At 68.0% G+C, this 57,671-nt stretch carries 44 protein-coding genes and 4 pseudogenes (1 of these 48 running past the window's edge); 25 read left to right on the forward strand and 23 right to left on the reverse strand.

The window, feature by feature from the left end; genetic code table 11:
• The first annotated feature begins 444 nt into the window (after positions 1–444).
• Positions 445–1,650: an MFS transporter gene (locus ACLQ22_RS09635; protein WP_425691958.1), complete on the forward strand. Its 1,206-nt coding sequence runs from the start codon at positions 445–447 to the stop codon at positions 1,648–1,650.
• A gap of 254 nt (positions 1,651–1,904) precedes the next feature.
• Here ACLQ22_RS09635 and ACLQ22_RS09640 read toward each other — a convergent pair whose 3' ends face one another.
• The 4 genes from ACLQ22_RS09640 to dpgA all read right to left on the reverse strand — a co-directional run bounded on the left by ACLQ22_RS09640 (position 1,905) and on the right by dpgA (position 6,752).
• Positions 1,905–2,651 (reverse strand): hypothetical protein, encoded by a 747-nt coding sequence (locus ACLQ22_RS09640; RefSeq protein ID WP_425691959.1) that lies wholly within the window; start codon positions 2,649–2,651, stop codon positions 1,905–1,907.
• Entirely contained in the window at positions 2,617–4,266 is a 1,650-nt protein-coding gene (locus tag ACLQ22_RS09645) for a condensation domain-containing protein (RefSeq protein WP_425691960.1), read from the reverse strand. Before ACLQ22_RS09645 ends, ACLQ22_RS09640 begins: the two co-directional genes overlap by 35 nt.
• A gap of 591 nt (positions 4,267–4,857) precedes the next feature.
• Entirely contained in the window at positions 4,858–5,601 is a 744-nt protein-coding gene (dpgB, locus tag ACLQ22_RS09650) for an enoyl-CoA-hydratase DpgB (protein ID WP_425691961.1), read from the reverse strand.
• A complete protein-coding gene (gene dpgA, locus ACLQ22_RS09655; RefSeq protein WP_425691962.1) occupies positions 5,598–6,752 on the reverse strand; it encodes a 3,5-dihydroxyphenylacetyl-CoA synthase DpgA in 1,155 nt (384 codons plus the stop codon). The genes dpgB and dpgA overlap by 4 nt, the downstream gene beginning before the upstream one ends.
• 468 nt (positions 6,753–7,220) lie before the next feature.
• Between dpgA and ACLQ22_RS09660 the strand changes: the two genes are divergently transcribed.
• Both ACLQ22_RS09660 and ACLQ22_RS09665 read left to right on the forward strand, forming a co-directional pair.
• Positions 7,221–7,769: a dihydrofolate reductase family protein gene (locus tag ACLQ22_RS09660; RefSeq protein ID WP_425691963.1), complete on the forward strand. Its 549-nt coding sequence runs from the start codon at positions 7,221–7,223 to the stop codon at positions 7,767–7,769.
• A 394-nt stretch (positions 7,770–8,163) separates the two neighbouring features.
• Complete coding sequence (locus ACLQ22_RS09665; RefSeq protein WP_425691964.1) at positions 8,164–8,517, forward strand: nuclear transport factor 2 family protein; 354 nt, start codon at positions 8,164–8,166, stop codon at positions 8,515–8,517.
• A 30-nt stretch (positions 8,518–8,547) separates the two neighbouring features.
• Here ACLQ22_RS09665 and ACLQ22_RS09670 read toward each other — a convergent pair.
• From ACLQ22_RS09670 to ACLQ22_RS09690, 5 genes and pseudogenes are all read right to left on the reverse strand, one after another.
• Positions 8,548–8,739 (reverse strand): annotated as a pseudogene (locus tag ACLQ22_RS09670) (transposase family protein); the annotation flags it as partial.
• A 234-nt stretch (positions 8,740–8,973) separates the two neighbouring features.
• On the reverse strand, positions 8,974–14,007 hold the full coding sequence (locus ACLQ22_RS09675; protein WP_425692144.1) for an amino acid adenylation domain-containing protein: 5,034 nt from the start codon (positions 14,005–14,007) through the stop codon (positions 8,974–8,976).
• A 17-nt stretch (positions 14,008–14,024) separates the two neighbouring features.
• Entirely contained in the window at positions 14,025–14,234 is a 210-nt protein-coding gene (locus tag ACLQ22_RS09680; RefSeq protein WP_425691965.1) for an MbtH family protein, read from the reverse strand.
• A gap of 209 nt (positions 14,235–14,443) precedes the next feature.
• Positions 14,444–15,649 carry a pyridoxal phosphate-dependent aminotransferase gene (locus tag ACLQ22_RS09685; protein ID WP_425691966.1) on the reverse strand — a complete coding sequence of 402 codons (1,206 nt, stop codon included), beginning with the start codon at positions 15,647–15,649 and terminating at the stop codon, positions 14,444–14,446.
• A 336-nt stretch (positions 15,650–15,985) separates the two neighbouring features.
• Positions 15,986–17,806: a B12-binding domain-containing radical SAM protein gene (locus ACLQ22_RS09690; RefSeq protein WP_425691967.1), complete on the reverse strand. Its 1,821-nt coding sequence runs from the start codon at positions 17,804–17,806 to the stop codon at positions 15,986–15,988.
• 310 nt (positions 17,807–18,116) lie between these two features.
• On the opposite strand from ACLQ22_RS09690, the gene ACLQ22_RS09695 reads away from it, so the two are divergent.
• Both ACLQ22_RS09695 and ACLQ22_RS09700 read left to right on the forward strand, forming a co-directional pair.
• Positions 18,117–19,367, forward strand: coding sequence for an FAD-dependent oxidoreductase (locus tag ACLQ22_RS09695; RefSeq protein WP_425691968.1), 1,251 nt, complete (start codon positions 18,117–18,119; stop codon positions 19,365–19,367).
• Positions 19,368–19,431: 64 nt separating this feature from the next.
• Entirely contained in the window at positions 19,432–20,229 is a 798-nt protein-coding gene (locus tag ACLQ22_RS09700; protein WP_425691969.1) for an alpha/beta fold hydrolase, read from the forward strand.
• Between the two features lie 602 nt (positions 20,230–20,831).
• Here ACLQ22_RS09700 and ACLQ22_RS09705 read toward each other — a convergent pair.
• On the reverse strand, positions 20,832–21,695 hold the full coding sequence (locus ACLQ22_RS09705; protein WP_425691970.1) for a helix-turn-helix domain-containing protein: 864 nt from the start codon (positions 21,693–21,695) through the stop codon (positions 20,832–20,834).
• 451 nt (positions 21,696–22,146) lie between these two features.
• Here ACLQ22_RS09705 and ACLQ22_RS09710 point away from each other — a divergent pair, with 451 nt between their 5' ends.
• Both ACLQ22_RS09710 and ACLQ22_RS09715 read left to right on the forward strand, forming a co-directional pair.
• Positions 22,147–23,529, forward strand: coding sequence for an FAD-dependent oxidoreductase (locus tag ACLQ22_RS09710; RefSeq protein WP_425691971.1), 1,383 nt, complete (start codon positions 22,147–22,149; stop codon positions 23,527–23,529).
• Between the two features lie 17 nt (positions 23,530–23,546).
• Entirely contained in the window at positions 23,547–24,707 is a 1,161-nt protein-coding gene (locus ACLQ22_RS09715; protein ID WP_425691972.1) for an epoxide hydrolase family protein, read from the forward strand.
• A gap of 79 nt (positions 24,708–24,786) precedes the next feature.
• Here the strand turns inward: ACLQ22_RS09715 and ACLQ22_RS09720 are convergent, their stop codons facing one another.
• Complete coding sequence (locus tag ACLQ22_RS09720) at positions 24,787–25,050, reverse strand: hypothetical protein (RefSeq protein ID WP_425691973.1); 264 nt, start codon at positions 25,048–25,050, stop codon at positions 24,787–24,789.
• 225 nt (positions 25,051–25,275) lie between these two features.
• Positions 25,276–25,776 carry a DUF1702 family protein gene (locus ACLQ22_RS09725; protein ID WP_425691974.1) on the reverse strand — a complete coding sequence of 167 codons (501 nt, stop codon included), beginning with the start codon at positions 25,774–25,776 and terminating at the stop codon, positions 25,276–25,278.
• Between the two features lie 530 nt (positions 25,777–26,306).
• Here ACLQ22_RS09725 and ACLQ22_RS09730 point away from each other — a divergent pair.
• The 4 genes from ACLQ22_RS09730 to ACLQ22_RS09745 all read left to right on the forward strand — a co-directional run bounded on the left by ACLQ22_RS09730 (position 26,307) and on the right by ACLQ22_RS09745 (position 29,321).
• Entirely contained in the window at positions 26,307–27,134 is an 828-nt protein-coding gene (locus tag ACLQ22_RS09730) for a helix-turn-helix domain-containing protein (protein WP_425691975.1), read from the forward strand.
• A gap of 189 nt (positions 27,135–27,323) precedes the next feature.
• Positions 27,324–27,914, forward strand: coding sequence for an MFS transporter (locus ACLQ22_RS09735; protein ID WP_425691976.1), 591 nt, complete (start codon positions 27,324–27,326; stop codon positions 27,912–27,914).
• A 271-nt stretch (positions 27,915–28,185) separates the two neighbouring features.
• A complete protein-coding gene (locus tag ACLQ22_RS09740) occupies positions 28,186–28,449 on the forward strand; it encodes a MerR family transcriptional regulator (protein ID WP_425691977.1) in 264 nt (87 codons plus the stop codon).
• On the forward strand, positions 28,446–29,321 hold the full coding sequence (locus ACLQ22_RS09745; protein WP_425691978.1) for a S41 family peptidase: 876 nt from the start codon (positions 28,446–28,448) through the stop codon (positions 29,319–29,321). Before ACLQ22_RS09740 ends, ACLQ22_RS09745 begins: the two co-directional genes overlap by 4 nt.
• A gap of 30 nt (positions 29,322–29,351) precedes the next feature.
• On the opposite strand, the gene ACLQ22_RS09750 is transcribed toward ACLQ22_RS09745, so the two are convergent.
• Entirely contained in the window at positions 29,352–29,510 is a 159-nt protein-coding gene (locus tag ACLQ22_RS09750) for a hypothetical protein (RefSeq protein WP_425691979.1), read from the reverse strand.
• Between the two features lie 545 nt (positions 29,511–30,055).
• Here ACLQ22_RS09750 and ACLQ22_RS09755 point away from each other — a divergent pair.
• Positions 30,056–30,508 carry an SgcJ/EcaC family oxidoreductase gene (locus ACLQ22_RS09755; protein ID WP_425691980.1) on the forward strand — a complete coding sequence of 151 codons (453 nt, stop codon included), beginning with the start codon at positions 30,056–30,058 and terminating at the stop codon, positions 30,506–30,508.
• Between the two features lie 600 nt (positions 30,509–31,108).
• Here ACLQ22_RS09755 and ACLQ22_RS09760 read toward each other — a convergent pair.
• Positions 31,109–31,522: a transposase gene (locus ACLQ22_RS09760; RefSeq protein ID WP_425691981.1), complete on the reverse strand. Its 414-nt coding sequence runs from the start codon at positions 31,520–31,522 to the stop codon at positions 31,109–31,111.
• A 19-nt stretch (positions 31,523–31,541) separates the two neighbouring features.
• Positions 31,542–31,871, reverse strand: a complete 330-nt coding sequence (locus ACLQ22_RS09765) for a transposase family protein (RefSeq protein WP_425692145.1) — start codon at positions 31,869–31,871, stop codon at positions 31,542–31,544.
• Between the two features lie 220 nt (positions 31,872–32,091).
• Between ACLQ22_RS09765 and ACLQ22_RS09770 the strand changes: the two genes are divergently transcribed.
• A complete protein-coding gene (locus ACLQ22_RS09770) occupies positions 32,092–32,346 on the forward strand; it encodes a nuclear transport factor 2 family protein (protein ID WP_425691982.1) in 255 nt (84 codons plus the stop codon).
• Between the two features lie 48 nt (positions 32,347–32,394).
• On the opposite strand, the gene acs is transcribed toward ACLQ22_RS09770, so the two are convergent.
• From acs to ACLQ22_RS09785, 3 genes are all read right to left on the reverse strand, one after another.
• On the reverse strand, positions 32,395–34,374 hold the full coding sequence (acs, locus tag ACLQ22_RS09775) for an acetate--CoA ligase (RefSeq protein WP_425691983.1): 1,980 nt from the start codon (positions 34,372–34,374) through the stop codon (positions 32,395–32,397).
• A 140-nt stretch (positions 34,375–34,514) separates the two neighbouring features.
• Entirely contained in the window at positions 34,515–35,333 is an 819-nt protein-coding gene (locus ACLQ22_RS09780; RefSeq protein ID WP_425691984.1) for a methyltransferase domain-containing protein, read from the reverse strand.
• A 255-nt stretch (positions 35,334–35,588) separates the two neighbouring features.
• A complete protein-coding gene (locus ACLQ22_RS09785; protein ID WP_425691985.1) occupies positions 35,589–36,929 on the reverse strand; it encodes an extracellular solute-binding protein in 1,341 nt (446 codons plus the stop codon).
• Between the two features lie 321 nt (positions 36,930–37,250).
• On the opposite strand from ACLQ22_RS09785, the pseudogene ACLQ22_RS09790 reads away from it, so the two are divergent.
• Positions 37,251–37,778 (forward strand): annotated as a pseudogene (locus ACLQ22_RS09790) (IS5/IS1182 family transposase); the annotation flags it as partial.
• Between the two features lie 516 nt (positions 37,779–38,294).
• On the opposite strand, the gene ACLQ22_RS09795 reads toward ACLQ22_RS09790, so the two are convergent.
• On the reverse strand, positions 38,295–39,767 hold the full coding sequence (locus ACLQ22_RS09795) for an FAD-binding oxidoreductase (RefSeq protein ID WP_425692146.1): 1,473 nt from the start codon (positions 39,765–39,767) through the stop codon (positions 38,295–38,297).
• A gap of 360 nt (positions 39,768–40,127) precedes the next feature.
• On the opposite strand from ACLQ22_RS09795, the gene ACLQ22_RS09800 reads away from it, so the two are divergent.
• From ACLQ22_RS09800 to ACLQ22_RS09820, 5 genes and pseudogenes are all read left to right on the forward strand, one after another.
• Positions 40,128–40,538: an AMP-binding protein gene (locus ACLQ22_RS09800; RefSeq protein WP_425691986.1), complete on the forward strand. Its 411-nt coding sequence runs from the start codon at positions 40,128–40,130 to the stop codon at positions 40,536–40,538.
• Positions 40,539–40,639: 101 nt separating this feature from the next.
• Positions 40,640–41,188, forward strand: a pseudogene (locus ACLQ22_RS09805) (AMP-binding protein).
• A 115-nt stretch (positions 41,189–41,303) separates the two neighbouring features.
• A complete protein-coding gene (locus ACLQ22_RS09810) occupies positions 41,304–41,429 on the forward strand; it encodes a hypothetical protein (RefSeq protein ID WP_425691987.1) in 126 nt (41 codons plus the stop codon).
• Between the two features lie 365 nt (positions 41,430–41,794).
• Positions 41,795–43,345: a 4-hydroxyphenylacetate 3-hydroxylase family protein gene (locus ACLQ22_RS09815; protein WP_425692147.1), complete on the forward strand. Its 1,551-nt coding sequence runs from the start codon at positions 41,795–41,797 to the stop codon at positions 43,343–43,345.
• A 338-nt stretch (positions 43,346–43,683) separates the two neighbouring features.
• Positions 43,684–44,673: an LLM class F420-dependent oxidoreductase gene (locus ACLQ22_RS09820; protein WP_425691988.1), complete on the forward strand. Its 990-nt coding sequence runs from the start codon at positions 43,684–43,686 to the stop codon at positions 44,671–44,673.
• Between the two features lie 488 nt (positions 44,674–45,161).
• Here ACLQ22_RS09820 and ACLQ22_RS09825 read toward each other — a convergent pair whose 3' ends face one another.
• Positions 45,162–45,647, reverse strand: a complete 486-nt coding sequence (locus ACLQ22_RS09825) for a hypothetical protein (RefSeq protein WP_425691989.1) — start codon at positions 45,645–45,647, stop codon at positions 45,162–45,164.
• A 144-nt stretch (positions 45,648–45,791) separates the two neighbouring features.
• Entirely contained in the window at positions 45,792–46,988 is a 1,197-nt protein-coding gene (locus ACLQ22_RS09830; protein WP_425691990.1) for an MFS transporter, read from the reverse strand.
• Between the two features lie 443 nt (positions 46,989–47,431).
• Here ACLQ22_RS09830 and ACLQ22_RS09835 point away from each other — a divergent pair.
• The 4 genes and pseudogenes from ACLQ22_RS09835 to ACLQ22_RS09850 form a co-directional block, all read left to right on the forward strand.
• Positions 47,432–48,070: pseudogene (locus ACLQ22_RS09835) on the forward strand (transposase family protein); the annotation flags it as partial.
• Positions 48,071–48,301: 231 nt separating this feature from the next.
• Entirely contained in the window at positions 48,302–49,024 is a 723-nt protein-coding gene (locus tag ACLQ22_RS09840) for a hypothetical protein (RefSeq protein ID WP_425692157.1), read from the forward strand.
• A 427-nt stretch (positions 49,025–49,451) separates the two neighbouring features.
• Positions 49,452–50,015: a dihydrofolate reductase family protein gene (locus ACLQ22_RS09845; RefSeq protein ID WP_425691991.1), complete on the forward strand. Its 564-nt coding sequence runs from the start codon at positions 49,452–49,454 to the stop codon at positions 50,013–50,015.
• Between the two features lie 516 nt (positions 50,016–50,531).
• Positions 50,532–51,026, forward strand: coding sequence for a class I SAM-dependent methyltransferase (locus tag ACLQ22_RS09850; protein WP_425691992.1), 495 nt, complete (start codon positions 50,532–50,534; stop codon positions 51,024–51,026).
• A gap of 49 nt (positions 51,027–51,075) precedes the next feature.
• On the opposite strand, the gene ACLQ22_RS09855 is transcribed toward ACLQ22_RS09850, so the two are convergent.
• Positions 51,076–52,263, reverse strand: coding sequence for an acyltransferase family protein (locus tag ACLQ22_RS09855; protein ID WP_425691993.1), 1,188 nt, complete (start codon positions 52,261–52,263; stop codon positions 51,076–51,078).
• A gap of 952 nt (positions 52,264–53,215) precedes the next feature.
• On the reverse strand, positions 53,216–54,451 hold the full coding sequence (locus ACLQ22_RS09860; RefSeq protein ID WP_425691994.1) for an acyl-CoA dehydrogenase family protein: 1,236 nt from the start codon (positions 54,449–54,451) through the stop codon (positions 53,216–53,218).
• Between the two features lie 283 nt (positions 54,452–54,734).
• Between ACLQ22_RS09860 and ACLQ22_RS09865 the strand changes: the two genes are divergently transcribed.
• Positions 54,735–56,513, forward strand: a complete 1,779-nt coding sequence (locus tag ACLQ22_RS09865; protein WP_425691995.1) for an amino acid adenylation domain-containing protein — start codon at positions 54,735–54,737, stop codon at positions 56,511–56,513.
• On the forward strand, positions 56,500–57,671 hold the 5' portion of the coding sequence (locus tag ACLQ22_RS09870; protein ID WP_425691996.1) for a condensation domain-containing protein. The gene runs 199 nt beyond the window's last position; 1,172 of the gene's 1,371 nt are visible here — the first part of the coding sequence; its start codon is at positions 56,500–56,502; its stop codon lies off the right edge, out of view. The genes ACLQ22_RS09865 and ACLQ22_RS09870 overlap by 14 nt, the downstream gene beginning before the upstream one ends.

Here is a 57,671-nt window from a genome sequence, read left to right on the forward strand (position 1 = left end):
TGTTGTTCCCCGGGGGGGGGGGGGGGGCGCCCTGCCCCTCCGGCCAGGGGGGTGGGCGGGCCGCCCCCGGTGGCCGGCCCCGACCTCCCACGCCGCCGGCGGCGATCCCGACCCCACCGCCACCGGGGCCCGCCGCGGACCGGTCGGGGGACTTCGACACACGCCCTGGCGGACAGCGAAGCGTGGCCAGCCGGCCGCACCGCCGTCGCCGCGTGACCGTGCCCGGCAGGTCCGTCTGCCGGGCACGGTCACGGTCAGCCGGCGATCACCGCGGTCACCCTTCGCTGTGCCCCGCGACCAGGAGATCCGGGAGTGGCAACCGGACGGGGTACGCCGAGATCGCCCCACGAGTGACCGACACAGGGATCCGGAAGCGCAGCCATGCCGCGGTTGAACCCCGCCCGAGCAGTCACCTCCCTGCTCCCCGAGCCTGGTCCCAGGCGCGTGTACGCGTTGGCACTGCTGGTCAACACGTTCGGCACCGGGCTGCTGATGGTCAGCCTGCCGCTGTACCTCATCCGGATCGTGGAGCTGTCCGCCGCCGAGGTCGGTGTCGGCCTGACCATCGCATCGGCGATCACCCTGCTGGTGGGCCTCCCGCTCGGCGACCTGGCCGACCGGCGCGGTCCGCTCGGGATGACCAAGGCGATGCTCCTGGTGCAGTGCGCCGCGACGGTCGGCCTGCTCTTCATCGACAGTTTCGCCACCTTCGTGGTCGTCGTCACCGTGGAGATGGTGGCCGGGAGGGCTATCGTCACGGCCGAGGGCGCGCTGTTGCGGCGGGTGGCCGACGACAGTGCGGCCGGTTTCCGCTCGCTGACCCACGCGATCACGAACGTGGGCTTCTCGCTCGGCTTCGCCGGTAGCGGCATCGCGCTCCAGATCGGCACACCGACCGCCTTTCATGTCGCGATCGTCATCAACGTGCTGACCTTCGTGGGCGCCTGGGTGATCCTGCACCGCGGCATGCCGCGTTACGAGCCGCTGCCGATTCCGCACACCGCCCTGCGCTGGAGCGTGATGCGCGACAAGCCGTTCGTGGCGTACGCGGTGGTCGGCATCGCCTTCAGCCTGCAGTTCAGTGTCCTCCTGCTGCTGCTTCCGATCTGGGTGGTCGACCACACGAACGCGCCGGACTGGACCGTCTCGGCCTCCCTCGTGATCAACACCATCCTGGTCGTCGCGTTCCAGATCCGCCTGGGCGCCAAGGTGCAGACGCTCCGGCAGGGCGGACTCGCGTGGCGGCGAGCCGGGTTGGCCTTCCTGTGCAGCTGCGCCGTGATGGGCTTCGCGGCCGGACTGCCCGCCTGGGCCGCGCTGCTGATGATCGTGGTGGCCGTGTGCGTGCACACCGTCGGCGAGATCTGGCATCTGGCCGCCGGATTCGCCCTGGGCATGGGACTGCCGCCGGCTCACGCCCAGGGCCAGTACGACGGCTTCGCCAGCATCCTCGGCGGCATCGGCGTGGCGATCGCTCCGGCGCTGCTCCTCGGGCCCGTCCTCAGCAACGGCCGGGTCGGCCTGATCGCGCTGGGTGCCGTCTTCGCCCTGACGAGCATGGTGATGCCGGTCGTGGCGCGGTGGGGCGAGCGGACCAGGCCGACGTCGCCGGACGTGGGCGAGACGGAGGCCGCCGGCGCGACGGCGTGAGCGGCACCCGGCGCCCACCGAGGCAGCCGTACGCATTCCCGCCGCCGCACGTAGGCCCGACCGCCGCCCCGGCGAATCACGGATACCAATCCAGCACCCGATACCGGCATCCATGCGCCATGACTCCACGGCGCTTCGCGGCAACCTCTTCGCGATTACTCCGGCCACGCGCCACGCGATCCGGCATCGGCATCCCAACGGGTTCCGGTCAGCCCATAGCGCGACCTGCACCGATCTGGTGCAGGTGGCAGGGCTCATTCACCGTCAGTCGCTCCCCCGCGGTCCGTGCTGTCCGGGACGGTGGCGTGGTCGAGCACCTCCGCGGCCTCGCGGCCGACCGCCTCGCGTGGGGCGCGCCGGTGGGATCGTCGTGGCGCGGGGTCGCCGCCGCGCCTCGACGGTGGTCGTCTCGCGCCCGGGGATTCACGCCGGTCGGGCGGCTGCCACGGTGCGGAGGCGCCACGATCGCCCCCGAACTCACCCTCGCCCCGGACGAACATGCCGAACCGGGCGGTGACGAGGGGCTGACCGTCGGCGGCGTCGACGGCGACGCTCTCGAACTCCACCAGCGCGCCCGAGCCCTTGTCGTACATCCCGGTGACGGTCGAGGTGACGAGAACCGTGCCAGCGACCGGCAGGGGCCGGTGCAGCTCGATGTGTGCTCGGCCTTCACCAGCACGGCCCGGTCGAAGACGCCGATGCTGCGCGCCACCGGAGCGCTTGTCAGCAGCACGCCGTAGGTGGGCAGCACCTTCTGCTCGACGCCTTCGCTGTTGTCCGTGGTGAAGGCGAGCCCGCGCAGCGGGTCGCCGAGACCCGCTCCGACACCCACGGCGTACAGCAGCGCGTCCGTCGAGGTCCAGGATCGCTCGTACGGTTCGCCGGGCACTCCGACGAGGCTGCGATCGAGCGGCGTCAGGAGTCAGCCGGCGACCAGGGCGGGGACGGCCACGATCCTCGCCCCACTCACGCGGTCGCCAGTTCGAGCCGCTCGGGCCCACCCCTGAGGATGTCGAGGAAACACTCCTTGATCCGGTCGGCGAGGCTGGCGTCGTGCATGTCGGTCCGCACCTGCAGGGCGATGTCGAGGCCCTCCGGGATCGGCGACACGATGAGCATGGCGGGGAAGTGGGACTGCGCGGAGAGCGCGCCGCCTTCGGTCACGAGCGTCCCGGCAGCGTCGCCGAAGGTGAGCTCGGGTGTCGGGACGTAGTTGAGAGCCACCAACCGGTCGAGCTGGATCGTCTTCTCGGAGCCGCCGAGTGCGCTGCCCAACTCCTCGGGGACGACGAGGACATCGCGCGCGGCCATCGCCCCCAGATACGCCTCGCGCGTCCGCGCGAGAATGTTCGCACCCGAGTGGGACGGGCCGTTCGGGCGCAGCACGATGTTGGCTGCCCGGTTGGTGACGGTCCCGTCGATCACCTTGCCGGACCTGTTCGCGACGGCGACCATCACGCCGAAGTCAGGCGTCCCGCCTGCCCGGACGAGGGACTCCACGTACACCGCCGCCACACAGACGGATGGCGGCATGCCCTTGTCCCGGGCGTACTCCTCCCAGCTCTCCATCTGCGCCTGCGGCACGACGAACTCGCGCAGGGCGGACGGCCCCGGGAGCGAGTAGCGCGAGCCCTCAGGCATCGGGGGAAGCTCCGACACCCCGTCGCTGCGCCCGGGAAGCCGGCAGGGCGGGAGCTCATGGAGCTCGTCGCGCCAGTACCGGCGCTGCGCCTCGGTGTCCGCCGCCGCGAGCTGGTGCCGGAAGTCGCACGCCATCTCCGCGAGCGACGCGGTCCGGCTCGGCCACTGCGGCGCCTTCCCGGCTGCGCGCGCCGCGTACGCCGCGGACAGCTCTGCCGTCACGATGACCAACGAACGGCCGTCGAACCCCGCGTGGTCCGCCGCCAGCCCGAACAGGGTGCGCCCGCTCTGCCTGCTGCGCACGACCGCGCACCGCCAGATCTTTCCCTCGTCGAGCCGGAGCGGCCTGCGCAGCGTCCGCCGCAGCGTCTCGAGCGCAGCGTCGTCACTGCCTTCCTCGCCCAGCCGGTGGAACTCCGCCTGTCCCGGATCAGCCGGCACCTCGGCCAGCCCGAGTTCCGGCCCGCTGAGATATCGGGCGTGCAGCGCCTGGTGCCGACGGTGGACATCGGTCGCGGCGCTCTCCAGGACCGCGTCGTCGACCTCGCCGTCGACCCACCAGGCCATCTCGACCACGATCTCTTGCGGAACCGTCTCCGCCTGCACCGGAGTGATGGCCACGAGCTCGTCGCCCTCGGCGGCGAGCGGCTTGGCGGGAGCGTCCTGTTCACCGCTCGCGTCGCGGGCCGCGTCGATCCACGCCGCGAGCTGCGCGATGGTGGGGGTTCGGAAGATCTGGGTGAACCTGACCCGCACCCCGGTGATCTGCTCCAGGCGGGCGCAGGCGATCGTCACCCACATCGAGTCGAGCCCGAGATCGAACAGGGAAGCCGCGCGCGGCAAGCCAGGGAGGTCGAGCATCTCGGCGAAGACGCGCTCGACCATGACCTCAGTCTCGCCGTGGGGGCGCTCCCCACCGGCGACATCGGACGACGGAGCGGCGTGGGAGGTCTCCATGGCCTTCTGCTGGGTCATTTCCACTCCTCGTAACGGATGAAAAGGGCTGGCAACGACGATTGGCCAGAAGCTGAGGATTGCCTGTCCTTCGCCGGCGTCGCACCTCTCGGGTTGCTCCCCCGCGTCCCGGCGCCGATCGGCCGGTGGTCGAGGCGGGCGCACGTGCGGAAATGCTGTCGAACGGCCAGCCCCGCCACGGTGGGATTCTGCGAGGAATGTTCCGTTCCGGGCTTGCGGATGGGGAAGAAGATGGGTACCGCTCGGGCGCAGGCCGGTTGTCGAAGTAGCCCGGCCCGAACCCGGAGACCGCCTGCTGCGCCGGGGTCAGGTGGTCGGTCGTCATCAGAGTCACCGACGGTCGCGAGAGCACCCGCTCGCCGCCGTGGGCACCGCCGGCGAGCAGCGCCGAGGCGAAGGTGAGGAAGTCGTCGGCGGTCGAGACGAGGCCACCACCGCCGCTCTCGAACGTCACCGGCCGGCTGAACCGCCCGTCCGGCGGGTCGCCGACGACCGCCTCGCCGGTGGGGGCGCTGTCCCTGGCGTACGACAGCGGATCGCTGATAGCCGCTGCCCCACCGTCCGCCCCCGGTCATCACCGGCCGGACACACTCAGGTGACGCCGGGGCCGGAGGTGACCGCCTTGCCCGACGACCGCCGCAACGCTCGGTCACAGGCGGCGAGATGCCGGCCGAGGGCCTCCTCGAAACTGGTGGTCGCGGCGTCGAACATGAGCTGCCGACGGATAGCCAGTTCGGTGCCCGAGAACGTTCTCGTCATCGCCGCCACGGCGACCAGCGCGTGGGCCGGATCCTCGGCCAACTCGTCGATCAGGCCCAGTTCGACGCCTTCGGACGCCTCGATGGCGGCGCCGAAGAGAATCGCCCGGCGCATCCGCGTCCCGCCGACCTGCTGGGCGAGGCGGAAGACCGCCATTCCCGGCCAGGTGGCCTCCCCGTACACCGACAGCGACAGGCGGACGTCCGGCGTCGCGATGCGATAGTCCGTGGCGAGCAGGGCGTCCAGGGCCACGCCCCCGCAGTCGCCGGAGGCGATCGCGACGGTCGTGACGCCAAGGCGCTCGAGTCGGCGCAGGGAACGTTCCCACTTGGTCACCAACGCCACGTCGAGGCGGCTCGTCCAGCCCGCGTCCGGCGCGCCGGACACATGGACGGGGAGGATGGTCGCGGCCTCGACCGACTCGACCGCTGCGCAGATCGCCTCCACCGCGGCGACGCATGCCGGCGTCAGCGGTTTCGAGCCGTTGATGTGGAGTTCGAGGTCACCTCGTGCGCTGTCCACGGCGCCGGCGGCATGGTGGTCGTTGCGGCCGGTGCGGACCGTCTCCGCTGTCACCACTGGATCAGCGCCGTCTCGATCGTGGAACCTGGACCCATGGTCATGAGCACTCCGTAATCGCCTGGGGCGGTGACGTTCTCCTGCTGGAGACGTTCATAGGAAAAGAGGAACGAGCCGCTCGACAGGTTGCCGTAGTCACGCAGGACCCCGGTGGTGTGCCGGACGTCGTATCGGGTCAGCCCCAGGTTCACCATCACGGCATCGACGACCTTCTTGCCGCCCGAGTGCACCAGCCAGTGCCTGATGTCACTACGCAGCAGGCCGGTCTTCGCCAGCAGGCGGTCGATGACGAGTTCCGCGTGGGCGCCGACGACATAGGGCACCTGTGGATCGAGGTAGAAGCTGAACCGGCTCTGTTCGCGGTCCCAGTCGTAACGCATGGCCTCCATCGCGTCAGGGATGAGGCAACTGGCGAACTTGAGGATGCGAGGCCGACCAGGTTCGCCCAGGGCGCCGGAGCCCGGGCCGGCGACGACCGCGAGCGCGGCGGCGCCGTCGCCGAACAGGCTGTTCACCACCGCGGTCCGCATCGTCGAGTCCAGCGCGTACGCGGCCGAGCAGGCCTCCGTGCACACCATCACGGCCAGCTCGCCGGGATTGGCCATCGCCCAGTTCGACACCGCGTTCAGTGCGTTGAGTCCCGCGTTGCAGCCCATTCCGACGACATCCGTGCGCGCGCAGTGCCGGTCGATTCCCAGCTCGCGAATGAGCAGGGCGCTGATTCCTGGCGTGAGGAATCCTGTCGAGGTGACGCAGCACAGGTAGCGGATGTCGGACACCGCGGCGCCCGCGTCGTCCAGGCACGCGCGCAGCGCGCGCACGCCCATGTCCACGGCCAGCGCCTTGTGTTTGTCGAGCAGGTCGCCCTGCGCCTCCGGCAGCCGGGTGCCGTCCTCCCCCAGCGGCGGCAGCGCCAGAAAGCGCCGCTGGATCGCGCTGTTGAGGAATATCGAGCGTATTCGCGGATCGGAGATGTCGAACGCGTCCAGCACGTCCTGCTGCGAGAAGGACGTGGACGACACGGCCGAGCCCACGCCGGCCATCGACGAGGCGTACGGGCTGGACGGGAACCACGGAGAATCTGCTGCCTGCGTCCGGCCACCCACGATCCGGGTACTGGCGACGTCGACCGTCATTGGCAAGCCCATGATTGCTCTCCATCTCTGCCGACGGCCGGTAGCTGGACAGCCGTGCGCCCTGACCGCATCCGAGCCACCCATGGCCTTCCGGCCAAAGTTGCGTTCGCGCCCATAAGTCGACAATGGGGCCCGAGACGCGGCGGCCGCATCTCGGAGGTTGCCCGGGCTCGCGTCGAGGCCGTGACCGGGCTGTCCAACGGTTGGAAACTGATCCTTTTCCGGTATCCGGCAGGGCAGCGTCGCAGTCATCGTCGGCGCCTGCGCCGTGGCGGGCATCTTCCGCTGTGCGGTGCTCTCGCCTCGTCACCGTCGACACATGAGTGGCGTGCGATTCAGGCAAGCGGGGCCAGTCAATTCGTCCGGGCCGATACAGTACTTCCGCACCGTCCGAGGCCTGGCTTCCGTTCCGTGATCAGCAGCCGGCGAACGGCGCAATGACCTCCTTGGCTGCCCGATTCCTGCTGGTACCCTGACGCGATGAAACCGCTTCGGTATTCCATCAACGTCACACTGGACGGGTGCTGCGACCATCGTGCATCACCCGGAGGCGAGGAAATTCATCGGCACTATGCCGAGAACCTCGCCCGGGCCGATGCCCTCATCTTCGGCCGGGTGACCTACGAGATGATGGAGGAGGCGTGGCGGCCGGCGGCGGGGCCGGGAACGCGACCTGAATCGACGGACCACTTCGCCCGGACGATCGACGCGGCGAAGAAGTACGTCGTGTCGAACACCCTGGACCAGGTCGACTGGAACGCCGAGGTGCTGCGTGGCGACCTGGGGAAGTCCGTTGAGCAACTCAAACAGGAGCCGGGCAATGGCTTGTTCCTGGGCGGCGTGAAACTTGCGCTCGCGTTGGCAGAGCTGGATCTGATCGACGAATACGAGTTTGTGATCCACCCGAGAGTGGCGGGGCACGGACCGACTCTGTTTGCGGGGCTCCCGAAGTCGCTCGACCTGAAGCTCGTCGACAAGAGGCAGTTCGAGTCGGGCGCGGTCGCGATGCGGTACGAGCCGAGGAGATGACAGAAGCGCCCTGGGATCTCATTCGAGAGATCTTCATGCGGACGGTATTGAGCCCTTTCCATCCTGGTGGTGCTGGTCAGGAGAGACATACGAGCGAGGCAGGACAGGGGTCGACATGAGGGGATGCTCCGGTAGGACCTTGGCGGTTTCAACTGCCGCGGACAACGCGCGCAGGCTCGCGCTGGAGCCGCCGCCCGTGGCACCGACATATGTCGAGGTTCGACGGGACCGATGATTCCGCGCCGCGGAGCAAGGCAGAAGACCCTCTCAGTTGGGCCGACCAGGGTCGTGCCGAGGTTCGGTTGTGCCGTGAACGCCCTACCGGGCTGACGTCGCCGTTCTGCCGCGAGCGAACCCGCTTGTCTTGTTGCGGCGCGCTGCGGAGGATCGGCGGATGGATCTCCTCACCGCGGAACGGCAACTCCAAGCCGCCCAGCGCGCCGCCGACGTCGAGTCCCTCGACGCGCTACTGCACCCGCAGGTCGTGGGTGCCGGACCGGACGGCACGGTCTTTACGAAGGAAGACGACTTGGAGAGCTACCGCTCCGGTGCACTGCGAATCACCAGCCTGGTGGAGGAGTCGCTCGACGTCCAGGAAGACGGTCAGACTGGGGTGACTCGCATGGTCGCTGCGGTGGATGCCGTTCAGGGCGGTGCCGCCATGTCCGCGCGGTTGCGCTACACCCGACTTTGGGTGCGTGAGGGCGGCGACTGGCGGGTGTTGGCCGCCACCTTCGTCCCGGTCTAGTGAGCCTTTCCAACTGCCGTGTACCGGGTTCTCGAGGTGATGAAGGACGAGGATGGAGTTCACGATCGTGGTGGCGCGGCGTGGGCAGCAGCGCAGCTTCGTCAGGACTTTCCAGGTTCTGAGGGTGGTGTTGGCGCGTTCACCGCTGGCGCGGATGCGGGCGTGAGCGCGGTTGACCTTCTTCTGCCAGTGGGACAGTTTCGGCCGGTAGGGGTGACGTTTGGCCGCCGCCGTCCGCGGGCAGACGGCCAGGTCGACGGCCGCGGTGGGGCAGCCGGCAGCTGATCGACCTCGTCACCACCACGGGCGCGAAAAGGCCTCCGGTGTGGGATCCGATCAGACGGAACCTCACACCGGAGACCTCTTCAGTTCTCGATCACCGTCGCGCCTCGACCTCGAAACGCCCGGCCCGGCTCACGACACACACCCTGACCCGGCCGGTGCTGTCGCCAGCCTTCACACGGCACTGGGGATCGTGCCGCGCTGGTCCACGCCGGGCAGCGGCGCCTGGCTGATGACGCCGTTGACCGAAGGGTTGGCGAGGAAGGTCTTGAGGGTGATCTTGATGCCGTACTGGTCTTCCAGCCGAGCCAGCAGGACGGCGGCCAGCAGGGAGTGGCCGCCCAGGTCGAAGAAATTGTCGTCGACTCCCACCCGGTCGACGCCCAGCGCCTGGGCGAACAGCTCACACAGCTTCGCCTCGAGTGGCGTGGCCGGGTCCTGGCCGCTGGACGCGGCACTGTAGTCCGGCGCCGGCAGCGCCCGCCGGTCCAGCTTCCCGTTCACCGTCAGCGGCAGCGCGTCCAGCACCATCACCGCCGTCGGCACCATGAACTCCGGCAGCGTCCTGGCGACTTCCTGCCGTGCCGCCGCCGGATCCACCCGGCCACCGGGTTCCGGCACGACGTACGCCACCAGCCGCCGGTCACCGGGCCGGTCCTCCCGCGGCACCACCGCGGCCTGGCCCACCCCCGGCTGCGCGACCAGCGCCGCCTCGATCTCGCCCGGCTCGACCCGGAACCCCCGGATCTTCACCTGATGGTCGGCCCGCCCCACGAACACCAGCAGGCCGTCGTCGGCCCACCGGACCAGATCGCCCGTACGGTACATCCGTTCGCCCGTACCGAACGGGCACGCCACGAACCGCTCCGCCGTCAACTCCGGCCGGTTCATGTAGCCCCGCGCCATTCCGGCGCCCGCGATGTAGAGCTCGCCCGTGACCCCCACCGGCACCGGCTGCAGCGCGCTGTCGAGCACGAACAGCCGCATGTTGGCCATCGGCCCGCCGATCGGCACCGGCCGCGCCGCCTCCTCGTCCGAGAAGTCGGCCATCATGTGCAACGTCGTGAACGTCGTCAACTCGCTCGGCCCGTACCCGTTCACCATCAGCACGCCCGGGCACCGCTCGACCACCCGCCGCAGTGCGACGCCGGACACGGCGTCCCCGCCGACCACGACCATCCGCAGCCCGGCCAGCGCCGACGGCTGTTCCACCGACACCGCGTCGAACAACGCCGAGGTGAGCCACATGGCCGTCGGGGCCGTCGAGGCGATCACCTCCGCCAGGTCGGCGATGCTCATCTCCTCCGCCGGCGCCGCCACGCAGGTGCCTCCGCGCAGCAGCGCTATCCACAGCTCGTACGTCGCGATGTCGTACGAGTGCGGCGAGTGCACCAGCATCCGCTCGTGCACGCCGTCCGGCCACGCCGGGTCCAGCACCATGTCGACCACGTCCCGGTGCGCCACCGCGACTCCCTTGGGCACCCCGGTCGACCCGGACGTGTAGATCACGTACGCGAGCTGGTCCGGGTGCCGCACCCCGTGCGGGAGGTCCACCCGCGTCCCGGTGTCGGCGTCCCCGGCCGTGGCCAGTACGACCGGCGATTCGGGGCTCGCCTCCTTGGCGATTCCCGTCAGATCCTCGTCGCACAGCACCGCCACCGCATCCACCTCGTCGGCCACCAGGGCGATCCGGGACACCGGCCAGGCCACGTTGGCGGGCACGTACACCCCGCCGGCCTTGAGCACGGCGAGCAGCGCCACCCACAGCTGCGCCGACCGTTTCATCACGACGAGCACCGGCGACTCCGTCGTGACACCCGCGGTCGTCAGCACCGCCGCCAGTCGGCTGGACCGCTCGTCCAACTCCCGGTACGTCAGCCTCGTCCGGGCGTCGACGACCGCGACCGCGTCCGGGGTGCGGGCCACCTGCGCCGCGAAGGCCTCGGTTATCGTCGTTCCGGGAGCGTGCTGGGCGGTGTCGTTCCACTGGCGCAGGATGAGGTCCCGCTCAGCCGGCGTCAGCAGTTCCAACTCGCTGATCCGCCGGCCCGGGTCGTCGGCAGCCTGGCTCAGCAGCCGGGTCAGCCGGCCGGCGAGGGCCTGCACGGTGGACGCGTCGAACAGGTCCAGGGCGTACTCGAACGCGCAGCGGATCCCGGTCGGCGAACCGTCGGCGGCGTACTCCCCGCGGAAGAACATGGTCAGGTCGAACTTGGCCGTCTCGCCCACCACCGGCTCGGTCTGCGCCAGCAGACCCGGCACCTGCCAGTGCTTGCTGGTGTCGTCATCGGAGGTGAGCATCACCTGGAACAGCGGGTGCCGCGAGGCGGACCGGACCGGGTTGAGTTCCTCCACGAGGCGCTCGAACGGCACGTCCTGGTTGGCGAACGCGGTCAGGTCCAGCTCCCGCACCTGGCCCAGCAGCTCGCCGACGCTCGGGTTGCCCGACAGGTCCACCCGCAGTACCAGCGTGTTGCCGAAGAATCCCACCAGATCGTGGACGGCCTCGTCGGTGCGGCCCGCCACCATGGTGCCGATCGGGATGTCGGTGCCCGCCCCGCTGCGCGACAGCAGCACCGCGAGCCCGGCCTGCAGCACCATGAACAGCGTCACCTGGTGCTCGCGCGCCAGTTCCTCCAGCCTGCGGTGCAGTTCGGCGTCCAGCTCCAGCTGGACCATGCCGCCGCGATGCGTGGGTTGCGCGGGCCGCAGCCGGTCGGTCGGCAGGTCCAGCTGATCGGGCAGGCCCGCCAGCGCGGAGCGCCAGAACTCCAGCTGCCGCGCCAGCACGCCGTCGCCGTCCCGGTCCTCGCCGAGCAGCCGACGCTGCCACAGCGTGTAGTCGGCGTACTGCACCGGCAGGTCCGACCACTCCGGCGCCCGCCCGGCCACCCGTGCGCGGTACGCCTCGCTGAGATCCCGTACGAGCACCCCGGCCGACCAGCCATCGCTGGCGGTGTGGTGCATCACGACGAGCAGCACGTGCTCCGCGGGCCCCAGTCGGTACAGCCACGCCCGCACCGGCAGCTCGTTGGCCAGGTCGAAGACGTGCCGTACGGCCCCCTCCAGCAAGCCCGGCAGGCTCGTCTGATCGGCCTCGGCCACCGTCACCCGCGGCGCCGCCACCGCCGCGTCCACCACTTCCTGGTACGGCTGCCCGTCAGCGACCTGGAAGACCGTGCGCAGCGCCTCGTGGCGGCCCGTCACGTCCCGCAGCGCCGCGGTCAGCGCCTCCGCATTCAGCCCGCCGCGCAGCCGCCACGCGAACGGCACGTTGAACATCGCGTTCGGGCCGTCGTACTCGTTCATGAACCACAGACGCTGCTGCGCGAACGACAACGGCAGTCGCTCCGGCCGGTCCTCCACCCGCACCAACGGCGGCCGCGCACCGTCCGCCCCCGCCAGCGACCGCGCCAGCGACCGCACCGTCGGGTTCTCGAACACCACGCGGATGTCCAGCTCCGCGCCCAGCACCGACCGCACCCGGCTGATCAGGCGGGTCGCCAGCAGCGAGTGCCCGCCCAGGTCGAAGAAGTTGTCTCCGACGCCGACCCGGTCGAGGCCCAGGACCTCCGCGAAGAGCTCACCGAGCACCGCCTCGTGCGGGGTGGCCGGATCCTGGTCGCCGACCGCGGCGCCGAAGTCCGGCGCCGGCAGCGCTCGCCGGTCCAGCTTGCCGCTCACCGTCTGCGGTAGCGCGTCCAGCACCATCACCGCGGCCGGCACCATGTACCTCGGCAGCGTCCTGGCGACCTCCCGCCGTACCGCCGCCGGGTCCACCCGGCTGCCGGGCGCGGGCACCACGTAACCGACCAGCCGCGCCTCACCGGGACGGTCCTCCCGCATCACCACCACGGCCCGGCCCACTCCCGGCTGCGCGGCCAGCACCGACTCGATCTCCCCCGGCTCGATCCGCAGGCCCCGGATCTTCACCTGGTCGTCAGCGCGTCCCACGAAGACGATCTGGCCGTCGTCGGCCCATCGGACCAGGTCTCCGGTGCGGTACATGCGCTCCCCCGCATCGAACGGGCACGCCACGAACCGCTCCGCCGTCAGCCCCGGTCGGTTCAGATACCCCCGCGCCAGCCCCGCGCCCGCGAGGTAGAGCTCGCCGGTCACCCCCGCCGGAACCGGCCGCAGCTCCTCGTCCAGCACGTACACCCGCGCGCCCGGTAGCGGGCGGCCGATCGGCAGCGGTCCGTCGCCCAGTTCGAGCTCCGCCGCCATGTCCCCGGCCGTGGCGTACACCGTGGCCTCGGTCGGCCCGTACGCGTTGACCACCCGGGCGCCGGGCACCGCCGCCCGCACGGCCCGCAGCACCGGCGCGGTCAACGCCTCGCCCGCAAGCACCACCGTCTGCGCGTCCGCGGACGCGGAGGAATCCGCCGCGGCCAGCACCCCCGTCATCGCCGAGGGCGCCGTGCTGATCAGGCTGCCGGACCAGCGGCCACGCGCCAGCACCAGCACGTCCCGCACCACTTCCACGCAGCCGCCGCAGGCCAGCGGTCCGAACACCTCGAACACCGACACGTCGAAGCTCAACGACGTCGACGCCAGCACCCGGCTGAACTGGTCCGGGCCGAACGTCGACGCCGCCCAGGACGCCAACCACGCCGCGGAGTGGTGCTCGACCACGACGCCCTTGGGCCGCCCCGTCGACCCCGACGTGTAGATCACGTAGGCGGGGTGGCTGGGCAGCAGCGGCGCGACACGGTCCGCATCAGACAGGTCGGTGGCGGGCAGGGCTGCCACGGCAGCGTGGATCGCCGGGTCGTCGACCGCGATCACCCGCGCGCCGCTCACGCTGTTCGATGCCAGGCCGAGGGTGGTCGCGGCCACGGTGCGCGAGGCGAGGATAGCCGTCGGAGCGGCGTCGGCGAGCATGAAGGCGATCCGGTCGGCGGGGTAGGCGGGGTCGACCGGCAGGTAGGCGGCACCGGACTTGAGGACCGCCAGGACCGCGACGATCAGCTCCGCGGAGCGTTCCATCGCCACGGCGACCAACCGCTGCGGTCCGACACCCTGCTTCACCAGGTACCGGGCCAGCCGGTTCGCCCGCGCGTCCAGCTCCGCGTACGACAGCACCGTGTCCTCGAACACCACCGCGACCGCATCCGGGGTCCGGGCCACCTGCGCCGTGAACAGCTCACCCAGGACCTCCCTCGCAGGAGCAGAAGAATCCGCCGTCACCTGGTCACTGATGTTCATCGTCACGATTGCTCCGCTCACCCACGGTTGGCTTCGATCAAGCTCTTGGGCCGCATGTCGGTCCAATGCTCTTCCACGTACTTGAGGCAGTTCGAGCGCGAATTCCTGTCGTACGCGGTGACCCAGCCGTCGGGAACGGCGATGGCGGCGGGCCACAGGCTGTACTGACCCTCGTTGTTCACGAGAACCAGGTACAGGGCGTCAGGGTCTTCGAATGGATTAATCATGGCATCTCATTCCGCTAGTCGGTGACGCCGACGGATCGTTTGCCAGAGTCACAGGCAGACCCGCCTGTCGCACCTTCACGATTGCCGACGGGGTGACAGCCGTTTCCTGGCGAGTCCGTGCGTATCTCGGAAAGCGCGCGGGGCGCCACTCGCCCGCCCGTTCCGGTCGAGCTGTCAGGACAATCGGGCGGGCCCGATCTGAAAAGGCGCTACTGGCTCACGCTGAGATAGCTGTGGAGGCGGCGGACGCCTTCGGCGACCGTATCCTCGCCCTTCGCGAACGCGATCCGGATCTGCGGTGGGCGCGCCCGGTCCGTCGAACCGTAGAAGCACTGGCCGGGCACGACGCCGACGCCGGCCTCCCGCAGCAGGCGCTGGACCAGTTGCGATTCCCCCTCCCCCGGCAGCGCGAAGGAGGTGGCGTCACACATCACGTAGTAGGCGCCGGCGGGCCGCTGGAACTCGATGCCGCATTTCTCGAGTCCGTTGACCAGGATGTCCCGTCGCCGCCGGTAGACGTCCCGCAGCTCGTCGAAGTAGCTCTCCGGCAACGAGAGCGCCGCGACGCCGGCCGCCTGGAAGGGAGTCGGGGCGGCGATCGTGAGGAAGTCGTGCACCCGGGCGACGCGCTCCATGAGATTCTGCGAACCGGTCACCCAGCCGACCCGCCAGCCGGTCACGGAGAACATCTTCGAGAGGGCGTTGATCGTGATCGACTGCTGCTCCATGCCGGGGACGTCGGAGACCCGGGCGGGTCGCTCACTCGTGAAGTAGAGCTCGTCGTAGATCGCGTCATGGATGACGACGAGGCCGAGCCGCTGGCAGACATCGGCCAGACCCTGGATCTCGTCCCTGGTGAAGACACGCCCCGTAGGATTGTGCGGTGAATTGACGATGACCGCGCGGGTGTTCCGGTCGGCCACGGCGGCGACAGCTGCGGAGTCGAGCTCCCAGTCGGGGCCCTTCAGCTGGACGTACCTGGCTTCCACACCGATGAGTCGCAGGTTGACCGCGTAGGACTCGTAGGCCGGCTCGACGATGATGACATTGGACCCCCGCTCCGCCACGGCGAGGAGCGCGGCCAGCATTCCCTCGGTGGCCCCGCAGGTCACGCAGATCTGCTTTTCCGGGTCGTAGGGCTCCGGCATGTTCCAGCGGCGCTGCTCGAATTCACTGATGGCCTGGAGGAACTGCTCGCTGCCGCGGGGTGAGGTGTACTGGTTGTCGTTCGACCGGATGGCGGCGACGGCGGCCTCTTCGAGGCTCGACGGAAGCGGGTAGCTCGGTATTCCCTGCGCCAGGTTGACGGCGTTCGCGGTCTGGCAGGCGCGGGTCATCCCGCGGATAACCGACTCGCCGACAGGAATGTTCGCTGGCGACCTGAACATGGCGTCCAGGTCCGGCGTTATCGACATGAGCTGATTCCTCTCCTGACATGGACGCAGCCTTTCGGCGCGACTGATCACGGTGCGGTTCGGCGAACTGATCGAGATGCCCGCCGGACGTCACGGGCGCACCCGGCGGTCCGCATACCGCCGATCGCCGTCCACCGGGGACCGCCGGTCGCGGACGGCCGCGGGACGCGCTGTGCCACGCGAGCGGACGGCCGTGCCGCGGTCGCAGGTCGCGGACCTCACCGGCACGGCGCCGACGTCGGGCGGCAGAGTCGACGCCGGTCGCCACCCGGGACGTCCAGCCGCGGGTCGAGCCGCTCGGCGGTCCCGTCGGGACCGGGAGTGCGGGCCCACGGTTCAGTCGAGCTGAGAGCAGATCTCGTCGAGGAGGCGGTACTCCAGGGCCTCGTCCTCGTCTCGGCCGCCGAGCATGTAGTAGCCGAACTTCATGTGCTCCGTGACGCCGTTCAACTCGGCGATCCCGTTCCTCAGATCGGTGATCGCGGCCTCGACGTCCTCGAGTTCCACCTCGGTGTTCTCGCGGATGTACAGGGCCGTCAGCCGCCTCGCCGGAAGGATCTCACCGTGCGAGGCCCGGACCTGGGGATGCGTCTTGTAGCTCTCCCAGTACATGCGCGAGCCGGGAATGATCCCGGGTGGTGCCACGGAGATACTGGTGATCAGGTCGCGATAGGTCTCGGCCATCGAGAGCCAGCTGTTCACCTCGCTGCGCAGGTTCTCCATCGTGGTCCCCGGCAGGCCCATGATCCCCGACGCGAAGAGCTTGTAGTCGAGGGAACGCGCCAGCTCCAGCGCCTCCGAGATCCGCTCCGGCCCCTTGTTGATGCCCTTGGAATCCGCCTTGAGCAGCTTGGGGTCGAATGCCTCCAGCCCCACGTTCCACGTACGCACGAACCCCTTGCACAGCTCGGCGGACTCCAGGAACTCGTACACCAGCCCGTAGGCCAGCATGAACCGCTGCTTCTGCAGGATCGGAGACTTGGCACAGGCCTCGGCCATGTCGTTGAGGTAGGAGATGTTGCCGTCCCACTGCTCGCTGGAGAAGCCGAGCGTCGAGTCACCGCAGGCGTAGACGTTCGCGCCGAGATCCCCGACGATCGTCTCCAGCACCGGGATCGCCGACGCGACGTCCACCGTCTTGGGGGTCAGTCCCTGGATCGAGCAGTGCATGCACCGGCGCCCCGGCCGCTTGCCCCAGGTGCACCCGCCGTCGAGCGGAACCGTGACCATCCGCTTGAGGTCGTAGTGCTTGGCGTACCAGACGTTGAACGCGCGGTCGTAGTGGTTCTCGAGCTGGTCCAGGATCAACCGGTAGTCGGGAAGGATCCGCCGGTTCAGCGGGAACGTCCCGGCGTCCTGGTTCACGACCTCGCCACCGGGCACCCGGTACGCCAGGGACGGAACCTTCCGCAGATCCAGCCCGCCCTGCAGGTGTGTCAGCAGACCCATCATCGTGAAGGGGCCGTTGTTGCCGGTGCTGACAAAGTCCACCACGCGGCTGCCGTACTTGCCGGTCAGCGTCTCCTGGTAGAGGATCCCGGCATGGTCGTTGCCGAACACCACGACGGCCTTGGGGTTCACTCTCTTGATCTCTGCCGCCACGATCATCGCCCACAGGGTCGTCGCGGTGTAGACCGAGAACGCCGCCACGTCGGGCGGGTCCTCGTTGATCGCGGCCCGCACCTCCGGCCAGCCCAGATGCCCCATGTCCATGTAGCGCCAGGCGATGTCCGGGAAGCACCTGGCCTGATAGGTGATCATCTCGACGAGGCTGGCATGCGGATACACCGAGCCCTCGTTGCGGTAGCGGTCCTCCTCGGTCAGCCCCTCGCCCAGGGCGTCACCGGCGTTGTGGGCGTCGCGGTGCGCGGAGGTGAGCGGCAGACCGAAATACCACACCGAGCCGAGCTTCCTCAACGGATTCACCGCTCCCGGGCTGGGATAGTCCCAGTGGTAGCGAGGATCAGCGCCGACGAATTCCTGAACGGGCTGAAGACTCATCTTCATCGCCAGAACCTCCAGCTGTTGATTCGTGAGCCGCAGGGTTCTCGGCGGACAGTCGGTTCTCGCCAGGGCCAGGGCTCCCCGTTCGGACGTACCGGGGAATCGGCCGCCGAACCCGGCGGCCGGGGAGTCCCGGACGTCCGCGGCGACCACCCGCGCGGACGCCCTGCGATCTTCTGTTCCTGACCTGCCAGTGGAAGAACTCCCGGCCTCGTCATCGTCCTGCTCTCCTTCACCGACGGTCGTCGCGGAAGCGTGGATGGAACACCACGGGGCTGGCCGCTCCCGGCGACCGCGCGTCCATCTTCGACGCCCCGGCGGGCGCGTCGCCTCTCTGAGCGTGCGGAGGTTCCGGCCCCGACGCGGAGGGCGCTCCCCCGGCGGGACGGGACGCGACCAGCGCTTGTGGCCGGCCAGCACGGAGAGAGTTGGTCGGTCTCAGCACCGGCCCGACCATGAAGCGGTGACCTACGACGCTGTTGTGGTTGGGGCGCGCTGTGCGGGTGCGACCACGGCGCTCCTGCTGGCCCGGGCGGGACACCGGGTGCTCCTGCTGGATCGCGCGAGGTTCCCGAGCGACACCCTGTCCGGGCTCTACATCCATCAATCCGGCGTCGAGCGGCTAGCTCGCTGGGGCCTGCTGGACCAGGTGCACAAGTCGGGCGCCCCGCCGTTGCAGACCGTCACCTACCGCGTCGCCGACGTCTGCCTGAGCGGGCCGGCACCGACGCTGCCGGGCGTGGTCGGCGCCTACGCGCCGCGTCGCTACGTGCTCGACACGATCCTTGCCGAGGCTGCCGCGGCGGCCGGCGCCGAGGTGCGCGACCGCACGACGGTCACCGGCCTGACCACCGACGACGACGGCCGGGTGACCGGCGTACGCCTGCGGACGGCGGACGGCGCCGAGGTGACCGAGCGGACCCGCCTCGTCGTCGGTGCCGACGGCATGCGCTCCACGGTGGCCAGGCTGGTCGACGCACCCCTGTACGCCGAGCACCCCAACCTCACCTGCGTCTACTACACCTACTGGGCGGGCGTGACGGGGGCCGACTTCCAGATCTACGAGCGCCCCGGCGGCTGGGTGGCCGCGCTGCGTACGCACGACGACCTCACGCTGATCGCCGCGTACCTGCCGCAGGCGCAGTTCGACCGCGTCCGGCGCGACGCCATGGCCGCCTACCGCGCCACCATCGCGACCACCGCACCCGACCTGTGGCAGCGGCTGGCCGACGCGACGATCGCCGACCGGCTGTACGGGACCGGCAACCAACGCAACTTCTTCCGCCGCGCCGACGGCCCGGGCTGGGTCCTGGTCGGCGATGCCGGCCACCACAAGGATTCCATCAACGCCCATGGCATCACCGACGCGTTCGTACAGTCGGAACTGCTGGCGGGCGAACTCGGCGGCGGCGACCCGGCAGCGACCATCGGCGATCCGGCCCGGCTCGACGCCGCCCTCTCACGCTTCGCCGTCGCGCGGGACGAGCACATGGCCCCGAACTATCAGACCAACCTGGTGACGGCGCGCCTCGACCCCACCCCCGACCGGATCTCCATGCTGCGCGTCGTCCAGGACTCGCCACAGCTCACCGAGCGGTACCTCGCCGTGGTGGGCGGAATCCTGCCCCCGGAGGAGCTCTACACCAGAGACCTGCTCGCCCAGTGGTCTGCGCAGGCCGGGGACCCGTTCGCGCGAGACCACATTGCCCGATGAAAACCTGCGCGCCGGCGCAGGGAGAAATTACAGCACCGTACGCCAGCACGAGCGAAGAGGCGACATGACGCATTCAGAGATCGACGAACTGTTACTCCGGCGGCTCAGCGCCGGTGACGCCAACCCCATCCTGGTAGCGGACTTCCAGGCGTTGTCCCTGGCGCCCCGGATGAGCGAGATGCTCAGCGAGAGCGTTCAGGGCAGGCCGGTGTTCCAGATCGACCCGATCGGCGTGCTGACCGGAGCGCGCCGCTATGTCCCGCTGCCGGAGCTGGCAGCGACCTGCGTGGACGAGTTCCTCAGGTTCGGTGCGGACCGTGGCCCGGCCTTCGTGGTGTCGCACTGCAGTGCCGCCGCGCTCACCCTGCGCGTCGCGGACCTGCTGGCGTCCAGCCGTCCGGTCACCGCCGTCCTGGTGCAGCCGGCGTGGCCCGACGACGAGCTCGTGGCCGACAAGTTCGCCGAGTACCTCAGCAAGTTCGGCAAGGCCACCCGCGCGTGCCCGGAGCTGAACGGCGATCCTGAGCAGGTCGTCGCCGAGATGGAGCAGATCTTCCGTGACGAGATGAACGCCCTGGCGGCCAGCAGGGACCTCGCCGGCTCGATGGCAGCCTTCTCGGACCTGCTCGTCTGGTACCGCGGCTGGCTCGCCTTCCTGCTGGCCTGCCGCAACGACACGTCGACCGATCGGGCTGCCGGCCGGGCGGCGGTGACGGTGATGTCCGACTCGCCGTCGACCGTCACGGTCAGGGGCCTCAGCAAGGACGCGTACCAGGTGTGCGAGCTGTCGACGCCGCAGCCGGCGGGTAAGGTCACCCGGGAGCTGGCCGACATCGTCGCCGAGTACATCGAGTCACACTGACAGCGCGTCTGCCCCCCGGCCCCGCAGGTGCTCAAGGCGACCGGCGGGTCCGCCTCCGGGCGGCGACGCGCTGCCCGGAGGCGGTAGGTCGGTTCCGCTGTGGACGCGTGTTGGTTCGCCAGTGGTGACCGGTGAGGCTGGTCGCCCCGGTGCGGCTGGACAGATGGCGACCCGGGCGGGGCGCTTCCAGTGAGTCCGCCGTCCCGTTCCGGGGGTCGGGGCGCCGGCCCCCGCCCCGCTCGGTGGCGTGACCAGAAGCTTGCCCCGCCCGTGGCTGCGGGTCGTGGCAGGCCGCCGCGAAGGCCACGGCCGCGAACCAGGACGACCGGACCAGCGGCGAGACGACCTGACCAGCGGCGGTCGGACAGCTCCGCCACAACCGGCTCGACCGTCGCCCGCGAACAGACCGGCGGCGGACGCACCCGCGCCGATGACGCGCTGGCCGTGTTACCACGCACCTCGGCGTCGCGCCCGCCGCGCCCACGTTCGGCGCCCTCGCTGGAGCAGCACCGCTACGAGGCGCCCGGCCATCGACCGCGACAGCGCCTCAACCGACCTCGGGCCCGCGTCGCCCGTGGATGTCCGGCGCCGCGCGGCGTAGGTCAGGCGGCGGGGACTGCCGCGCCGCGGTAACCGCCGTTGCCGCCGCGCTCCGGCCTGCCGGCGAGCGGACCGGCCGGTGTCCGCGCGAAGCCGGTCTGGTCCGCCCCGGGTACGCGCCCGGCCATCGACCGCACGTCCGGCAGAGCCAGCAGCACCGGGGGGTCGAGGAAGTGGACCGGACGCAGCCGCAGGTCGGGCAGGGTCAGGTCGTCATCGTCGCGAAGCTGCACGGGCCCGTGCCGCAGCAGGTACGGCTGCTCGTCGCCGGCGGCCGGATCGCCCGCCTCGCCGGATCGCAGGGAATGCGCCAGCAGGAACCACGATCCGCCCGGCACCTTGTCCAGCAGGAAGGGACCGGGACGCTCCAGCACGGTGTAGCTCACCGGCCGGCCCTGCGGGATCGGCTGCGGGAACAGGCCGACGAACGTGTGACCGATCGGGGCGCCCGGGGCGGAGAGGACCGTGCCGCTGACGGTCGACGACGGAATCCGCGCCGTGTCCGACCGATCGTCGACGGCTACTGCCGGAACGCTACCGCCGAAGCGGCGGTATGCGGTCGGCGATATGCCGACGCTGCTGGTGAACCGGGTGCTGAAGGTGCCGACACTGTTGTATCCGACCAGGTGACTGATGTCGATGACATTCAACGAGGTCGAGACGAGAAGCTGCTTTGCCTTTTGCAGCCGCAGCGCCGACAGGAATCTCCTCGGCGACAGGCCGGTTACCCGTTGGAAGACCCGGGAGAAATAGAACTTGCTGAACATAGCGGTACGGGCCATGTCATCGATGGTCAGCGGTTCACCGAGGTTTTCCTGCATGGATCTGACGACTCGGTGGACAGCTTTCTCGACTGACTGGTCCATATCCCCTCCTGGCTCCCGAAGTGCCTGCTCCCGGGTGGCGTACGGCACTCTCGGGATGGACGTGCGGCACCGGCACATCGACTAGGAAACGCAAACAGGAACCGGGTCACGAACCCCGGACAGGAAGCCCGCAAACACCCGTGTGTCATCCCGGAGTCGCTGACTGATCACACTGAAGTTTCCTGTCCTGCCGGCTGGAACTGCACCTTTAAAAGTGCCGTCGGCGCGCTGCGGTTTCCTGCCACTTCCTGACCAGCGATGACGGCAGGGCGGGCAGGATCCACACGGGACGGTCACTCCTCACCTAATGGGTCCGGTGCGGCGCCTTCGCCCGTGTGACCGCACCGTTTCCGAAGCACGGCGGAAGGTGACCGGCACGCCGCGATCGCCGATGCTGGCTTGAACCGTGGCTCTGCCGAAGCTCGTGGCCGCGGAGGAGAAGGAGATCGAGATGCCTGAACAGCTCGTACCTCGCGCTGTGGTACTCGGCGGCAGCTTGGCCGGCCTGCTCGCCGCCAACGTGCTCTCCGAGGTGTACCCCGAAGTCCTCGTGGTGGACCGTGACGAGCTGGCGGGAGTGGAAGGCCCCCGGCGCGGCGTCCCGCACGGCCGTCACGCCCACGGTCTGGTCGCCCGCGGTCAGCAGATCCTGGAGAAGCAGTTCCCCGGCCTCCTGGCCGACATGGAGGCGGCCGGCATCCGGCCGGGTGACTTCAGCGGCAACATCCGCTGGTACTTCAACGGCATGCGGCTCAGCCCGGCACAGACCGGGCTGCTCTCCGTGCCCTGCACCCGGCCGGTCATCGAGCGGGTCGTCCGCAGCCGGGTGCAGAAGGTCGGCGGCATCCGGTTCCTCGAGCAGTACGACATCGTCGGGTTGGAGACGACGCCCGACGCGGGCCGGGTCACCGGCGTACGGGTGCAGCCGCGCAACCGGAGCGCGGACGTCGAGGTCCTGCACGCCGATCTGGTGATCGACACCACCGGCCGGGGGTCACGCACGCCGGCCTGGCTGGAGGAGCTCGGCTACTCCCGGCCCACCGAGGACAAGGTGGCGGTCAACCTGGCCTACACCACGCGCCACTTCCGGGTGCCGCGCGACCCCTTCGGCAGCGACATCGCCGTCATCGCGGCGGCGACCCCCTCACATCCGCGCGGTGCGTTCTACTACCGGCTGCCCGGCGACGACGGCCGCGTCGAACTGTCGCTCACCGGCGTAGTCGGCGACCATCCGCCGACCGACCCGGAGGGCTTCCTCGACTTCGTCCGGTCGCTGCCCGTACCGGAGATCTACGAGTCGATCCGCGAGGCCGAGCCAATCGACGACGCGGTGATGTTCCGCTTCCCGGCGAGCGTCCGGCGCCGCTACGAGCGGCTGACCCGGTTCCCGAGAGGTCTGCTGGTCATCGGCGACGCGGTGTGCAGTTTCAACCCCGTCTACGCCCAGGGCATGGCGGTCGCGGCCATCGAGTCCCGCATCCTGGCCGAGCAGCTCCGCAAGGGCCCGGTGCCGGAGCCGCAGGAGTTCTTCCGGGAGATCGCCCGCCAGATCGATTCGCCGTGGGACTTCGCGGCGACCGCGGACCTCGGCTACGCGGGAGTGAAGGGTGACCGCACTCCCAAGGTACGCATGATCAATGCCTACGTCGCGCGGCTCCAGCGGGCCGCGGTCCACGACCCGAGCCTCACCGAGGCGCTCATGCGGGTCGCCGGCCTCATCGACGAGCCGACGGCCCTGCTCCGTCCCGACAGGATTCTCCGGACATTGCGGCACTCCCGCGCCCGGGGAAGCCGGGCATCCGCCCCCGCGCCGCTGCACGCGGCCCGCGACTGACACAGGAAGGTTGTGAGATGCGTCCATTCCGCATCGACGTTCCGCAGGCCGATCTCGACGATCTGCACCGGCGGATCGATCAGACGCGCTGGCCGGACGAGATTCCGGGCGTCGGCTGGGATCGTGGTGTGCCCCTGGGATATCTCCGGGAGCTGGCCGAGTACTGGCGCGACAGTTACGACTGGCGGGCGGCCGAGGCGCGCCTGAACGCGTACCCGCAGTTCGTCACCGAGATCGACGGGGTGAACGTGCACTTCCTGCACGTCCGCTCGGCCGAGGAGAGCGCGACGCCGCTGATCCTGACCCACGGATGGCCGGGCACCGTGGCCGAGTTCCTGGACGTCATCGGGCCGCTCACCGATCCCGTCGCGCACGGCGGTGACTCCGCCGACGCCTTCCACCTGGTGATTCCGTCGATTCCCGGGTACGCGTTCTCGGGCCCGACCGGTCAGGTGGGCTGGGACACCGGCCGGGTGGCCAGCGCCTGGAAGGAGCTGATGAGCCGCCTGGGCTACGACCGGTACGCGGTGCAGGGCGGCGACTGGGGAACGCCGATCTCGCTGCGGCTGGGTCTGGCCGATCCCGAGCACGTCATCGGTGTCCACCTCAACATGTGCGTGGCGTTCCCGCCGCCCGACCCCGCGGCCATGGCCGGCCTGGGCGAGGCCGACCTGGCCCGCGTGGAGTTCACCGGCAGGTTCATGCAGGACGGGACCGGTTGGCAGCGGATCCAGTCCACCCGGCCGCAGACGCTGTCGTACGCGTTGACCGACTCGCCGGTGGGGCAGCTGGCCTGGATCGCCGAGAAGTACAAGGAGTGGACCGACTCGGCGAAGGTGCCGGAGGACGCGGTGAGCCGCGACCACATCCTCACGGCGGTCTCCATCTACTGGCTGACGGCGACGGCCGGATCCAGCGCCCAGCTCTACTACGAGTCCAGCCACATGGACGCCGACTTCATCCGTACCTGGGCCGGGCCGTGGCCGCTGACGATGCCGGTGGGCGTCGCGTCGTTCCCCAAGGACGCGGTGCGGCCGGTGCGCCGGTTCGCCGAACAGATCCTGCCGACCCTCAGCCAGTGGACCGAGTACGACCGTGGCGGACACTTCCCCGCTCTGGAACAGCCCCAGCTTCTGGTCGACGACATCCGCAGGTTCGCCCGCTCGCTCGCGCGCTGACCGACGGAGAGCCAGGACACCTGGTGGCAGAGCGCGGCGGCATGCCGCAGCCCGCGCGGGCCCGGAGGCCGTTCGTGCCTCACCGGGCCCGCGCCGGTGTTCCGGCGTCGGACGGGCCCGGTTCGGCGGCGCCGGTCAGGACGTCGTGCATCGCGCCGGTCAGCTCGTGGGGCGCGGCCATGACATTCGCGATCCGCGACGCCTGCCCGGGCGGTCGCGGCACGCCGCTTGGTTCCTCGCCGAACATGGCCCTCCTCGCCAAGGCGGGCGTGGCGGAGCCGCTGCGCACCTGGCGCGAGGTGACGGAGGCCTGCCAGGCGATCAGGAAGATGGTCGGTGGCACCCACGGTCATCACCTGGCCGAACTTCTACTGGCCTTCCTGCAACGGGGTGAGTGGCACGGCTTCACGGTCGGGGCGGCCCCTGCCCTACAACGACGCGGTCCCGCTTGCCGGCAACGTGCTGGAGGGCTTCACGCTCTGGCACGCGGCCGGCCTCGACCCGGCCAAGCGGGACGGCGCGCTGGCACGTTCGGTCTCGGCGGGGAAGTCCCACGGCATGCAACATCTCAACAGCCCTCCGCGCAACGTCGCCGACCGGGCGAAGCACCCCTACCGCGCATCCCGATCCCCCGCGCGGCGGTCGACGTCCTCGACCAGGAGGGCTGGTTCCGTCGCCATCCATACCTGCGCGTGGCCGGCGACCAGCTCGAAGCGGCAGACGGCTCACCGGGGCGCTCGTACCGCTGACCGGACGAACCGGACCGCCCCGCGCCCCGCTCGATGCCGCCGGAGCCACCCGGCCGCACCGACCTCTTCTCGGCGGACACGCCGAGATCATGGGGGTAGGCGAAGCCCCGGTACGCGGCCGGCGTCGACTCGACCGCGGACGCCGCCTCCGGCGGACCGTCCGCCTCCCCGGCGGCCGCGAATCCATGCAGGAACGAACTGCCGACCGTTTCGAGGCGGTCGCGGGCCTGTTCGCCCTTGAGCTGAAATCCACGGTACTGAGTTTCGTCTGCCCCAGATCGGGTCATAAGCCGGCGTCGAAGCTTGTTCCAAGCAGTCATCGTCTTCTCCGGCCCGCCCACTGGAGGCCTCAACGTTACGCACAGGTGGGCCGAAGATTCTTCCGCATGGCGGCCACAATCGCCACGACGACCGCGTCAGCGATCCGCAAAGAAATTGACTCCGAGCACCGCCGCAGAGGAAAGTGGAGAGCGGAAATCACCATCTTCCGCAGGTCAACGCAACGCAGGAGATGGACGCGGAGGCCCCGCCGATACCACGACGGCCACCATCGGTCCCATCCGGAAGCGCCAACCGGACCTCCGCAAAGGAGCGTGAGCTTCACGATTGCGCCCCGTGCTGGACCCGTCATTGACGGTGTTGCCATCGTCCGAGGGCTCGGCTAACCTCGACGCCAGCAAAACCCGCCCGTCCCGGGAGGTAGGAAGAGGCCATTCACGGATACTCCCAGAAGCTCTGGCGGTCGTGGCAGCCGCCACTCTACCGACACACCTAGCAAACCGGACTCACCAGGGCCGTCCGCTATGCAGTGTCAACATGACGACATTTGCCGGTCATCGGGGGAACCGCTGTGGACGATCCAATCGAGAAGGCTGTGCGGCGGGCTATCGCCGCCATGCACGAGAAGCTCGGCGAGCAACTCACGGTCGACGACATGGCCCGCGCCGCCATGCTCAGCAAGTTCCACTTCACGAGGGTCTTCCAGCAAGTCACCGGCGTGACGCCGGGCCGCTTCCTGTCCGCCCTGCGCCTGCAGCGCGCCAAGCGCCTACTCGTCTCCACCTCATTGAAGGTCGCCGACATCAGCATGCGGGTGGGATACAGCAGCGTCGGCACGTTCAGCTCCCGATTCACCCGGAGCGTGGGGATGCCGCCCACGACGTACCGCCGGCTGGCCGGCTTCGCCGCGCAGATCGCGACCGACCCCGACTACCGGATGGGGCACCCGCACAACGCCCGCGTGCACGGCCGCGCCCGGGCGCCCGAATCGCACGCGGACAGCCCGGTGTTCCTGGGCCTGTTCCCGGACCGCATCCCGGAAGGGCAACCGGTGCGCTGCACGATCCTGCCGCGCCCGGGCCCGTACCAGCTCGACTCCGTACCGCCGGGTGAATGGTTCGTCCTCGCCCAGTCGGTCAACGGGGAACCGGACGCCGATGTGGACGCCGGCGACGGCGACCAGACCGTCTGCGTCGCCACCTGCGGGCCCCTGCACATGCGGGGCGACGGCGTCGTGCACGCCGACGTCGACCTGCAGCCGGTCCGCGCGATGGATCCTCCGGTGCTGCTGGCGCTGCTCGACCAGCGCAAGCTCGCGCTGGCCCGGGTGGCCGAGGAGCGGGTGGGCGCGGTGTCGTCGATCGGCGCCAGGGCCGCGTCGGGCCGCTCCGCCGCGTGAGCGGTCCGACCTGACTCAGACCTGACGAGGTCAACGGTCCCAGCCCCGACCACGTCAGGCGGGCTGGCCACGGAACGACCGGACGAAGTGCGACCGGATCGTGGCGCGCCACGACTCCTACCGCAGCAGCCCGTCGCTTACCCGCCCCGCCCTCGCCGCCGCGTCCGCCTTCGCCGCGAACACCGAGCGTTGCCACAGGCCCTGGTCCTGATATCCGCCGTCTTCCCCGCCCACCGCCGCGGCGCCGCCTTCGGCATCTTCACCGCGGTGGCCGACGTCGCCGCGGTCAGCGGCCCCACCCTCGGCGGCCTGCTCGACACCGAGGCCGGCTGGCAGTCGGTCTTCCACCTCAACGTGCCGGTGGGTCTCGCCGGGCAGCTGCTCGCGGCACGTCACCTGCCCCGCGTGCGGCCGGCCCGGGCGCACCGGTTCGACGCGGTCGGCGTCGCGCTCGCCACCGGGGGCAGGACGCCGTCCGCTCGCCCTCGACGAGATCCGGTCAGCCTCTCGTTGACGTACGGCCTGCTGGCCATCGTGTACGGCCTCGTCGAAGGCCAGCGCTACGCGTGGGGCCGCGTGCTGGGACCGGTCGGCGTCCCGCACATCCTCGTCGCTGGCGTGGCGCTGCTCGCGCTGTTCGTGTGGTGGGATCGGCGGGCCGCCGAGCCGCTGCTGCCGTCGCACCGGTCGCCTGCCGGCTCGCCGATCGGGTGGGTGGCCGGATCCTCCTCCTGGCCGGCCTCGCCGTGCAGGCCGGCGCCGCGCTCGGTGCCGCGCTGATCGGCGCCGTGCTGCAGAACCGCCTGCCCGACTCCACGCACCGCACCGCACCGCGCCGCGTTCCGCGACGGCCGGCCGTCCGGCGCTCGCGGTGGTCGCCGGCGTGTTGCTTGCCGGCGCCGGGCTGGCCGCCACGATGCGGCGCCGCCGGCGGGTACCGGTGCGTCCCCGCAGGCCGGGAGGGGTTGCGCAAACCGCAAAACCGAAGGTGACGAACGTGCACCCCGACCCGTGCACTGGTTTGGCAGTGCTGTCGACAGCGGGGAGCCTGATGCGTATCTCAGATCTCAGTAGGCAGACCGGCGTACCAATCGCAACGACAAGGCTCTTCCGCCGGGAGCGCCTGCTTCCCCCGGGCACCCCAACCGGCCGACGGATGGCCCCGGAGCACCACGCGACACTGCGCTTCGGCGCGATCGCGCATGTCAGCCGCGCACTGTTGCGAACTGCCCCGGCCGACGCCCCGGGCCGGCCGGGCCGCGGCGACGGAACCGTGGCGACGACCACCCACCTCGACGAATGTGAGCTCTCATGATCGTCACCCAAGCCGGCACTGCGAGCGTGCGCCCGGTCGAGCGAGCGATCGAGCTGCTGCGGGACAGGTACGTCTTCCCGGAGCGAGCGGAGGCGGCCGCCACGACACTCCGGCAGCGGCTGGCCGCCGGCGCGTATGACGGTCTGGACGAGTCGACGCTGGCCAGACGCCTCACCGAGGACCTGCTCGACGTGTGCCCGGACGCGCACCTGTGGGTCCGGGTGCGTGACGAGCGCCCTCCCGCCAAAGCAAGCATCCGCCGGGTCGAGGTCCTCGAGGGCAACATCGGATACCTGGACGTGCGCCGCATCAGCGGCTCCACGGACGGCGGCCGGGCGATCGTCGGCTCGATGGAGCTGGTGTCGCGTACCGACGCGCTCATCCTCGACCTGCGTGGAAACGGAGGCGGCTCACCGGACGGCGTTGCGCTGTGGAGCAGCTACTTCCTTCCGGCCGAACCGACACACCTCAACAACATCTACGACCGGGTCACCGGCCAGACCCGGCAGTTCTGGAGCCTGGCGTGGCTGCCCGGCGAGCGATACCTCGACCGCCCGCTGTACGTGTTGACGAGCGACCGGACGTTCTCCGGCGCCGAGGAGCTCTGCCTGAACCTGAAGGTGCGCGGCCGTGCCAGGCTGGTCGGCGAGACGACGCGTGGCGGAGCGAACTTCGCCACCATCTTCGCGCTGACGCCGACGATGGAGATCGCGGTGCCGCACGCCTATTCGATCAATCCGATCACGGGCGGCAACTGGGAGGGCACCGGCATCGAGCCCGATCTCGCAGTGCCGGCGGCGGCCGCGTTGGACGTGGCGTACGCGGAGCTGCTTGAGCGCGCGCCGGGAGAGCAGGAGCAACGCGGGCACTGAGTGACGGCGCCGGGGATCAGCGGCCGGCCCTCACCCCGCCAACTGCTCGGCGGCCAGCGCGGTCCCTTCGATCCGGGCGCGTACCTTCGCCCACGCCGTGTCCCGCGATGTGGAGACGTCGTCGCTGAACGGGGCGAACCCGCAGTCGTCGCACGTGCCGAGCCCGGTCGGGCGGGATGTGGGCTCCATGCGGCTTCGGCTCCCCGGGCCTCGGTCAGGTATCGCCCCGTAGTTGATGGGCGACATGCCCTGACAGTCGCTGCGCCGGCGGTGACCCGGCGCCCGCCCACCTGCCGGCCGGGCACCAGTCCGATGAGGACGGCTGTGCGCCGACCGGGACCCCCGGGCGGAGTAGCTCCTCGACGGGGTGGAGACCGATCCGTACGAGGCGCTCGAGCTGCCGCGCCCGCGCGCGGTGCCCGGCCTGGTCGACGGCCAGGACGCGGTGCTCGCACCCGGTCGAGGCACTGCTGGCCGCGGCTCGGTCGGTCGGACGGTCGGCCCGCCAGCCGAATTCTCATCTCCTTTCCCCGCAACTCGGTGTCGCACCTTTGCGGGATGCGCTGGGCGATACCTGGCACCACTGAGCGCGGCAATACCGAAGGTGCACCGATGCGGTCGCGGTGCGACTGTCGTAACGTCGGCGGCCGCCGTCTGTGCCCGAATACACCGAGGTCCGCGCACCACGCTACGGCCGAACGAGCCGCCACCATCCTCACGGAAGCGAGAACGGCATGACAACGAAGAGCTCCGCACCTACCGGCGCCAAGACCGCGGACCAGACTGCGGCTCAGGCGGCGGACCAGGCCGAAATCGCCGCCCTGCCCGCCCGCATGATGGGGACGTGGGCAGCGCACGACACCGAGGGCTTCGCCGATCTGTTTACCGAGGACGGGACGCTCATCCTACCCGGCGTATACAAGAAGGGCCGCGCGGAAATCCAGCAGTTCATGGCGACCGCATTCGCAGGCCCCTACAAGGGCACCCGGGTAATCGGGCAACCCATCGACATCAAGCCGCTCGGCACCGGTGTGGTCGCACTGATCACCCAGGGCGGCGTCATTCCGGCTGGGGAGACGGAACTGCCCGAGAAGGCCGCGATCCGCGCCTCATGGATTCTCGTGAAGCGCGACGGGCAGTGGCGCCTCGCCGTTTACCAGAACTGCCCGCGCAACCGTCCGGAGTAGAGCGACCAGGCCTGGGAAACTGCCCGCGCAACCGTCCGGAGTAGAGCGACCAGGCATGGAGAACGACGACGCGCCGTGCCAGCACCGCGCACACCGCGACCGCGAGGAGGCCGGTCAGCGGGTAACGCACCCCGCGTGGGTCGCGGGGATCCGGGACTGCCGATATGGCTCGCAGCAGTCCCGCTGTCTCACCATCGGTGCCCACGGGGGTGGTGGCCTGGCAGAGGTGCCGGCGAGCGTGGACGGTCCCGGGATCGGACACTTGATCTGTATCTCCGTCCCGTCCGCATCGTGGCGCTAGTGCGATCGTGATTCCTCGCGACGGCGGGCACCTCTGTGGTGTCCGCCGCCGGCTTGCCGGCACGCACCGTCACCGAAAGCAATCCGGTCGATCGGGCCACGCTCGCGACAGCACCCGACGCGGTCGAGGTGACTAGCTCCGGGACGCCCGACGCCGGCCGGTCCCACATGGTCGTCGTTTCCGACCATGGCGGGTGATCTCAACTCCAAGCCGACGGCCGTGTTCGCGGCTGGCGTCCGGCACGGCCCGCCAGGGCAGGCCGGCAATTGGCGGTGCGGGCGGCTGATTGCCTTTGGCGGTCAGGATCCAGTCGGCGCCGCGTTCAGCGAGGTAGGCGACGTGATCGCGTTGGCAGTGCAACGGCCACGGGTCGCGCTGCCGGCCCTCCTGCCGGGCCACCGAGGCGCGTCGACGGTGATCACGGTCTCGCGCAGGTCGCCGATCTGGTCGAGCAGAGGCGGGAAGTGGGTGATCTCATTGGTCATGCCGTCGACGTCAGTGCTCGCGAGGACGACACCGTTGTCCTGGTCGCAGGCTGCGAGGACGTGCCGGGCGGTCATGTCGGTGGTTCGTGAGCCGCGCAAAGTCTTGCCGTCGACCGCGATCGCTCTTATCGCGGCTCGTCGCCCGGTCGCGGCCCCGGTGGCGAGCCAGGCGCCGATGGCCGCGGTGAGCAGGTCCGGGTCCAGAGCTTGCAGCAGCCGGCGGATCATCGCCTCGGACGGCCGGCGGTCAGGATCGATACACCAGAGCGATCACGGTCACGGCCGGGAGGTCGTCGACCCACGGCCCGTCAACGACCCCACCCGCATCGCCAGCTCGGCAATCGCGGGTGTAGGAGCGGTAGCCGCCGCCGTGACTGACATCGACCCGCTGGGCGGCGACGGCCACCCGGTGGTTTCCGGCCACGACAGCGCAGACCGCTGCGCTCACCACGACCGGTAGGCGATGCCGCACACCACGACGAGCGCGTGGATCCGGCAGATGAGCCAGCGCCGCAGGTAATCCGCCGGTGTCGGGCGTGACGACACCAGGCGCTTGACACCACTGGGCAGAGATCAGCGACTATGGTGGCGCGGGCAGGGGCTCACTTCGGACAGATCAACAAGCCTCGAAGACCTCGATGATCTTCTGAACCGTCATGCCCGCCCTGCCGCCACCGACAAGGGCGCGTCTCCACCAGTCATCCCAAGCCGGGGCACACCCACGACTTTGCCGGAGCCCTGTGGTTCCGGCGACAGTGACCACGGGGTGATTTCGAAGGCCTGACCGACGATGTCGTGTGGTGCGCCCACGGCGTGCGCACGACCTCGGGTATGGAGAGTTCGACGACGAGATCGAGAATCCGGCGTTCGAGGGCAGCCCTCAGTTGACCGTCGAGCGGACGATTGAGGGGCCCGACGTCGTCGTGGCGACGGGCACGGGTGTCGGCCGCCACCGTGAGGCCGGGCCTTTCACATTCGCATACAACGACCTTTTCACGTTTCGCGACGGCCTGATCGCCGAAGTCGAATCCTATGCAGTCCCCCTGCCCTGATCGTGTGGCGGTCGAGCCGGGGCCGCGCTGACGCGAAAGGCTCCAGGATCAGTCTTCCGTCGTTCCGGACCCCGCCCTGATCAGATCCATGACCGCCGAGTCCAGAAGCGTGCTGACGTCGCCCAGCGTGCGATTCTCGGCGACGTCCTTCAGCAGGCGTCGCATGATTTTGCCGGAGCGGGTCTTGGGCAGTTCGGCTACGAACGTGATCCGGCGGGGTTTCGCGATGGGGCCGAGGGTCGTGGCCACATGGTTGCGCAGGTCGACCTTGAGCTGGTCTCCGGTCTCGTCAGCGGTGTCCACGTCGCTGCGGGCGATGACGAATGCGGCAATGGCCTGACCGGTCGTAGGGTCGGACGCGCCCACCACGGCCGCCTCTGCGACCGCAGGGTGCGATACCAGCGCGGATTCGACCTCGGTGGTGGAGATGTTATGGCCAGAGATGATCATGATGTCGTCGACCCGGCCGAGTAGCCACAGCGCGCCGTCCTCGTCCCGTTTCGCGCCGTCGCCAGCGAAGTAGATCCATTCGTCGCCGGAATTGGCGCCGGCGCCGAATCGGGACCAGTAAGTGTCGACAAAGCGTTCGTCGTCGCCCCAGATGGTACGCAGCATCGCGGGCCATGGCTCGCGTAGCACGAGGTAGCCGCCGCCGCCGTTCGGCACCGACTCGGCCTCGTCGTTGACCACGTCGGCGGAGATGCCCGGCAGCGGGGTCATCGCCGAGCCGGGCTTCGCGGCGGTCACGCCGGGCAGCGGCGAGATCATCATCCCGCCGGTCTCGGTCTGCCACCAGGTGTCCACGACGGGGACGTTGTCGTGGCCGACGTGCTCGCGGTACCACATCCAGGCCTCGGGGTTAATCGGCTCGCCGACGCTGCCGAGGACGCGCAGCGACGACAGGTCGTACTTGGCCGGGATGTCGTCGCCCCACTTCATCATGGTGCGGATGAGGGTGGGCGCGATGTACAGGGTGGTGACCTTGTATCTGTCGACGATCTCCCAGAACCGGCCGTGGTGCGGGGTGTCCGGGGTGCCCTCGTACATGACCTGGGTCGCGCCGTTCGAGAGTGGACCATAGACGATGTGCGAGTGCCCGGTGATCCAGCCGATGTCGGCTGCGCACCAGTGCACGTCGGTTTCGACCTTGAGGTCGAAGACGGACCAGTGGGTGTACGAGACCTGGGTCAGGTATCCGCCGCTGGTGTGCAGGATGCCCTTCGGCCTACCGGTCGTGCCCGAGGTGTAGAGGATGAAGAGCGGATGCTCGGAGTCGAATGCCTGCGGCTCGTGCTTGTCGTCCGCCTGCTCGACGGTCTCGTGCCACCACAGGTCCTTCTCGCCCCAGGCGACGTCCTCACCGGTGCGGCGGACGACCAGCACGTGCTCGATGCTCGGGCATCGTGCGACGGCGTCGTCAACGGTGGGTTTGAGCGCCGACGGTTGGCCGCGCCGGTAACCACCATCCGCGGTGATGACGACTTTCGCGCCCGCGTCCTGGATCCGGGTGGCGAGCGCGTCCACCGAGTATCCGCCGAAGACGACGCTATGAGTGGCGCCGATGCGGGCGCAGGCCAGCATCGCGACCACGGCCTCCGGGATCATCGGCAGGTAGATGGCCACCCGGTCGCCGGCCGTCACGCCGAGCTCGGTCAGCGTGTTCGCCGCCTGGCTGACGCTCTTGAGCAGGTCCGCATATGTGATCGTGCGGGTGTCGCCGGGCTCGCCCTCCCAGTGGATGGCGACCTTTTCACCCTTGCCCGCCTCGACGTGGCGGTCCACGCAGTTGTAGGCGATGTTCAGCTCACCGCCGATGAACCACTTGGCGAACGGCGGATTGCTCCAGTCGAGGACCTGATCCCATTTCTTCACCCACGTGAGCCGCTCCGCGTGCCGCGCCCAGAACGCCGGCGCGTCGGGGGCGGCGTCGTCGTAGGTGTCCGCCGTGGCGTTGGCATCGGCGGCCAACTCAGGCGGTGGTGGGAACGTCCGCGTCTCGGTGGAGAGATTCTCCAGCGGCGTGGTCATGGTGGCAGCTCCTCCTCCGGTTTCAGCGCGCGCCCTCAGTCCAGCCGAAACGTCGCCAGTGGGCATCTTCGAGCGTGCTGGGCGCCCGGGATGGTCCAGCGGGGCCGCCGTGGGCGGGCTTCCGCTGGACCACGACGCGATCACCCGGGCTTGCGGCCCCAGGCCTGGACGTACAGGTGCGAGATCACGGTGGTGCCCGGATCGACGAGGTGACGGCGCAACGCCGCGTGAAGATCGTCGAACTCTTCTCTGGTGATCAACTCGCTCGAGATGAGCCGGTCACGCAGGTTCTCGGCGAAGTCAGCGAGGACCACACGCCGCGGGTGTCCGGGCTCGTGGTCGATGTAGACGACGGGTCGCACCTGCACGTCGACGAGGCCTGCGCGGCGGAGCAGGCCGGGCAGCCGCCTGCCGACGAACAGGTCGATCGTGTTGCGGTCGGCGTACCGCTTGAGGACATCCATGAGCCGGGTCCACGACTCGGCGGGCGGGTCGCACACCTGCCCCACCCGATCGCCCTCGTGGAACGCGACCCATCCTCCCGGGCGGGCCAGCCGTACCGCCTCGGCGACGATCTCCTCAGGCCTCGGCACGTTGTGCAGGATCAGCCGCTCGGTGACGAGGTCGAAGCTGTTGCCGGGGAGGCCGGTCGCACGCGCATCGCCGTGCCGGACGTCGACGTTGTCCAGCGTGCGGTCCACCACGAACTTGCGCGCGAGCTCGACCGACTCCGCCTCGCGCTCGACGCCGATGACGGTTCCGGCCGGCCCCACCCGTTCGGCCAACTCGTCCAGGCAGCCACGGGGTCCCACGCCGAGTTCCACGACGGTCTTACCGTCGAGCGGTCCGACCTGGTCGAACAACCAGGCCGCCTCGGAGCGGAAGTCCTCCGCCTGTTCCCGTAGCCGCTCGTGCTCCGCGCTCCGGTAGCCAAGAAAGTACTGGTCCTCGAGAATCATCGATGCTGACTTCCCTCGTTGATCGGGGCCGCGGCGCGGCCGGTCGAGTTTGGACCCGTTGCTGAAATGTCGAAGTGCCGTGCCCAGAACGCCGGCGCGTCGGGGCCTGACCGCGGCACGTCACCATGGCGTGATCCCGCGCTGGTGAGGTTCGGGGTGCCTGCTGCGCCGTCTGACAGACCATCGAAGACCAGCGCTGACGAAGGCAAAGGCTCAGTCATGAGCCCTGGGTTTGCTACCGGCTGGGGGATGAACTCAAATGCTGACGGTGTAATCACGAGGGGTCCGACGAGGTGGCCCGTCGCAGTATGAGTTGTAAGCTTCGAGGATCTGTTGAGCCTCTTCGCTCGCATTGGTGAACCTGGCGACTGGATCGGCGCCGTTGAGCAGCACGTCATGCATCGCGGAGGTCAACTTGCCGACGATGGCGGCGTGGTCCCCCATGAGAGGCCCGAGCGACGCTGGCGAGCCGTCCGTTTCCTCGGCCTGCTCACTGGCCGGTTGAAGGTTGGGATTGCGATCGAACCAGTCCTCGGCGGCGAGGACATCGATCGACGGCTTGGTGATTGGAATGCGCCAGTGGAGCTTGGCCCACTCCGCGACGTTGCGCGGGTTGTTCAGGTACTGCATGAAGGCCAGTGCGCCGTCCTGCTTCTCCTTGCTGAGGCCCGAGGCAAGCCAGAGCGAGAACCCGCCTAGGCTGTTGCCCGCGAAAGGAACCTCGTCGTTGTACGGCATACGACTGGCCTCGACGGTGAATCCGTGCCGCTCGCCTCGCTGTATCAGATGCGTGGCATCGACGGATGACGTGATGAGTAGCGCAACCTCCTGGTTCTCGAATGCCTCGAAGCAGCCAGGAAAGTCCCCTATTACTCCCGTGTACAGATAGTGGCCGTTTTGGTGTAGGCGTTGCCACCACTCGACATAGGCCATCATCTCGTTCGAGGCGAGGTCAACCTTCTCCGGCCGCGCGGACCGGCCGTTGTCGTGATCCGCGATCAGCCCGCCTTGCTGTGCGACCGACTGAAGGAAGAACCAGTAACAGTTCGGCCACGCGATACCGTGCGATGGTCCATCGGAGAGCTTCGCCACCGCCTCGCACGCGGCCTCCACCTCGCGCCAGGTGCGCGGTGGCTTGGTCACACCAGCACGGTTGAGGATAGTCATGTTGGCGTACAACACCAGGGTGGACGCCGTCCGGGGCATGGATATCAGCTCGCCGGCGTAGCTGAAGAAGTCGCGCGCCGCGGGCAGCATGCTCTCGAGCACGACCGGCTCACCGAGAATCTCGGTTCGCCCCGCGATGGCTCGCCCGACGGGCGTGAACAGGGGCGCACCATCGCTTCCGAGTGCGTCCATCATGGTCCGCGTCAGAGTGAAGTGGAACTCCGCGACATCGGGCGGATCTCCCTGCTCAGCGGCTTGGGCCACGATTCCGGGCATCGTGTAGAAGTCGTGCGCCTTGATTTCGACCAGATATTCCGGGTGCTTCTCGTTGAACTCGCGGGCAGCGGTCACCGCGATGTCTGGCTGATCTGCCATCTTGTAACTGGCAGGATCACTCAGCCACACGCTGATACGGGTCTTCGTGGCCATACACTAACCCTCCATCATTATGATTGCGGGCCAATTCTACGGTTACAAGAAGCTAGCTCCGGCAAGCGTCTCAGCAGCGCGGCACTGGCCGCAACTTCGAGTTTGCTGGGCTTACGGCTCAGCTGTGTGGCGCGGCTCCCGCATTGTTGGAGATGCGATTCGGCCGCCTCGGCATTGCCGACGGGCACGTCCCGACTAATGAGCCTTTCCAACCTGATCTTGCACCGCAAGGCGGGTGTGGCGAGCCCGAAGCTCGATGAGGGCGAGGCTCCCAGTAGGACAGCAGTCGACCACCGAAGCCCCGACGGGGGCCTCGCCTGCCTGTCTCACCCCTCTACGATCTCGCTGTCCAGCCGAACTCTGAACCACCTCGTTGACCTCATCCGAGCGCGCCGCAATCGGCGTCGATCCCGGTGGCGGCGTCTCGGTCCGTGCCGACAGGCACTGCTCGCCCTGGCCCACCTGCAGCGCGTCGGGTCGATGTCGCCGTGGACCGAGCCAGCTGTAACACCTCGCCGCCGGGTTCGAGATCGGTGTCGCCACGGCCTGGCGCTACGTGCAGAAAACGATCATCCTGCTCGCAGCGGTCGCCGAGGACCTGGCCCCCCAACGGTGCTGCCGGGCTCGGCGCACGACCTCACCCCCGCTGGCATCCACAGCATCATCGACGCGCTGACCAGCGCGGACGTGATGCCCTTCGCCGACAAGGGCTATCAGACGCCCGTGGCAGCGTGCGCACCCCGTTCAAACGGCGCCGATCTCCGACCGAAACTGTCGCGCCGGCAGAAGGGAGGATATCTTCGAAGCAGCTCGTCACGCTCGCGTCGGGTTCGGCGGCGGGCACACCTCGTTGACCAGCCCCAGCTCGTGGGCGCGTGCGGCGTCGAAACGGCGACCGGTGATCAGATGCCCGATAGCGACCGGTAGGGCACCTGCCGGGCCAGCCAAGGACCCCGCCCGCCCCAGGAATCGGAGCGTGCCTGGCCTCGGTGGGTCCGAAGGTCCGACCGATCCGAAGCGACGATGACGTCACAGGCCAAGGCCAGCTCGCAACCACCGCCAAGGGCGCACCCGCGGCTTGACAGGACCGAACCGCTCGGCAGCCGGGGCCAGCCCGGCTTGCCCCGGCTGCCGAGAGTGGACGGAGCGGCCTAGCCCAGTTCAGCCAGTGCCACCAGCTCCTTTGGATCCTGCCCTACCGAGAAGGCCCGCTCCCCCGCTCCGGACTGCACACCGACCAGATGTCGTCATCGACTTCGAAGTCGTCCCAGATCTCGGCAATGCGTACGCAGATCATCGCGTTCAGCACATGTCGCCGGTCCAGGATCACGTAGGCGACGCGTTCCTGCTTCCGATACCGGACGTTCACATCGGCACGATCGACAAAGCATGGCGGAACACATTCTGGGGATCGTATCGCTTCTTGATCTGCTGCAAGCGCGGATAATTGGACTTGAAGTAGAGCTCCGCCCACGACGTCCCCGACGTGTTCCAGGCCGGGTCGGCGAGATCGGCGTCCGCATAGTTGATGTAACCTCCGGCATTTATCGCGTTCGGCACCGGAACCCCGCCAGTCTCCGAATAGACGTCGCGGTAGAGCTCGCGAATCCATTTGATGTTCTTCGCGTCATCGGCGGCCGCGTTCCATCGGCCACCCGTGAAGTATGCCCGCAGGACCGAGTCCCGATCTGCCGTCGCGGTCGCACCTGGGGCCACTGCGTTGATTTTGCCGCCGTACCCGGACATGGTAAACGCCGCGCCCGCATTTGTGGGCTCTGGGTCAGTCAGATGACGATAGATAGTCGCAATTTGACTGTCCGAATATCCTTTGCGCAGGTTGGCGGCCTTGTCCTTGGAACGCGCATAAGGCTGGTGTTGCCAGTTCCGGTCGTCCAGGTACGGCGCGAACTCGGTGTTGTCCGCCACGGGTTGCACTCCCACACCGGACATGACCGCCTCGCAGTGTGCGTCGATGAGACTCTGGGCGCCCGGCACCCCACTGTCGACACCCACGATAAAGCCGACTGGCCCCGCCGACTGGTGGAAAGCGAAGAACCCACCCCAGAGATTGGCATTCGGAGAATCGGGGGCGCTGTTCTGCTCGTACCAGTTGCAATAGTTTCGGAAGTATTTCAAGAACGATGCGCTGGTCAACTGCTCCCAGGTCATCGTGAGTGACCTTCTTATCATGGTTGCGGGCGCTCGAGGCAGCAGTTCGGCGGGGTCGTTGGAGTTCACACCCGGGGACCGCAACCAGTATCGCGTCACGACGCCGAAGCTTCCGCCTCCGCCACCGGTGTGCGCCCACCAGAGATCCCGATTGGGATCTCCCTGGTCACGCGTTGCGACAACGATTCGACTTTTTCCCGATCCGTCGACGACCACGACTTCCACAGCGTACAGGTGGTCGGCCGCGAGACCGTACCGGCGCGACAAGAAGCCGTAGCCGCCGCCGGCGATGTGGCCGCCGACACCCACGCCGGGGCAAATTCCTCCTGGGATGGTAACGGCCCATCCTTTGACGAGGGCATTGTAGACCTGGCCGAGTGTTGCGCCGCTTTCGACGGCGAACGCCCGCCGCTTGGGGTCGTAGTAGACATCCGACATCTGCGAAAGATCTATCAGTTCCTGGATGTCAGGAGAAGAGGTGAAGTTCTCAAAGCAATGCCCGCCGCTGCGTACCGCAATTCGCTTGTTCGCTCCGACAGCATCGCTGACAACATCGGCAATCTGCTTTGCCGTTCGCACGAGGTGTACGTTTTGAGGATTTCCCTGGAATCGCCTGTTCCAGGGGGTGATGAGACTCGGATACCGCGGATCATTGCTACCGACTGCCACCGCTGCAGGAGGCGGCGCACAATTCCCGGTCAACAATGATCCTGCGTGGGTGTCCGGCTGTGCCGCACTTGCGCTATTCCCGTTGAGCCCGAGGGTGATCCCCCCGGCAACCGCACCTGCAAAAAGCCCACGGCGACTGATCTCCGCCATCTTCGGTCCCCCCAATCGTCGCATCAGCGAGTACATGCTGACAGCGGCGCCCCCCAGCGGTCTACTTCAAACTTGCTCAATTTGCCGATTCACTCGGCTTTTTTGGAGGTGCATCGCGGAGGTCGGCCTGCGACAGTGACAAGCGCGAGTGGCTTCTCGACATGTGCCCCAACGCCCAATCAAGGCCGAGTGCGAAGGAGTCGGGCGACCGTGACACCGAGCATCAATGGCCAGGTAACGTCCAATCCCCACCCAGCGGAGGGGATTTTGTGTGGGCTGTTGGCAGCGCAGGCGGCACGGACTCCCCAGGTGGCCGCAGTGGTGTCTGAGACCACGTCCCTGTCGTATGCGGAGCTGGACGTGCGGGCGAATCGTCCGGCCCAGTACCTGAAGATGCGTGGAGCCAGGCCACAGCGGCTGGTCGCGGTCGCGATGGAACGGTCCGCGGAGCAGACCGTCGCGGTCTTGGAGGTACTCAGGGCCGGCGCTGCCCTACCTGCCCGATCGACCTGGCCTGTCCCGCCGATCACATCGCGTTCACGTTCAGCGACGCCGCTCCCGCTGTCATCCTCATCTTGCGGACCATGGCCGCGACCGTGCCCGGCGAACTGGTGGTCGTAGTGGATGACCCGGCAGTCCAAGCTACCGTCGCCGATCTGCCTGGGACCGGCGTGTCTGACGTAGACCGATTCGGACCGTTGCGGCTATGGCATCCGGCATGAGTGATCTACACGTCGGGGTCGGCGGGGCGACCCAAGGGTGTTGTCGGGGAACACCGTCCGGCGGTGTGGTTGGTGTCCTGGGCGGCCTCGAGGTTCGGCGCGGACCGGCTGCGCCGATTCCTCTCCACCACGTCGCTGAGTATCGACGCGTCGCTGTCCGAGCTGTTCTGACCACTGACATGTGGTGGGTATGTGGAGGTGGTGCGGGATGTTCTGGCACAGGCGCAGAGCATCTGGCCGGGAAGTCTGATCAGCACGGCGCCGACGGCGATGACAGGGATACTGGCCGACCCGGAGGCGTTCCCGGTCGCGCAGACAGTCGTCCTGGCGGGCGAGGCGTCGACCGCGCCGGTACTCCGGGCGGCGCGGTCGGCGGTATCTGGCTGCAGCGTGACAGGCGCGTACGGGCCGGCCGAGACCACTGTGCATGCCACAGCCGGGGACGCGACGGAGGGACCCGATCTGGGCGATGGCCCGGTCCAGATCGGACGCCCGCTGCCGGACGCCCGGGTGTTCGTTCTGGACGATGCGCTTGGCCGGTACCGGTAGAAGTGGCGGACGAGCTCTGCATCGCGGGTGCGGGACTGGCGCGGGGATATCCGAACCGGCACCCGACTTCAACGCCATGGGCGGCCAGGGCCCGACCACACCAGAGGAAGCAGCAATGTGCGAGCTGTTCGCACAGATCCTGGGCGTCGACCGGATCAGCATCGACTACAACGTCATGGATCTTGCTGGCAAGCTCCGGCCGGACGTACGTGAGTCGAATCAGAGCAGAGCGCACGGGTGATGGGTCCGGATGCTTCTCCGATGCCGCTGTGAATTTCACTTTGGTCGACGTTGGGGGTCGCGTCCTGCAACACAGGAGATGCGCTTACATGGATGGTCACGGATAATTGGTGGCGTGGCCGTCATTTCCGGGCATGCCGCGAGTCGACCTTTGATGGAGGTTCGAATGTCTGAAAAGCTAGCCATCGACGCCTGACCGCCGAGGCCGACTCCCCCACTACGTGGACGAGCTGTTCCGTCTCGCCTGTCGATTCGAGAAGGCGCACGTCGAGTGCAGCAGCCGCCCAATATGAGCAGCGTTCTCACGCCCTGATGCTCACTCGTCGATCGCCTACTCGGAGGAACGATATCGTGGATCCGAAGAACATGAATGAACCGCGGAAGACACGGCCGATGACTGGCGCCGAGTACATCGAAAGTCTGCGTGACGACCGGTGTCTCTATCTCTACGGTGATCGCGTGAAGGATGTGACCAGTCATCCTGCCTTCTACAATCCAGTACGGATGACCGCGCGGCTTTACGACGCATTGCACGACCCAGGCATGCGCAACGTGCTCACATCGCCCACCGACACGGGCAGTGACGGTTTTACCCACAAGTTCTTCACCACGCCGCACACGGCGGAGGACCTGGTCGAACACCAGAAGGCCATCGCCGCGTGGGCCCGGATGAGCTACGGCTGGATGGGGCGCAGCCCCGACTACAAGGCGGCCTTCCTCGGTACGCTCGGCGCAAACGCGGACTTCTACAAGCCGTTCGACGAGAATGCGCGGCGGTGGTACGCGGAGTCCCAGGAGAAGGTCCTTTACTGGAATCACGCGATCGCGCATCCGCCGGTCGACCGGAATCGCCCTCCGGACGAGGTGGGTGATGTCTTCGTACACGTGGAAAAGGAGACGGACGCCGGACTCGTCGTGAGCGGAGCGAAGATGGTCGCCACCGGCTCGGCGCTCACGCACTACAACTTCATCGCGCACTACGGCCTGCCGGTCAAGGACAAGAAGTTCGCGCTCGTGGCGACTGTCCCGATGGGAGCGCCGGGGCTGAAACTGATCTGTCGGCCGTCCTACACAGCCAGTGCGGCTTTGATGGGAAGCCCCTTCGACTACCCGCTCTCCTCACGGCTGGACGAGAACGACACCGTCCTCGTGCTGGACAAGGTGCTCATCCCGTGGGAGAACGTATTTATCTATGGCAATATCGGTAAGGTTCAGTTGTTCACCAGCCGATCGGGCTTTTCCGAGCGTTTCACGTTCCAGGGCTGCACCCGCTTGGCGGTGAAACTCGAGTTCATCGCCGGCCTGCTCGCGAAGGCGGTGGAGCTCACCGGAGTCAAGGATTTCCGTGGCGTGCAGACACGGATCGGTGAGGTGCTGGCCTGGCGCAATCTTTTCTGGGCGTTCTCAGACGCGGCGGCCCGCAACCCGGTGCCTTGGCATAACGGCGCGGTCCTGCCCAATCCTCGGTACGGTCTGGCATATCGGTGGTTCATGCAGATCGGCTACCCCCGAATCAAGGAGATAGTCCACCAGGACATCGCGAGCGGCCTGATCTACATCAACTCCAGCGCCGAAGACTTCAAGAACCCGGAGATCCGGCCGTACCTGGACCAGTATCTCCGCGGCTCCGACGGCAGCGACGCGGTCGAGCGCATCAAGCTCATGAAACTGTTGTGGGACGCCGTCGGCACCGAGTTCGGCGGGCGCCACGAACTGTACGAACGCAACTACGCGGGCAACCACGAGAGCACCCGGATCGAGCTGCTCTCGGCGCAGCTCGCGAGCGGTGAGATCGATGACTACAAGGCCTTCGCGGACGAATGCCTCTCCGAATACGACCTGGACGGCTGGACGGTGCCCGACCTGTCCGCGTTCGAGGAGCTCCACGAGGTGCGGGACCGGACGCTGAACGGGTGATGGCGGCCGGGGTTTCTGGTGCACTCGTACGCACACCTACCTACCACGGTTGAACCCGCGTGTCGCCCGATTAGCCAGCTCAACCACGTCCACACGCGACTTTGCCGGAGCCCTGCCGGGGCCGCGGATCCGTTCTGCACTCAACGCTTGCGCGGAGCACGACAGCGCCTACACCAGGAGCGGGTGCCCAGTTCGCGGCGGCGCGCCGAAAGCAGACCAACCAGGAGCCACGTCAGTTCGCGCGGCACATCCAGAATCGAGGGACAGGCAATGATGGAGCCGTAGCACCCAACACGCTGGGAGAAGAATTCGGGTAGGCCGATCGATAGGGTCTGGATATGCGATTTGGTGTCCTCTTACCTCAGGGCTGCAACCTCGACCTTGTCGATATACCGGTGACCGAGCAGTGGTCCACGATCCGTGACATCGCCCAGGCCGCTGATGCCGGGCCGTACGAGTCGATCTGGGTCAGCGACCACTTCCACACCGTGCCGGCACCGAGCAATGAGTCGACCTTCGAAGCGTGGTCGATGATGGCCGCGTTCGCGGCCTGCACGTCCAGGGTGCGGCTCGGGCAGTTGTGCACGTGCATGGGCTTCCGAAATCCGGCGTACCTGGCCAAGATGGCGGCCTGCATCGACGTGATGAGCGGCGGCCGGTTGGAGATGGGCGTCGGCGCGGGCTGGTTCGAGGACGAATGGCGTGGCTATGGCTACGGCTTCCCCAGTGCCGCCGATCGGCTCGGCATGCTCGATGAAGGCGTGCAAATCATGCGACAGCTGTGGACGACCGGCACGGCCACCCTGGCGGGACGCCACTATCAGGTTGATCGCGCGATCAGCCGGCCACTTCCGATGCAGGATAGCGGGATTCCGCTGTGGATCGGGGGCGCCGGGGAGAAGAAGACGCTGCGGACAGCGGCGAAGTACGCGCAGTATACGAACTTCGGGGCGACGACCCTGGACGTATTCGTGCACAAGTCCCAGATCTTGGCCCAGCACTGTAAGGACGTGGGCACCGACTTCGACGCGATCACACGGTCGGCCTTCTTCCTCGTGACCATCGGCGAGACCGAGAAGGACGTCGCTGACAAGATGGCGAGGTTGAAATCCCACTACAAGCCGCTGATGCCGGCCGATGCGCTCGAGCCCTGGCTGGGCGAATTCGCCCGCGGCCTCGTCGGCACGCCCGAGCAGATCGTCGAGCGGCTGACCGAGGCCGCTCAAGCCGGGGTCGGCTATGTGATCGTCTACTTCGCGGACGCCGCCTATGACCGGACGAGCATGGACCTGTTCGCCAGCAAGGTGATCCCGGAGTTGCTCGGTTAGCGGACTGTCGATCACGCGTGCTCTACTTGTCAGATGGCGCTGACCGTATTGGCCACTCAGGGGACAATAACGGAATCTGGACGACCTCCCGAGCACGCCGGCCTCGTCGGTGTCAGGCACACCGATCAACTGAGACCCTTGGTGGATTTCCTCTGGGGTAAGAGGAACAGTCAACCAAGGCTTCGTTCATGATCAGCCGGGTGACGCCACCAAGAGTCACGCCAGACTTACCGGAAAGGGGTGCCCTCGGCGTCGCCGTGGGCCTTGCGCCAGGGCCCCGGCAAAGTCGTCAGGTGATGCCGAGTAGGGCCAGCAGGCGGGTGCTGTCGCAGGCGGATGTCGGTTGGCGGCGGCGATGTTGGTGACCCCGGTCAGGCGCAGGGCGCCGATGGCGGCGTTGCGGAGGGCGGCCATGACTTCGGGTCCGGTGCCGGTGCGGATCTGGGATCGGTCTTCGTCGTAGGTGACCCCCGTACCAGTGGATCTTGTTATCGATGTTCCAGTGGCCGCGGATCCACGCGGCCAGTTGTGCCGGTTTCGCTTGGTGCACGCGCAGGTCGGTGATGGCGTAGACGGCCTCGGCGGTGAAGCGCTTTCGGCTGGTCCAGGCGCCGTCTGCGGCGGCGGGTCCGCAATGCTTGGGCGGCGTGGGCGAAGTCGATGCCGGTGGAGATCGTCAGGGCCTTGAGGGCGCGGATCTCGCGGCGGCTGTGTCCGCGGTCGGTGTCGCGGAAGGCGTCCGGGACCGCTTGCCAGGGCAGGCCGGCAAGTTGGCGGTGCAGGTTCGGCTGGTTGCCTTTGACGGTCAGGCTCCTGTGCGCGCCGCGTTCGGCGAGGTGGTCGAAGCGCTCACGCTGGCAGTGCAGCGCCACCTGGGCGATTGGCTTGTTCGTCTCGCGGACGATCCGGGCAGCTCCCTCACGGAACTCCCGTCGAACCGCCGCCTCTTCTCCGGCATGGCACATGATCCTCATAGTCCATGCCTCCACGGTCGTGGGGGACCCTCATGCATGAGAGGTTCCCCCACGATCGTGGGGGAACCTCTCATCCTGGAAACGGCCTCATAACCGTGATCGCGTCACCGGAGCGTGCCATTCTTGTCGGATCACCTCACTCAGCTACGCTGGCGCGGCCTCACGAGTCGGCGAATCCTCCGATGCGGGCCTGGTCCGCTCGCCCCACCGTGCCACGGCCGGCGCCAGCAGGCCCACCAGGGCGAAGAACACGCCGATCCCGATCAGACCTGGCCTGCCGAGGGTCAGGATGAAGCTGAGGAACAGCAACGGGGCAAACGCCTCGCCGATGCCGGCGCCGATTCCGAGGAAGCCCATGTACTGGCCCTGTGCGTGCGCCGGCGGCAGACCGAAGTTGAGGGCGAACGAGCCCGCCATGTACCACAGTTCGCCGTAGGTGTGCACCAAGACGGCCGCTACCAGGAGTATCACCGCGGCCCAGCCGGGCAGTCCGTTCGCAAAGCCCATCGCGGAGCAGCTGACCAGGAGGATCACTCCGGCGCGCCGGATCGCGACGCCGCCTTGTCGGATCGTCTGCACCTTGTTGCCGACGCGGACCATGAACAAGACGATCAAGGTGTTGTTGATTAGGTAGAACACCGCAACCGTCCAGGTTGGAGCCTTCGTGGCGTCGACCACCCACAACGGCAACAACATATTGATCATGAAGAGCTGGAGGTTCATGGCGCCGGCCACCGCCGTGTACGCGACGAAGGGCCGGTCGGCCAACACGCCCCAGCGTGACGCGGTGGCCGGCTTCGGCAGTGGCGCGTAGTCCGGCAGCCGGGTGAAAACCAGCAAGGCGACCAGGAAGCTGAGCGCGTCGAGAGCGATCATCACCTGATACGCGGTAGGAGTGCCGATCTGGATCACGACGGCACACCCGGCAGTTCCCAGGCCCATGGCGACGAACTGGATCGCGTGCATCCGAGAGCGGAAGCTGACCGCGTCATCGCCGGCCACCCGGCGCAGGAGCGATTCGGATGCCGCTACGGACGCCTTCATCGCCAGCATGTCGAGGGTTGCCGCGATGACAAGTTCGGTGAAATTGTCAATGAAAATGAAGTAGGTAGCCGTGCATGCCTGGATCACCAGCATGACCTTGACCGTCTTCACCGGACTCCACCGGTCGGCCAGGTTGCCGACCGGGACGCCGCTGACCAGGCTAATGGCGACACCGATGGTGAGGGCGGCTCCCACCTGCGAAGCGGGCAGTCCCACGATCCGGGTGAAATACAGGCTCATGCTCACGACCAGCAACCCGAAACCAAACATGTTGATAAAGGTCGCCAGCGCGTACACTCGCTTTGGTCCAGCCTCGGGGATAAGGGACCTGAGTTCCCCGATTGGGTTAAACTTCGGCATGCAGAACCACCATTCCTCGCCGTCCGCCAGCGGATACTACCTTGTCGGAGCCGACGATACTACAGTTTCGGAGTCGAACTCCCGGCGCAACTCCCAGATTGCTCTCCTTCGGATAAACGAGACGTGCTCCTGTTTCCATCTGCTCCATGGCGTCGGACTTCCCCGGGCAAGCCCCTGACCTGGGCAACAAGACAAAGAAGAGTCGCTGGGTTCTTGTCGGTTGACCTACCGGCCGAGCGGTGACTTACGATGCTGAGCCTTCTTAATCGCGATCAAGGACGGTTGACCAGGCAGGCGGCATCGGCGTGTCGATGCTCCGGATAGGAGAAGCTGCCGGTAGGACAGCAGTCGACCAAGGCGCACTTCCCACGGGAGCTTCGTTGCTGACCTGTCCTGTCGGCATCCCGCTGTCCACGCGCAGCCTGACCCGCCTGACGAGCTGATTCGCGACCGGCGCCGCGCGGTCGGGGGCCGCTGGCGATGGTTGCCTACGCAGTGGCAGGCGCTGATGGCTTTGGGCACAACTGCGCAACGGCGACACCTCCACCCGCCTCGCGGCCGGCTTCGAGGTGTCGGTCAGCACCGTGTGGTGCTACCTACGCGAGGCAGTCGACCTGCTCGCCGCCTGCGTCCACGGCCTCGCCACCGCGATGTGCCGGGCTGCCCGGCTTGCGTACGCCATCCTCGACGGCACGCTGATCCCGATCGACCGGGCGCCGACCAACGCCCTACTGCTCGGGCAGACACAAGCGCCACGGGGTGGACGTACAGGTCCTGGCCGATGCCGCCGGGCGGCTGGTCTGGGCGTCTCCTGCACTGCCCGGCGCGGTACACGATCTCACCGCCGCCCGCACCCACAGCCTGATCGACACGCTGACCAGCGCAAACGTGCGTACCTTCGCGGACAAGGGCTATCAGGGAAGGTCCTGGTCAAGCCGCGTTGCTGTCCCCGCCGCGCGACGGCGATCGCGCAGGCCATCGTCGTCCTGCACCACGCCCAGACCAGCCCTTGCTCAGGATGGAGATGGCTCGCTGTTGTGGTTGGGGCTCCTTGTGCGGATGCGACGACAGCGCTCCTGCTGACTCGGGCGGGGCATCGAGTGCTCCTGCTGGATCGCGAAGCTCCCGAGCGACACCCTGTCTACGTCGTACATCTGTCAGCCCGGCTGGAGCGACTCGCCCGTTGGGCCTCCTGGTCCTGGTGCTTCAGTCGGGCTGCCCGCTGTTGCGGGCCATCTACCCACCGGTACGTGCTCGACGCGATTCTGGCCGAGGCTGCCGCGGCAGCCGGTGCCGAGGTGCCCGACGGGACCGCGGTGACCGGCCTGACCATCGATGGCAAGCGGGTAACCGGCGTCCGTTACACGACAGCGGAGGGCGAGGCGACCGAGCGGGCCGACCTCATGGTCGGCCGATGGATTGCCCTCAACACTGACGAGACCGGTGGACGCGCCTTGTATGCCGAGCGTCCCAGACTCGCCTGCACCTATTACCCCTACTGGGTGGACGTGCCGATCGACTTCGAGATCTATGAACGCCCCGGCAGCTGGTGGCCCCGCTTCGCACGCACGACGATTTCCACGCTCGCGGACGAGTACATGCCGCAGGCACGATTCGCGCACGTCCGACGCGACGCCAAGGCTGCATCTCTAGCCGGCATCGCGGCCACCGCGGCGGCTCTGTGGCAGCGGTTCAGGGTCAGTCCCGGACGCCATACGCCACGGATCCGCGGTCACTGGTCCACCGAGATCAAGGTCCACCGGGTCCACGACGTCACCTACGACGACGAGCCATCCCAGATCCGCACCGGCACCGGACCCCAAGTCACGGCCGCCCTCCGCAACGCCGCCATCAGCGCACCCCGCACCGCCGGCATCACCAACAACGCCGCCACCAACCGCCACCACGCCCGCGGCAACCACCCGCCCACTGGCACCACTCGGCATCACCTGACGACTTTGCCCGGCCCCTGACTGCAGCCCTGTCTACAGGTCCCAAGCCCTGGAAACACGCGCCAATAACACCGGTCAGGCTGCACCCGACCCGTCTCGGACCACCACTGGGGCACCGGCACACACCGTCCGCGACTGCCCCGACTGTGGTCAACCCATCGCCGTCGTCGCCCCGGCCCGACCGCCGCACGACATCCGATAAACCCCAAACCGCACACACACCACCGGATAGACTCAACCCACGCAAGTGGGAATTTTGCGGAGTAACTACGGTTCACCTACCGGCCTCATCAACGAGGCTGACGGGCGAGGCGACCGGAGATCCCCCAGTGGCTTCCCGAACATCTGGCGCACCCAGCGAGGAGGGTCGGCGCCAAGCGTGCACCGAGCTGGACGGCACGCTGATGAATGTCCGGGCTGCCGCAGCTGATCATCGAGAGGTAGAGGCATGGCAAAGCTGATTTACGTGACGAACGTGTCGCTTGACGGCTACATCGAGGACGAACGCGGCGCCTTCGACATGTTCCCAATCGACGACGAGGTATTCGCGTACCACACCGACCTCGTGCGGTCGGTGGACACGTTTCTCTACGGGCGGCGACTGTACGAAGCGATGGCCGTCTGGGAGACCGACGCCGCTCTGGCCGCGAACTCCGACCTCATGGCCGACTTCGCGAACGCCTGGCAGGCGGCGAGCAAGGTCGTCTACTCCGAGAACCTTCCCGCAGCGTCAACTGCCGACACCCGACTCGAACGCCGTTTCGACCCCGCCGCGATACACGAACTGAAGGCCACGGCCAGCGGCGATCTCCACGTAGGAGGTGCCAACCTCGCGACGCAGGCTTTCAAGGCCGGGCTGGTCGACGAGTGCCAGCTGTTCATCCTGCCCGTTGTCGTCGGCGGGGGCAAGCCAGGGCTGCCGACCGGCATGCGTGAGAACCTCGAGCTCCTCGATGAGCGCCGATTTCGAAACGGCGTCGTTCACCTCCGCTACCGCTCTCTCGGGCAGTGACCGACAGCCTGTCCGATCGCCGACGGCACCTGCATGACAGGCGGAGCGCTGACGACTGATTCGGCCGGATGAGGTCGCCCATCACGAACTCGGGCTCCGGTCAAGTCGCAGTGTGCGGAGACATCAACCGCCGTGTCGGGACGACGGTGGCGGCAGCGAACCTCAGTCGGGGGTACGCCCCGAGAACTACACCCTTCGGATGTCCGTCGGGCATGCCAGCCGCACGCTGGTCGACCGCTTCCGACGCAACCGCTCATCGGCAGACCAATGCACACTGGGCTGTCGATGCTCAGGCGGGATCACGGTGCTCAACGGGGCAGTCAGGCTCGGCGGACCGTTCATGGTGACCGCGCCGTGAGCACGTACCCGGGTCTCGATCAATCCGGCCGCGATGACCGACATTCGAAGCCTGAGGCGGGTGGGCATCCAACCGGGGCTGGCGGGTGTTCGACGCTGGCTGCGGAAACGGCGGGTTCCTGCCATAGGTCGCCCAGCTGACCGGGGCCCAGCGGTCGCGTGCACGCGTCGACCTCGCGTCGGAGCACGTCACGCTCGCGTTCGAGCGGGCGGGACTCCTGGCGGGCCCGGTCGAGATCCGCGAGGGGCGCCCCGCTCGCGCTGCCGTACCCGGACGCCTCGTTCGACGCCCTCTGGTGCGCCAACGCGGTCCAGTACCTCTCCCACGAAGACCTGTCACGCGCTCTGGCCGAGATGGTCCGCGTCGTCCGCCCCGGCGGCCTGGTCGCGGTCAAGGAGTTCGGCGTCGGCCCGATCACCATCCGGCCCGGGCCGGGGATTCTGGTCTCCGACTTCTTCCGGGCCGCGGGGCACCAAGCCGGGGTACGCCGAGCAGCTGCTGCGCGGCGCCGGCTCGGCAGGCGGCGGGGCCGGGGATGGACGTGGACGCCTGGAGCGCCCTCGCCGACCCCGACCACCCCGCCAACCCGCTCAACGACCCGGCGAGCGTACGTTTTCGAGAGCCTCACGCTCGCCACCGGCACCCGCCCCTGAGGAGCCGCGCGCCACTCCCGCAGTAACCAGGCAGGCGATCACCGGTCGCCTACGAAGTTCCTGCTGGCCGGGCCCGCCTCGGACGGGCCCACCGCCGCATCGCCGGGCGCTCCACCAGCGCATACAAGAGCCATGCGACGAGCACACAAGCCAGATAGGCGCCGACGAGGAACGCGATCGCGGCCACGGTACCGAACGGGCGTGACGTGAACATCCCGCCCAGGCCCCATTGGTGGTTGAACGCAGCTTGCAGCGAGAAGAACACGGTGATGTGGACGAGGTAAAAGGCATAGGAGATCTCGCCCAGGAAGACCATGCCGCGGGTGTTGAACAGCGTCCGGCGCCCGGCGAGGTCCGCCGCGGCCGCGCCGGTGATCACCAGGGCGAGCGGTATGATGAATACCGCCTGGTATCCCTCCTCGTACAGTTTGAGCGGCAGCGTCGCCACGTACGCCACCACCAGCAGCACCACGATGTACAGCGGCCGCACGCCTCGCCAGCGGCCCGTCATCAGGATCTTGGCCATGATCATTCCGGCCAGGAACTCGAACACTCGCGTGACCGGGAGATAGTAGAGGAACCACAGCTGGGGCCAGGAAAGCGAGGCGGAGACGGGGGTCGACGGGCTGTCGGGCAGGAACAGCCGCGAGACCACCGGCATGAGCAGAGCGGCCACGGCCACCAGCCCCGCGTACAGCCACAGTCGGCTGGGCCGGATTCGGTTGACCAGGATCAGGAGGAGCGGGAAGCACAGGTAGAACAGCAACTCAACCGACAGCGTCCACGTCGGTGGGTTTATCGCGAATAGTTGGTAGTTGAAGTCCGGCACCCATGCCTGCAGGAGGGGGAGGCTGACCACCGCTTGGGGCCACGGGATGGCGCGCCCGGCCACAAACATCAGGAGCAGCAGGATGGCATACACCACGAGGTGGCTCGGGAAGATCTTGAAGAATCGCCGCCGGTAGTACTGTTTCACGTTGTCGTGTGGCTTGGCCGACCAGGTCAGGATGAAGCCGCTCAGCACGAAGAAGTACATGATGCTCATGGGGCCCAGGTTGCGGGCGAGCGCATTGTAGGCATTCTGGATGCCCTGGTCGGAGAACAGCGGCTGGTACATCGCGTGGTGGATGTACACCAGGGTCGCGGCCACGGTCCGCAGCGCCGTCAGGGAAGGGAGTCTGGTGCCGGAGGGCGCGGGGAGCACCGTTGCTCTGTCAACCTCTTCTTGCGCTGTCATCGGCGGCTGTCCTTTCGCTCGGCACCGAGGATCCCATGGGTCCCGTGGCGAACGCGTCTTCGGAAATGCGAACATCCAGGCGCTCAGGGGAGGACCCCGGACGGCCGCGGCCGCTCGGCGACGAGTCAGGTGGGCCAATGCTGGCCGGCGATCCGACAGGCCCGGCACTCGCTGACCCCGAACATCGCCCGCAGCCGCTGGCTCGCGGAGGGCTGGGGCTTTTCAGGAAGTCGGCCTGCATCCGACATTCCCGATTCTCCCGCTCGAGCTCACAAACCGAGCCCGGTCGCTCAACTTCAGCGGCACAGGTAGTAGCGCCGCGACGATCGCCCGGAGTGCTTTCTGGGCCAACGCGACCTCGCGGTGACGTTGGGGCTGCGGTGCGACGAGCGTAGGGCTCGATCCGGCTGCGTCCGACGTGGCCCCGGAGGTGTGGCAGGCGACGTTCGCGATGCGGAGGAGCGGCGGTGCCTGCTGGCTGTGAGCGTGCACTGCACGTCGAAGTTCAACGAAGCCATGCCCGACGCACCCGCCGTCGCGACGCTGACCGGCCGACTCGCGGACCTGTCCCCCGCAGTCCGGGAGCAGCGCGCTCGTCAGTGAACCACTCCGCGCACCCCAATGTGGAGAGCTCAGTTGAACGTACCGGGCTTCCACGCCGATGAGGCGCAGGTTGACCGCCTATGACTCATAGGCCGGCTCGACGATGATGACATTGGACAGTTTCTCAGCCACCACGAGAAGAGTGGCCAGTATTCCCTCGGTTTCCCCGCACACCACCCGGACCAGCGTTTCCAGGGTCGCAGGGCGTCGGCATACCCCATCGGCGCTGCTCAAACTCACTGACTGCCTGGCGGAACCGCGTGCTGCCGTGAGGGGGCGTGCACCGGTTGTCGTTGGATCGAATGGCCGAGGCGGCGGCCTGTTCTGGATTGGCCGTGCGGCAGCGGCGCTAGCGCATCCGCGTCCGGGTGAGTTCCCGCACGGCCACCGTCGGCAGCAGGATCGAGATGCCGCCGTGGCTACGCAGCATGGACATGTCGCGCCACACCCGCTCAAGGCGCTCGCCGTGCCGGATCGAACTTGCGCCGGCCGTCGGCATCAGGTAATTCGCCACCGCCTCCCAGCATAGCTGGATCACGTGTCGGCAGATTGCCGAGATCCGCAGGTCCAATTCCCTGGTGACCGCTGCGGGGCCGGTAGAGCTAGCGTCGTGCCATTGCTTGACGGCGTTCAGCAGTGCGGCCTCTGCGGTACCAATGATCCCGACGGCGTCGCCATACCAGAACTGGTAGTCGGGATCGTTATGACGGCGCACGATTGGCGGCACCAGGGTCGATCGACTCCGCAGGAGGCCTTCGTAGATGTCAAGGGCTCCCTGCGCGATGCCCACGGCCAGGGCCGCGTTACACAAATTCGTGAAGGAGAGCGGCCCGCCGCCATACTCCGGATTGCCGTGCAGAACCCGGCCTGGCGTGCCCGCAGAGACGTCGGCCTCCATGATCTGCACACCGGGGAGGGCAAGGTAGTCAGGGATGTAGGCGTTTTCCATGGTGATGCTGTGCGACCCACTGCCTCGCAGGCCCAACTGCTGGCCCCAGTCGTCCAACCGCGTCCACTGACTGCGCGGCGCGACGAAGAACAAGGGCGTCGGAGGCGCCCCGTCTTCTCCAGAGATCAGGGCATGTCCCAGGAAGTGGGTTCCATAAGGAGCCCCGGAACAGTAAGGCCACTTGCCACTGATCGTCCAGCCGCCGTCCGCGGTTCGCACAGCGGATCCACTGGGGACGGCGGTGCCGGGGCAGATGAAGTCGCCGACGCCGAACACTTCCGATTGAGCCTGCTCACCGAACATCGTGGCCACAATGTGCGTGTGCATGGCCCCGAGGGTGTACATCCAGCCGGTCGACGGGCATCCACGCAGCAGGGTCGCGGAGACGCGCACGAAGGTCTCGAGGCCGAACTCGTACCCGCCGTAACGACGGGGCTGCAGAATACGGTAGAAGCCGTTGCGTGCGAATTTCTCGTGGATGTCCTCGGCGTAGAAGCTACGTTCCTCGACCTCTGCCTGGCGGTCGATGAGTTCGGGGACCATTGCCTCGGCTCTCGCCAAAACCTGCTCTGCGGTGAGGTCAGGCTCGGCCGGAGCAGGGAAGTCGTGTTCGGCGGTGTTGCTGATTCGTGTCACGGTGCACGATCCTTCCGGCTGCTGACGGTTCTCCCGATCAGATGTAGGGCGTGTTGGAGTCCAGTCCGCAGACGATCCGTTTCGCCGAGATGGAACTGATACCGCTTCGACGGCCTCGTAGAGTATTCCAAATCCTTAGCGCTGCCACGTCTTTCAGATTGCTGATTACCTCGATGGGCACGGCGGGCCACAGCGCAGTCCTGAAGGCGCAATCGAACAGCGTCGGCGGTACGTTCCATGAATGAGGTCTGGTCTGCGAACTAGTGGACGGAGATGAGGCGGCATGGGTTCCAAGTCCATCCAGGAGCAGTTCGCCAGGCAAGTAGCCCAGACGCCCGACGCGCCGGCGGTGTCCGGGGGCAGAGTGCGGCTGACCTATCGGCAGCTCGATGAGCGCGCCAACCGTCTGGCGCATCAGCTGATCAGTCTCGGCGTCCGGCCCGGAGAGCCGGTCGCGGTACTGATCACGCGGTCACCTGAGCTGGTCGTGGCGACACTGGGCGTGCTCAAGGCGGGTGCGGTCTACATGCCGTTGCACAACGCCCATCCGTTGGAGGCCAAGCAGCGGTTCATGGACAACGCCGGTCGGCCGGTGCTGCTGACCGACGAGGAAGCCCGCCGCGCGGGCCTACCGGCCAGCAAACGGACGGTGCTCGTCGACTCAGCCTCCGCGCAGCAGGAACGGTCGGTCGTCGGCCCGAACATCGACGCACGATCCGAAGACTTGGCGTGCATCATCCACACCTCGGGGTCGGAGGGCTTGCCGCGCGGCGTCTGCGTGACACACCGGGGCGTGCTGAGCGTCGCCTTGGACTCGTGCTGGGACACCAGCAGCCAGGACCGAGTGCTCATGGTGGCGCCGTATGCAGCCGCGGTGTCGACCTACGAGCTCTGGGTTCCGCTGCTGCGTGGTGGTCACCTGGTCCTGGCGCCGCCCGGTCGCCTGGATCTCGGCACTCTCCGGCGACTGATTCGGGACAACGAGATCACCGCCGTCCAGCTCACCAGCGGCCTGTTCCGGGTGCTCGCCGACAAGGCGCCGGACTGCCTTGCAACCGTTGGTGAAGTCTCGACCGGTGGCGATGTCATCTCGCCGAGCGCCGTCGAGCGAGTGCTGAAGGCGTGCCCTGACATCACGGTGCGTCCGACCTACGGGGCGAGCGAGGTTACGTTGTTCGCCACGACCACAACGGTAACCGCGCCGTTCGTTCCCTCAACGAGGGTGCCCGTCGGCCGCCCGATGGACAACGTCGAGCTGTATGTACTCGACGAGCGGCTCCGCCCGGTCGGCACCGGCCAGGTCGGGGAGCTCTACATCGCGGGTGAACGCCTGGCGCGCGGCTACCTGGGCCGACCAGGCCTGACCGCCGAGCGCTTCGTGGCGAACCGGTTCAGCGGTCCCGGGAGGCGGATGTACCGGTCCGGCGACCTGGTCCGCTGGACCACCGACAACATGATCGAGTTTGTCGGTCGAGCAAACGACCAGGTGAAGATCCGCGGATTCAGGGTCGGGATCGCCGAGGTCGAAGCAGCCCTCACCACCTACCCGGAGATCTCCGAGGCGATCGTCGTGGCCCGGCAGGACGAGGACGGCCACCACTCCCTTGTCGGGTATGTCGTTGGCGGGACTGACGCGGTGGACATCACCGCGCTCCGGAAGCATGCGGAAAAGGTGCTGCCCGACTACATGATCCCCGCCGCGTTCGTCGTGCTCGACTCACTCCCGCTCACGCCCAATGGCAAGGTGGACCGTCGGGCGTTGCCCGAGCCGGTGCTCGCCGGCTCGTCGACCTACCAGCCCCCCAGCACGGCACAGCAGGAAACCCTGTGCTCCGCCTTCGCCAACGCCTTGGGCGTGGCAGAGGTAGGAGTCAACGACAGCTTCTTCGAACTCGGTGGGCAGTCGCTGAGCGGGATCCGGCTGATTCAGACGGTCAACGAGGCACTCAGTGTGGAACTCACGCTCGATCACTTGTTTGAGTTTCCCACGGTCACCGAGCTCGACCAGTACCTCCTGGAACAGGCGGAACCAATTGATAGGAGCCAGGATGAGCCCAACTAAGGTCACCGGCATCGACGCGACCGAGACGCTCCCGCTGTCGCTCAATCATGAGTTTGTCGACGCATTTGATCACGGCAGTGACGACGGGCCATTCGGTTTCCGGTACCACGTGGTGGATGCGTGGCGGGTCACGGGCGGGCCGATCGACGTCGCTGCCCTGCGCGACGCTCTGCAAGACGTCGTCAAGCGCCACGAGGCGCTCCGGACGCGAATCGTCGGCGCGGCGGGGAAGCGAAGCCAGGAGATCTCGCCACCTGGTCCGGTGAGCGTAGAGATCCGCGATTTTCCGGAGACGCCTGAGGCATCGCGCGCGGCGCGGGCCGAGGCGCTGCGGCGGGAAGTCGAGAAGGAGACGATGGGGGCGGACGAGACGCCCGCCCTGCGTGCCGTGCTGGGCAGGTTCGACGACCAGGACGCGGTCTTGGCGCTGATGATCCATCACATCGTCTCGGACGGAATGTCCATGGAGGTGGTCATCCGAGACCTGGCCAACCGGTACGCCGCGAGGACAGGTCACACCGTCCCGGACCTGCCGAAAGCACCGCAGTACCGCGAATTCTCCGACTGGCAGCTTACCGGGGCCGGTGCGGGCACTGAAGCGGCGCGGGAATACTGGCGCCGCAAGCTGGACGGCGCTCTGTTCACGGCGCTCCCCACGGACATCCCGCGTTCCGCGAACCTTCCCGAGTCGACCGCAGCCCATCGCTTTCTGATACCGAACGAGGTGATCTCGAACATCGACCAGATGGCCAGAGCCTACCGCACCACGCGGTTCATGGCGCTGGTCGCGATGTACCAGCTGCTCGTGCATCGGCTGACCGGCGCCACGGACGTGGTCATCGCGACGTTCACTCCGGGGCGTGGCGGGCAGCTGTTCGAGGACACCGTCGGCCCGATTTTCAACTTCCTGCCACTTCGCACTGACATTGCCGGGTGCGCATCATTCGGAGAATTGCTCGGAAGGACCCGACGCACCTGCCTCGAAGCATTCAAGCACGAAATCCCGACCCTTCACATATTCGGGCAGGCCCCGGAGCTGATGCGACCGGCCGCTTCCGACACCGCGGCCGCGGCCGTTTTCCAGGCTCTGCCCGATCAGAAGCAGTACGTCGAGGCACCAGGAGAGCTGAGGTATGCCCGGATACCGCGGATGATGGG

Source organism: Micromonospora sp. DT178, assembly GCF_049841695.1.
Lineage (GTDB): Bacteria > Actinomycetota > Actinomycetes > Mycobacteriales > Micromonosporaceae > Micromonospora.

What these genes read in the sequence shown, in the direction of transcription:
- ACLQ22_RS09710 (WP_425691971.1), top strand. Translation starts at nt 22,147, where the DNA reads ATGCCTGAACAGCTCGTACCTCGCGCTGTGGTACTCGGCGGCAGCTTG.
- ACLQ22_RS09810 (WP_425691987.1), top strand. Translation starts at nt 41,304, where the DNA reads ATGTGCGAGCTGTTCGCACAGATCCTGGGCGTCGACCGGATCAGCATC.
- ACLQ22_RS09725 (WP_425691974.1), bottom strand. Translation starts at nt 25,776, where the DNA reads ATGACTGCTTGGAACAAGCTTCGACGCCGGCTTATGACCCGATCTGGG.
- ACLQ22_RS09785 (WP_425691985.1), bottom strand. Translation starts at nt 36,929, where the DNA reads ATGGCCACGAAGACCCGTATCAGCGTGTGGCTGAGTGATCCTGCCAGT.
- ACLQ22_RS09645 (WP_425691960.1), bottom strand. Translation starts at nt 4,266, where the DNA reads ATGACCCAGCAGAAGGCCATGGAGACCTCCCACGCCGCTCCGTCGTCC.
- ACLQ22_RS09825 (WP_425691989.1), bottom strand. Translation starts at nt 45,647, where the DNA reads ATGAGGATCATGTGCCATGCCGGAGAAGAGGCGGCGGTTCGACGGGAG.
- ACLQ22_RS09865 (WP_425691995.1), top strand. Translation starts at nt 54,735, where the DNA reads ATGGGTTCCAAGTCCATCCAGGAGCAGTTCGCCAGGCAAGTAGCCCAG.
- ACLQ22_RS09740 (WP_425691977.1), top strand. Translation starts at nt 28,186, where the DNA reads ATGCGTATCTCAGATCTCAGTAGGCAGACCGGCGTACCAATCGCAACG.
- dpgA (WP_425691962.1), bottom strand. Translation starts at nt 6,752, where the DNA reads ATGGGCTTGCCAATGACGGTCGACGTCGCCAGTACCCGGATCGTGGGT.
- ACLQ22_RS09715 (WP_425691972.1), top strand. Translation starts at nt 23,547, where the DNA reads ATGCGTCCATTCCGCATCGACGTTCCGCAGGCCGATCTCGACGATCTG.
- ACLQ22_RS09680 (WP_425691965.1), bottom strand. Translation starts at nt 14,234, where the DNA reads ATGATTAATCCATTCGAAGACCCTGACGCCCTGTACCTGGTTCTCGTG.
- ACLQ22_RS09755 (WP_425691980.1), top strand. Translation starts at nt 30,056, where the DNA reads ATGACAACGAAGAGCTCCGCACCTACCGGCGCCAAGACCGCGGACCAG.
- ACLQ22_RS09820 (WP_425691988.1), top strand. Translation starts at nt 43,684, where the DNA reads ATGCGATTTGGTGTCCTCTTACCTCAGGGCTGCAACCTCGACCTTGTC.
- ACLQ22_RS09745 (WP_425691978.1), top strand. Translation starts at nt 28,446, where the DNA reads ATGATCGTCACCCAAGCCGGCACTGCGAGCGTGCGCCCGGTCGAGCGA.
- ACLQ22_RS09700 (WP_425691969.1), top strand. Translation starts at nt 19,432, where the DNA reads ATGACGCATTCAGAGATCGACGAACTGTTACTCCGGCGGCTCAGCGCC.
- ACLQ22_RS09665 (WP_425691964.1), top strand. Translation starts at nt 8,164, where the DNA reads ATGGATCTCCTCACCGCGGAACGGCAACTCCAAGCCGCCCAGCGCGCC.
- ACLQ22_RS09685 (WP_425691966.1), bottom strand. Translation starts at nt 15,649, where the DNA reads ATGTCGATAACGCCGGACCTGGACGCCATGTTCAGGTCGCCAGCGAAC.
- ACLQ22_RS09760 (WP_425691981.1), bottom strand. Translation starts at nt 31,522, where the DNA reads ATGATCCGCCGGCTGCTGCAAGCTCTGGACCCGGACCTGCTCACCGCG.
- ACLQ22_RS09675 (WP_425692144.1), bottom strand. Translation starts at nt 14,007, where the DNA reads ATGAACATCAGTGACCAGGTGACGGCGGATTCTTCTGCTCCTGCGAGG.
- ACLQ22_RS09780 (WP_425691984.1), bottom strand. Translation starts at nt 35,333, where the DNA reads ATGATTCTCGAGGACCAGTACTTTCTTGGCTACCGGAGCGCGGAGCAC.
- acs (WP_425691983.1), bottom strand. Translation starts at nt 34,374, where the DNA reads ATGACCACGCCGCTGGAGAATCTCTCCACCGAGACGCGGACGTTCCCA.
- ACLQ22_RS09845 (WP_425691991.1), top strand. Translation starts at nt 49,452, where the DNA reads ATGGCAAAGCTGATTTACGTGACGAACGTGTCGCTTGACGGCTACATC.
- ACLQ22_RS09750 (WP_425691979.1), bottom strand. Translation starts at nt 29,510, where the DNA reads ATGGAGCCCACATCCCGCCCGACCGGGCTCGGCACGTGCGACGACTGC.
- ACLQ22_RS09855 (WP_425691993.1), bottom strand. Translation starts at nt 52,263, where the DNA reads ATGACAGCGCAAGAAGAGGTTGACAGAGCAACGGTGCTCCCCGCGCCC.
- ACLQ22_RS09660 (WP_425691963.1), top strand. Translation starts at nt 7,221, where the DNA reads ATGAAACCGCTTCGGTATTCCATCAACGTCACACTGGACGGGTGCTGC.
- ACLQ22_RS09705 (WP_425691970.1), bottom strand. Translation starts at nt 21,695, where the DNA reads ATGGACCAGTCAGTCGAGAAAGCTGTCCACCGAGTCGTCAGATCCATG.
- ACLQ22_RS09815 (WP_425692147.1), top strand. Translation starts at nt 41,795, where the DNA reads ATGAATGAACCGCGGAAGACACGGCCGATGACTGGCGCCGAGTACATC.